Raw genomic sequence first — 57,671 nt, 5'->3', positions numbered from 1 at the left:
TTGCTTTCACCATATTAACCCTTATTTTTCTTGATCCTATTCTTTACTTCTTTGGAGGCAGTGACGAAACGGTGGGCTATGCCCGTGACTATATGAAAGTGATTCTTTATGGGAATGTCATCACCCATATTTATCTGGGGCTGAATGCGGTACTTCGTTCAGCCGGGCATCCGCAGAAGGCGATGGTTGCCACCATTGCTACAGTGGTTATCAATACCATTCTCGATCCTTTGTTTATTTATGGTTTTGGTTGGGGCATCCAGGGAGCGGCCATTGCTACGATTACGGCACAAGTGATTGCCCTTGCCTGGCAGTTCAGGCTCTTTAGCAATAAGGAGGAATTACTCCATTTCCATCGAGGAATTTTCCGGTTGAAGCGAAAAATAGTTTTCGATTCGCTGGCTATAGGTATGTCTCCTTTCCTGATGAACCTTGCATCGTGTTTCATTGTGATTCTGATAAATCAGGGTTTGAAACGGTATGGGGGTGATCTTGCCATCGGGGCATTTGGCATTGTCAACCGTCTGGTATTTCTATTCCTTATGATTGTGATGGGACTGAACCAGGGTATGCAGCCGATTGCCGGATACAATTATGGGGCAAAACTATATCCCCGTGTCACCCGTGTGTTGAAACTGACCATCTATGGTGCGACCATTGTCACCACTACCGGTTTTCTGATGGGGATGTTTATTCCCGACCTGGCTGTGTCCGTCTTCACATCGCACGAAGAGCTGATTCGCCAATCTGCCGAAGGTCTCCGCATTGTGGTACTCTTTTTCCCGATTGTCGGCTTTCAGATGGTCACTTCCAATTTCTTCCAGAGTATCGGGATGGCAAGTAAAGCTATTTTCCTTTCCATTACCCGTCAGGTACTCATCCTGATTCCTTGTCTGTTGATTCTACCGCGTTTTTGGGGGCAGACAGGTGTCTGGATCAGTATGCCGACTTCTGACCTGATAGCCAGCCTGATATCGGCTGCCATGTTGTGGTGGCAGTTCCGTCAGTTCCGTAAAGCGGCTGCCCGGACATAGGATTCTTCAGCTTGTGCTAAACAAATCATTGCCTGCATTTGTCTTTTATCTGTAACGATCTGAAAGCAATGTAACAGCCATGAAAAAGTATGTAAGTTTCTTGTTGGTTTTATTTGTCAGTCTGTTTCTTTTTCTGCCCGCGCATGCGCAGCAGCGCAAATCAGTAGCTGTGGTGCTAAGTGGGGGAGGAGCGAAGGGGGTAGCCCATATCGGTGCCCTCAAAGTGATTGAGGAAGCAGGTATTCCTATCGACTATATCGTAGGTACCAGTATGGGGTCTATCATCGGCGGACTTTATTCCATCGGATATACCCCCTGTCAGCTTGATAGTATGGTCAATCACCAGAATTGGTCTTTTCTGTTGAGTGACCGTATCAGTTGGGAAGATCAAACGATGACTGAACGGAAGAATTCTGAAACTTATATTCTTTCTGTTCCTTTGAAAAAGGATTTGAAGGCGAATGTGTTCGGAGGGGTCATTAAAGGGCAGAACCTGGGTAATCTTTTCTCCGAACTGACTGTAGGCTATCACGATTCCATTAACTTCAATAAGCTGCCTATTCCGTTTGCTTGTGTCTCCGAGAACATTGTGAACGGTGAAGAAGTCGTGTTTCACAATGGTGTATTGGCTACCGCTATGCGTGCCAGTATGGCTATTCCCGGCGTATTCACGCCCGTTCGTATGGGCGACGAGATACTGGTTGACGGAGGGATGAAAAACAACTTCCCCACGAACATAGCCCGGGCTATGGGAGCCGATGTGATTATTGGTGTCGATGTACAGAATGATCTCCGGACTGCGGATGAACTGAATAATCTTGGTGAGATATTCAACCAGATCATCAATCTGACCGGCCAAACCCGATATGAAGAGAATATTAAATTGGCAACGGTGTATATTAAAGTGGACGTAAAAGGCTATTCTGCCGCAAGTTTCAACATTCCCGCACTCGACACATTGATGCACCGTGGCGAAGAGGCAGCCCGCGCGCAGTGGACTGCTTTGCGCAGACTGAAGAAAGAGATCGGTCTTCCCGAAGATTACGTTGCTCCCCGACACGGTCCGTTTACTTCTTTATGGTCCGAGAAAGATATATTTGTGAAAGAGATCACCTTTGACGGTATCGAAGACAGTGACAAGAAATGGATTATGCACCGCTGTCACCTGAAGGAGAACAGCCGGATGCGTATGGAGCAACTTTATGAAGCACTTGCTACGTTGCGCGGAAGCCAGGCTTATTCCAATGTCAGTTACAAACTGACCGATACCGACCAGGGATATCTGCTACACTTTATTTTGGAAGAGAAGTACGAGCGTAATCTCAATCTGGGGATCCGTTTCGACTCGGAAGAGATCGCTTCATTGCTGTTGAATGTGAGCACCCGCCTCAATACACGTATTCCATCGTGGCTTTCACTGACCGGACGTCTTGGAAAACGCTACCTGGCCCGGGTGGACTATACATTGGCTCCGATGCAGATGCGAAATTTCAATCTCGCTTATCAGTTTGAGTATAACGATATTAATATTTACGATCACGGGAAACGTGCTTATAACACTACTTATAAATACCATTCCGGTGAGTTGGGGTTTTCGGATGTGTGGTATCGTAACCTTCGTTTTGGAGCCGGACTGCGTTTTGAGTTCTTCAAGTATAAGGACTTTCTATATAATGCGGGCGGGCAACAGTTGAAGGTGAAACCCCAACACTTCTTCAGCTATTATGCCCAACTGCATTATAATACATACGATAAGGGATATTTTCCCTCGAAAGGGATCGATCTCCAGGGGAATTATTCACTTTATACCGATAACCTGACACAGTATAAAGGTCATGCTCCCTTTTCTGCTTTGACCGCCTCGTGGGCCAGTGTCTTTTCGGTTACCGACCGTTTTGCTTTGATTCCTTCTTTGTATGGACGTATTCTTATAGGCAAAGATATCCCTTATCCCTATCTGAATGCCATCGGTGGAGATAATTTCGGTCATTACTTGCCTCAGCAACTTCCTTTTGCCGGGATCACCAATCTGGAGATAGTCGATAATTCTGTTATCATAGCCGGTTTGAAGGTACGTCAGCGTATTGGGGGTAAGAATTATGTCACTCTCACCGGGAATGTGGCGTTGCGGGAAGATAACTTTTTTGATATCCTAAGTGGTAAGCCGGTTTGGGGAGGCAGCCTGGGATATGGTTACGATAGCTTGTTCGGTCCGTTAGAGGCCTCTTTCGGCTATTCAAGCAGGGCACACGATGTAGGATTCTATGTGAATCTGGGATATGTCTTTTAGAGTTTTCATCCTTTGCCGTTGATACCGGAGTTATCTTCCTGTTCTTGAGATTCTTCCTCCTCGGCCGTTCCTGCCCGTAGTAAATGCCCGGGGAAGTATTTGGATAGTGGGTAACGGTAAAACGTCATTTGGCTGACGCGGTGTGTAAACTTACGGTCGACGATGAAATATACTTTCGACACCCGTACTTCGTGAAGCAGTACATCCTCCGGGTGTTCAAAGCCATTGCTTGTGATGGAACTCCGGAAAATAAATTAATGCAAAGCCTTCTCATGCGAAAAATGCATTTTGATCTTCCATCTTCCACTTGCTGTTTTAAGGCGAGAATACTGTACAGGCCATTAATTATCAACCATAAACTATGCATTTCTTAAGCAAAATCACCTCTTAAAGCATTTTGTTTTTCCTTCTTGTTCAACCGGAAATGGTGCAATCTACATCCGGTCTCGCGCAGGCGTGCCCATGAGCTCGGGTACACGGGACCGGATAAAGACACCTATACGAATGATTAAATGTTGATAATTAAGGAATTAAATATGTAATAGAATAAAGAAACGATTCATGTGAACTGGTTAAATGAAAGAAAAAGAACCGCTGTCCTCCGGGGGGTAGAGTGGCAGCGGTTCGACGAGTTAACTGGTTTGGTGAGTCGGATTTAGATTTAAAGTCAATTATAAAAGAGAATTTATTATGAAAGATCAAAGTACTATAGTCCGTCTATAATGACAGGCGTTTTGTGATAATGGTTCTTTTTGCACATTTGATTGATCCGGGATATATATTTGGAAGTGGCATACGCCTGGCTTGGTGTACGTTTCAAGCATGAATATTTCACTTTGTGAATTTCTAAAAAAAGTTCGGCCACAAAGACAATCATGTCTGCACGTTCGATATGGGAGGGTGAACAGAAACACTCTGCATATTCGTAATCCCGGGTAGAGAGGGTATAATGCAGAATCTTTTTACCTCGCTGAAAAATAAAATCCAACCGATACCAACCGTTTGCGTTGGTTCTTCGCCGGTGGAAATACAAGATTTTGATAATAGATTGTTTGCCCATAGCTCAAACGTATATCGGGCAGGGAAGAATGAACGGCCCTGCTGACCCGTTTGAACTATTTGACATTCGATGCCGAAACAAGGAAAGAAATATGCTAACCCATTACGAAGTTAGACACGGGGGCAGAGCCGTCTTTATCCAGAAACTGTAGGTATATAAAATTATACACCTACAGCTAGTGTAAAAACAAAGGTTATTTATTTCCTTTGTTTCTGCCTTATAAATATCAAATAGTTCACCACAAAGATGGTGATTATTTCTGAAATAGCATAGCAAACGGACGAAAAATGTTCAATGAAACACTTTTATCAGGAGGATTGTTTACTGAACGCCGTTAGTATAGGGAGATTTAACGAAAAGAGAGCGGATCTGTGTTTACCCGCTTGCGTTATGTAAATTCAATGCAGAATAAGGAAAAAATATATGCCGACCCATTTTAAACATTCATCAGGACATGGACAGGCAGCCGGCCACCTTCGTGCGAATAAAGAACCTGCTATATTATAATAGATTAGTGAAATGCCATTGCGTCATATATTTCAATTCCCACCGACTGGCTTGCATATATACTTTCTGTAAACAGGAGTTGATCCTGTATCAGGTTTGACATTTCTTTCTCAAAAGACGATTACATTTTTGGGGGGGAGGCCGATCACATCTTTATTTCTCCCCGGATTCTGCTCAGTGACTGTGGCGTTATCCACAGATAGGAAGCTATGTGTTTCAAAGGTACGTTTTGTAGCAGTTCGGGATGTTCTTTGATAAGTGTCAGGTAACGCTCTTTGGCTTTTGGACTTCCGGCACTGATCAACCAATTTTCAGTGCTGAGTAATTGTTGCTCCATCAGGCGGCGTCCCAGATTGGCAAGACCGAGTGATGAGGTATAAAGATCGTTCAATGTTTGTCCGGATATACAATAAGCTATGCTGTCGCACATCACCTCGATGGTGATGTGCGATGCTGTATTTTCCACGTATCCCCATACCGAAAAAGCGGCTTCGCCCTCCCCGGCAAACCAAATGGTGGTATCAACCCCGTCTTTCAGATAATGAGCGCGCCAGATGCCTTGCTTTATCAGATATAAATTTCCGTTTCTGGAACCTTCATGAACAATGACTTCTTTCTTTTTGAAACGCACCTCCTCCATATAATTGAGAAGAGTCTGCGTATCGGTTTCCGAAAGACGATAGCTATTCCTGAATTTTTCAATAAATGTTTCCATAAGGCTCTTTTACATCTGTTTGAACGATGCAAAGATACGCATCATCGGCGAATGGCGAAAGAGTCTTTCAGGTAAATTCCAATAATCAGCAGCAAAGTCAGCAGTTCGGCAAGAGGGACGGCAAGCCAAATACCTTTTATTCCCAGTATCGGAGGCAGGAGCAGGAAGCCTGTCAACATAAACAATGTTCCCCGGAAAAGGGTGATGACAGTGGCTCGCCGGGCACGTTCGATACTTTGATAATAACCGATACCAACTATGTTGAGTGCAAAGAACAGATAACCGACTGCAAAATACGGAATTCCATCTACTGCAATGTCATACGCTTTGTAACTTTTGTCGATGAATAGTCCTACTATTTCGTGATTGAATACAAGAGTTGCGGTAAAGAATAAAATACCACATCCCAAAGCTGTTTTCAATGCCAGTCGGATGGTACGTGCCACTCTGCCCGGATTCTGTTGCCCGAAATTGTAACTGATGATGGGTTGTGCCGATTGGGCGATGGCGTTGTATACCATAAAGATAATAGGAAAGAAGTAACACACGATACTGAATGCTGCTACACCACTTTCTCCCAAATGGCTGATAAATACGTAATTCCCCAAAAACATCATACTGGCTATAGATGCTTCGCTGATGAATGCCGAAGAGCCGAGCCTCACCATATAGCCGATATTGCGGAAGGTAAGCTGCATACTTTTCCGGCTGAGTTTGATACGATAAATGCCCACGTTGCGGGAAAAACGGAGTAGATAAATAAGAGTCATCAATCCGCCGACCATAGTTCCCAAACTGGTGGCAAAGGCAGCTCCCATCATCCCCCAACCTAATTGGAAGATGAAAATATAATCGAGTACGATATTGATAATGGCTGACACGGCATTGCACATCATAGCATAGTTGGGCGATCCGTCCAGACGGATATAAAACATGCCGGCACTCAAAAGCAGATAGAAAACGAGAAAAGGAACATACCAGTTCATGTATTCCACGACCAACGGCAGCAATCGTTCCGAACTGCCGAGTAATCGTCCTATCGGTTCTGCAAAGTAGCAGCAAAGTGCTGATAATACCAGGATCAGGAGGGATGAAAAGGCAAGTGCCTGTGTGATATTGATACTTGCCACTTTTCGTTTGCCTTGTGATAAATGGATGGACGCCACGACAGATGCACCCACTCCGAACATCAATCCGATGCCGGTGGTGATCATAAATAGCGGGGCCGTGATATTGACTGCCGCCAAGGCGTCGCTACCAATTCCTTTACCGACAAAGATACCATCGGTAATTACAAAAATGGCGGAAAAAACCATTCCGAGTACTGTTGGGATCAACAATTTCCTGAACAGTCTCGGGATTTCCATGTTTCCGAAATCAATACTGTCTTTCATAAAATCTATGTTTTTTTTTAGCGGATGCAAAGATACGTCTATGGAAAAGAAGAAAAGTTACCAATTGATAAGAAATGCGATGTGCCGGATATTGGTACATTATTTATTTCCTTCTTTCGGAAATAATGTGTATGTTTGCTATTGAACCAATATACAAATGTACTATGAACGGTAATTATGTCATCAATATCGGCCGTCAATTGGGCAGTGGCGGAAAAGAGATCGGGGAAAAACTGGCAGCCAGGTTAGGCATTGATTTTTATGATAAAGAGCTGATTAATCTGGCTTCAGAGGAGAGTGGACTTTGTCGGGAATTTTTTGAGAAAGCGGATGAAAAAGCTTCCCAAGGTATTATAGGTGGATTGTTTGGGATGCGTTTTCCTTTTATCAGTGATGGTGCTATGCCCTGTACCAATTGTCTGAGTAATGATGCTCTCTTTAAAATTCAGAGTGATGTCATCCGGCATCTTGCAGCAGAGAAATCTTGTGTATTCGTGGGGCGCTGTGCCGATTACATTTTGCGCGAACATCCCCGTTGCGCCAATATTTTCATTTCTGCTTCGCACGAAGACCGCGTGGCGCGTTTGTGCCGTATTCATGGCATTTCCGAAGAAGCTGCTGAGGAAAAAATGAATAAGGCAGATAAGAAACGCTCCGAATATTATAATTATTACAGTTATAAAACTTGGGGAGCGGCTGCAACCTATCATCTTTGTATTGACTCTTCGGTATTGGGAATCGATGAAACGGTAAGGTTTATAGAAGAGTTTATAGTTAAAAAACTAAATTTATAAATCAGAATCGGGCATGCTATAATATGTTAATGGCCAACTACGGTGTACATGAAAACACAGTAATTGGCCATTGCTATTTTTGATTTGTTACATCATTAACAACAAAATCATTTGTCCCGCAAGGATACGGAGGAACATAGACAGCGGATATACTGTAGAATAGCCTACTGCCGGAGCATCGCTACCGGTTGCCTGGTTGGAATATGCCAATGCGGGAGGGTCTGTATTACTACCCGCAATCAATCCCATCAGCATGAAATAATTAATTTTATAGTATGATCGTGCTATAATTCCGATAATCAGCAAAGGGATAATCGTAATCAGGAAACCACAACCTACATAAAGCAGACCGTCTCCATGGATCACAGTATCCACAAAATTAGCTCCGGCTTCGATGCCCACACTGGCAAGGAAAAGAACAATGCCGATTTCACGTATCATCAGGTTGGCACTTTGAGTTGTGTAGGTTACCAGATGTAATTTGTGTCCGAAACGTCCTATCAGGATAGCCACCACCAATGGTCCGCCGGCAAGACCGAGTTTTACCGGAGTCGGCATACCCGGGAATGCAATGGGAAGGCTGCCGCAAAGGATACCCAGGAAAATACCTACGAACAATGTGACAATGTTCGGTTCGTTAAGGCGCTTCAGTGAATTACCCAGTACACTCGCTACTCGTTCTACAGCATCTTCGGAGCCTACCACCATGACACGGTCACCTACCTGAAGTACCAGATTCGGGTTGGCAAAAAGATCGACACCCGAACGGTTCACACGCGTGATGTTGACATTGTACATGCTGCGGAAGTTCAACATACCAAGTTTCTTTCCATTAATTTCCGGTTTGGTTACCAGAATACGACGTGATACCATCGGCATATCTTGCTTTTCCCAGTCTACTTGCACTTCACGTCCGATAAAGGCTACAATAGCATCTGAGTCTTCTTCTGAACAGACCACAAATAATTGGTCGTTCTGTTCCAGAATAGTACTGTGATTCGGAATGCTGACATGTCCGTCTTTACGGATGCGTGAACAAACAAACGGACGTCCGAGGAAGCTGCTGATTGTGCCCAGAGTTTTTCCGTAGATGGCTTCATTATGCACTTCCAGGCTCATCAGGTGTGGTTTGTGGTGTGTACCGTCAGTTTCTTGATTCCAGTTTTCTTCTTCTTTGGCGAAATTGATACGGAAGATGTAGCGGACAGCAATGATGGAGCCTATAATACCCACTACTCCTAACGGATAAGCACAGGCATAGCCTAATGCGATCTGTGGCCCGGAGTAGCTCAATTGATTCAGTGCTTCTTGTGCGGCACCGAGCCCCGGGGTGTTTGTGACTGCGCCGTATAGGATACCCACCATCATAGGGAGCTCGATTCTGCCTCCCAGAATGAAATAAAGTGCCATTGCTACGGCGATGTTTAAGACCACAATTCCTACGGCCAGCATGTTCAGGGTCATTCCGCCTTTCTTGAATGAAGAAAAGAAAGAAGGCCCCACTTGGAGACCGATACAGAATACGAACAATATCAATCCGAATTCACGGATGAAATGTAGGATATGGGTATCGCCTGTGAAGCCAAAATGTCCCATCAGGATGCCGGCAAACAAAACAAAAGTAACCCCTAACGAAACTCCGAAGATTTTGATTTTTCCCAAATAGACACCTGCTGCCACTACGAAGGCGTAGAGGAAAACAATGTGAGCTACGGAGTTGGGGTTCCATAATAAATCTTGTAACCAATCCATAATATAGTAGTTTATAATTTTTTGTAAACGGGTGCAAAATTAGCTATAACCTCGGAGGTAATCAAATATTTGCCTGCCTTTTATTTTAAGGGAAGCACGGGGGTACGGCTCTTTCATTTTACAACCGTCTTCCTCCCTTGTCTTCCCTCCCCCTAAAAAAAGCCTTCCATTCGCACACGAGGCTGTGTCGAAACTTTTTTCACTACGGAGTAGCACAGAGTCTTTTTGTTAATAATCAACAATTTAAAATCGCCTCTGTGTCACTCTGTGTCCTCTGTGGTGAGTTTTGACAGCCTCTCGTTATTTCTTTTTTAAGAAAGAATTCGGGCGGCTATTACCGGAGAAGTGTAGTAGATTAACCATTGTCATAAAACTCTTTAGTCCATCCTGCATACCTGGGCCGGTGAGCCCGCATACCCGGGCCGATGGGCCCGCACACCCGGGCTGATGAGCCCGCATGCCCGGGCTGAGATAAAGATCCGGCCATTTGTACTAAAGATAGTAAGGAAAATGAAATGCTTTTAGAGAGATAAACGGATAAGAAATTGGATGTATCCATTTGCTTTACAGTCCGTTATCACTGAAATATCCCCTAAAACAGTGGGTGGAAGATGGAAGATAGGGGTGGAAGATAAATGGCATAAAAATCGCATCTTCCACCAAGTTATACATCTCACAATCAATAACATGTGTTCTGAAAGATGGAAGATGGAAGATCGGAATGCGTTTTTTGTATGAGAGCAAGGCAGGTTAAATGAAAGAGCCGTGGTACGGAGGCGGTGGGTAGTGCGAATTTTCCCTAAAAAAAGCGTAGGGTTTAGACTATTTCAGTATATTTGCAAGTCGCAATCTTACATTTTGATAAAGGATTCAGAGAAATAAATTGAGATAACAATCTTATTTTAATTTTAAATAAATAAACTATGGCAGACAGTAAAGAAAAACTCTTCTCAGATTTTTCTCCTGTTTCCACCGAGAAGTGGATGGAGAAGGTCACAGCCGACCTGAAAGGAGCTGATTTTGAGAAGAAACTCGTTTGGAAGACAAACGAAGGATTCAAGGTAAAACCTTTCTACCGGATGGAAGACCTGGAAGGACTGAAAACAACCGATGCGCTTCCCGGAGAATTTCCTTATTTAAGAGGTACAAAGAAGAACAGTAATGAGTGGTTGGTTCGCCAGGAGATTAAGGTGGAATGTCCGAAGGAAGCCAACGCCAAGGCTCTGGATATTCTGAATAAAGGTATCGATTCTCTTTCTTTCCATGTGAAGGCTAAAGAACTCAATGCGGAATACATTGAGACTTTGTTGAACGATATTTGTGCAGAATGTGTTGAGTTGAATTTTTCTACTTGTCAGGGGCACGTGGTAGAACTGGCTGATTTGCTGGTAGCTTATTTTCAGAAGAAAGACTATGATTTGACAAAGCTACAAGGCTCTATCAATTACGATTTCTTCAATAAAATGCTGACAAAAGGCAAAGAGAAAGGGGATATGGTACAAACAGCCAAAGCGCTGATCGAAGCTACTGCCCAATTGCCTAAATACCGTGTACTGAATGTGAATGCCCTGACACTGAACAATGCAGGTGCTTATATTTCTCAGGAATTGGGATACGCATTGGCATGGGGTAATGAATATATGAGTCAGTTGACCGAAGCTGAACTTCCTGCTGCCATCGTAGCCAAAAAGATTAAGTTTAATTTCGGTATCAGTTCTAATTACTTCCTTGAAATTGCAAAGTTCCGTGCTGCCCGTATGTTATGGGCTAACATAGTGGCTTCTTACAACCCGGAATGTCTGCGTGATTGCGAAAATAAAGGACCTAACGGAGAATGCCGTTGCGCTGCTAAAATGAAGGTACATGCTGAAACATCTACTTTTAATCTGACTCTGTTTGATGCTCATGTAAACTTGCTTCGTACACAAACTGAGGCAATGTCGGCTGCTCTGGGTGGTGTAGATTCAATGACGGTGGTTCCTTTTGACAAGACCTATGAAACTCCGGATGAGTTTTCCGAACGTCTGGCCCGTAACCAGCAGCTGCTGTTGAAAGAAGAATCACATTTCGATAAAGTAATTGACCCGGCTGCCGGTTCTTACTACATTGAAAATCTGACAGTCTCTATTGCTAAGCAGGCATGGGAAATCTTCCTTGCCATTGAAGAAGAAGGAGGCTTCTATGCAGCATTGAAAGCCGGTACTGTTCAGGCTGCTGTGAATGAAAGCAATAAAGCACGCCATAAAGCTGTGGCTCAGCGTCGCGAGATTCTGCTGGGTACTAACCAGTTCCCAAATTTCAATGAAAAAGCGGGTGATAAGAAGCCGGTAGAAGCCACATGCTGTTGTGGTGGACACGATACTTGTGAAAAAGATGTTACTACATTGAACTTCGATCGTGCGGCAAGTCAATTTGAGGCGTTGCGTCTTGAAACCGAAGCCAGTGGGAAACGTCCGAAAGCATTTATGCTGACGATTGGTAATCTGGCTATGCGCCAGGCACGCGCACAATACTCTTGTAATTTCCTGGCTTGTGCCGGATATGAGGTGGTTGATAATCTTGGTTTTGAAACGGTTGAAGCAGGCGTAGAAGCTGCGATGGCTGCAAAAGCCGATATTGTGGTGCTCTGTTCAAGCGATGAAGAGTATGCACAATATGCTGTTCCGGCTTTCCAGGCTTTGAATGGCCGCGCCATGTTCATCGTTGCCGGAAATCCGGAATGCGCCGAAGAACTGAAAGCAGCCGGTATTGAGAACTTCATCCATGTACGTGTAAATGTACTGGAGACACTTAAAGAGTTCAACGCTAAATTATTGAAGTAAGATGAGAAAAGATTTTAAAAACTTAGATATCTACGCAGCATTCCAGCCCGCTAATGGTGCAGAATGGCAAAAGGCTAACGGAATCGAGGCCAACTGGAAGACTCCGGAACACATCTGCGTAAAGCCTGTTTACACAAAAGAAGACCTTGAAGGAATGGAACATCTGGACTATGCTGCCGGTCTTCCTCCTTATTTGCGTGGTCCGTATTCGGTGATGTATACCCTTCGTCCATGGACTATCCGCCAGTATGCAGGGTTCTCTACAGCTGAAGAGTCGAATGCTTTCTATCGTCGTAACTTAGCTTCCGGACAGAAAGGCCTGTCGGTTGCTTTTGACTTGGCTACACACCGCGGTTATGACCCTGACCATGAACGTGTGGTAGGTGACGTTGGTAAGGCCGGCGTGTCTATCTGTTCGCTTGAAAATATGAAAGTCTTGTTTGATGGCATTCCTTTGAACAAGATGTCTGTATCTATGACAATGAATGGTGCCGTACTTCCGATTATGGCATTTTATATCAATGCCGGATTAGAACAGGGAGCCAAACTTGAAGAGATGGCCGGAACGATCCAGAATGATATTCTGAAAGAATTTATGGTGCGTAATACCTATATTTATCCGCCTGCATTCTCTATGAAGATCATCTCTGATATTTTTGAATATACTTCACAGAAGATGCCGAAGTTCAACTCTATCTCCATTTCTGGTTATCACATGCAGGAAGCAGGTGCCACAGCTGATATTGAGTTGGCTTATACGTTGGCTGATGGTCTGGAGTATCTTCGTGCCGGTGTTGCTGCAGGTATCGATATCGATGCTTTTGCTCCGCGCCTCTCTTTCTTCTGGGCTATCGGAACAAACCATTTTATGGAAATTGCCAAAATGCGTGCTGCACGTATGTTATGGGCAAAGATTGTGAAACAGTTTAATCCGAAGAATCCGAAGTCGCTTGCATTGCGTACTCACTCGCAGACTTCCGGTTGGTCATTGACTGAGCAAGATCCGTTTAACAATGTAGGACGTACTTGTATCGAGGCTATGGCTGCTGCGCTGGGACATACTCAGTCGTTGCACACCAATGCGCTTGATGAAGCTATTGCTTTGCCGACAGACTTTTCTGCCCGTATTGCCCGTAATACTCAGATTTATATTCAGGAAGAAACTTATATTTGCAAGAACGTAGATCCATGGGGTGGTTCTTACTATGTAGAGTCATTAACTAATGAACTGGCTCACAGTGCTTGGGAACATATTCAGGAAATTGAGAAGTTGGGTGGTATGGCGAAAGCTATCGAAACCGGTATTCCGAAGATGCGTATTGAAGAGGCTGCTGCCCGGGCACAAGCTCGTATCGACAGTGGTTCACAGACTATCGTCGGTGTAAATAAGTATCGTCTTGAGAAAGAAGACCCGATTGATATTCTTGAAGTTGACAATACCGCTGTTCGTAAAGAGCAGATCGAGAACCTGAAGCGTTTGAAAGAAGGCCGTAACCAAGCTGAGGTGGACAAAGCATTGGCTGCCATTACCGAATGTGTCAAAACCGGTAAGGGCAATTTACTTGAGTTAGCTGTAGAAGCTGCTCATGTTCGTGCAACATTGGGTGAAATCTCATATGCTTGCGAACAAGTAGTAGGACGTTATAAAGCAATAATTAGAACTATATCAGGCGTGTATTCATCAGAAAGCAAAGGCGACGCTGACTTTAAGCGTGCTTGCGAACTCACTGAGAAGTTTGCAAAGAAAGAGGGACGTCAACCTCGTATTATGGTTGCAAAGATGGGCCAGGACGGTCACGATCGTGGTGCCAAGGTAGTAGCTACCGGTTATGCCGACTGTGGTTTCGACGTGGATATGGGACCGTTGTTCCAGACTCCTGCGGAAGCAGCTCGTGAAGCAGTAGAGAATGATGTTCACGTAGTCGGAGTTTCTTCGTTGGCTGCAGGGCACAAGACATTGGTTCCGCAGATTATTGAAGAATTGAAGAAGTTGGGACGTGAAGATATCGTAGTAATAGCCGGTGGTGTAATTCCTGCCCAGGATTATGACTTCTTGTATAAGGCCGGTGTAGCTGCGATCTTTGGTCCGGGTACTCCGGTGGCTAAGGCTGCTTGTCAGATTCTGGAAATCCTGATGGATGAAGAATAAAAAAAACAGTCTTTGAGAAATGATAAACGAAGAGGCGGAGTATTGCAATACTCCGCCTCTTTATGATTTTAGTTCTATTCCGGTCAATATCATCTACGGATTATTTATGGAATAAATGGTTGCATGACTATTATTGGGGGGTGAAGGAGAATGCAAGCGCGTTCACCTCTGTTTTCAGATTCTGAGGTAAATAGACACGTACCCGATTGTTCTTTATTTCCCATCTTACTTTTTTACCGTTTTGAAGGCAGTAAACAGCACTTCCTTTAGCAGGAATATTATTTTCCCATTCTATGTAGTTAGGAAGAGTCCGGGCTTTCGGATCACTGTATAATGCATACATTGTTTTTTTGTTTTTGTTCATGGTAAACCAGATGCCTTCACTATGATAGTCAGGAGTCGTAACGGTATTGTAGATAGCCGGGCCGTTTTTCGTCATCCATTCTCCTATAGTGTCTAACCGGCTGACAATTTCTTCTTGTAATATTCCTTCAGGGGTAGGGCCGACACCGAGTAGCAAACTTCCGCCTTTAGCTACGATTTCCATTAACTTTGCTATTACTGTAGTGGGTGATTTGAATACCGCATGTGGAGTGTATCCCCAGTCTACTCCCAGTGTCATGCAAGTCTCCCATGGGTAGGGAAGTTGTTTGTCCGGGATTTGTTGTTCAGGGGTCTGATAATTTTCGTATTTACCATGAATGGTGCGGTCTACGAATAAAATACCCGGTTGTGCTTTTCGTGCCATTTGCGATATACGGTCCATGTCCAATACCGATTTGGTTCCGGGGTTATTTACCCATCCTCCGTCTAACCATAAAATGTCGATAGAACCGTAGTTGTGCATCAACTCGCTGATTTGGTTGTAAGTGAACTCTTTGAATTGATTCCAGCGCCAGGGGTTCTTTTCTATATTGTAATTCTGTGTACGGCGGGGAGTAGCGTAGCGGGGCCACCAATAATATTCCGAGTGCCAGTCCGGTTTAGAAAAATAGGCTCCTACCATTAAGTCGTTGTTGCGAAAAGCTTCAAACACATATTGGGCTACATCTGCCCGGGGATTTGTTTTGAAAGGACCCTTTGAAATTGAAAAATCGGAGTAAGCCGTGTTGAACATATTGAATCCATCGTGATGTTTGGTGGTGAAGATGGCATAACGCATACCTGCCGCTTTGGCAGCCTGTGCCCACTGTTCCGGGTTGAAACGGGTAGGATTGAATGAATCTTTCAATCCCCAATACCATTTTTTATAATCTTCATAGGCAATGGTACTATCACGCGGTATCCAATCCGCTTCTTCCGAACAGATGGACCATGATTCTACAATTCCGGCAACGGAATATAATCCCCAGTGAATCAGCATTCCGAACTTCTGGTCCTGCCAGTGATGGAGTTTCCTGACCACCAGAGAATCTTCGGGAGGTGTATATTGGTCAGAGCGTTCATGGACATATTGTGCTTTCGCATTGAAAGCAAATACAAAGAGTAAGGTAAGTGCAAATAATAATTTGTAGCTTTTCATGTCTTTTTAAATTTTAAAGATTGTACAGAGCAAAGCTACAAAATAAATGGCGATGGATTACTACTTCCCCCTTTCTATTTTTTTGTATCTTTGTCTGCTCAATTCTCATTATAATAAAAAACAAATGATAGTTTGCATTGCCGAAAAGCCCTCTGTGGCACGTGATATTGCTGATATATTAGGAGCCCGCGAACGGAAAGAGGGGTATATTGAGGGGAACGGATACCAGGTAACCTGGACGTTCGGCCATCTTTGTACCCTGAAAGAACCCCATGAATATACTCCCGGATGGAAATCATGGAGTTTGGGCAGTCTGCCTATGATTCCTCCTCGTTTTGGCATCAAACTGATAGAGAACCCTACTTACGAAAAGCAATTCCGTATTATTGAAAGGTTGATGCAACAGGCCGATGAGATTATCAATTGTGGTGATGCCGGCCAAGAAGGAGAGCTGATTCAGCGGTGGGTGATGCAGAAAGCCGGAGCGCGGTGTCCGGTAAAACGTTTGTGGATTTCTTCGCTGACCGAAGAGGCTATTAAAGAGGGTTTTGCAAAGTTAAAAGATCAGGATGATTTTCAACCGCTTTACGAGGCAGGTATGTCCAGAGCCATTGGCGACTGGCTGCTTGGGATGAATGCTACGCGGCTTTATACCGTAAAATATGGACAGAACCGACAAGTGCTTTCTATCGGACGTGTTCAGACACCTACTCTTGCCCTTATTGTCAATCGGCAGCTTGATATTGAAAATTTTCAGCCAAAACAATATTGGGAACTGAAAACAATGTACCGTGATACGACTTTTTCTGCCCTTATTCGTAAGAGTGATGAAGAGTTGGCTGCTGAAGAAGAAAAAGCCGGTGGCAAGACTAAGAGAACAGAGAACCGGGGCATTGACCCGATAGCTAACCGTGACGAGGGGATGGCATTGGTAGAACGTATTAAAAACCTGCCTTTCGTGGTAACTTCTGTGGTTAAGAAAGATGGGAAAGAGTATGCTCCCCGTCTGTTCGACTTGACCTCTCTTCAGGTGGAGTGCAATAAGAAATTTGCCTATTCTGCTGACGAGACCCTGAAACTGATTCAGTCGCTTTATGAAAAGAAAGTGACTACTTATCCGCGTGTAGATACTACTTTCCTCAGTGATGATATTTATCCCAAATGTCCGAATATCTTAAAAGGGCTGAAAGATTACGAAGTACTGACTGCACCGTTGTCCGGAACTTCATTGCCTAAGTCAAAAAAAGTTTTTGATAGTTCGAAAGTAACCGATCATCATGCCATTATTCCCACAGGGGTTCATCCGCAAAATCTGACGGATATGGAACGTAAGGTTTTCGATCTGATAGCCCGTCGGTTTATAGCCGTTTTTTATCCTGATTGTAAAGTCTCTACCACGACTGTAATGGGGGAGGTAGATGGCATTGAATTCAAGGTGACTGGAAAGCAGATTCTGGAACCGGGATGGCGTGTGGTCTTTTCCAAAGATGTGAAAGATCCGAATGAAGAAAAAGAAGGTGAAGAGGAGAATGTACTTCCTGTTTTCGTGAAAGGAGAAAGTGGCCCGCATCTACCCGACTTGAATGAGAAATGGACTCAGCCACCTAAACCTTATACCGAAGCCACTCTGCTTCGTGCGATGGAAACTGCCGGTAAATTGGTTGACAACGATGAACTTCGAGATGCGTTAAAAGAAAATGGTATTGGTCGGCCGTCTACCCGTGCAGCTATTATCGAGACCCTTTTTAAGCGTAATTATATCCGTAAGGAGAAAAAGAACCTGATAGCTACCCCTACAGGAGTGGAATTGATCCAGTTGATTCATGAAGAGTTGTTGAAATCAGCTGAGTTGACGGGTATTTGGGAGAAAAAGTTACGTGAGATAGAGAAGAAGACTTATGATGCACGGCAGTTTCTTGAAGAGTTAAAGTTGATGGTAGCCGAAATAGTCAACAGTGTTCTGTCTGATAATACGAACCGCCGTATCACTATTCAGGAAGCGGCAACGGCAGAAGAAGAAAAGAAGAAGAAAGAACCGAAGAAACGAGAACGTAAACCCACTACTCCGAAAGAGAAAAAGATGAAAGTCATTTCTGCAACTGAGAATGCGTCTCCTGCTACCGGATCGGCTCAACCGGATGTGCTGACAGGGGCAGACTCTTTGGTGGGACAACTTTGTCCGCTTTGCGGAAAAGGAACGATTATTAAAGGTAAAACTGCTTATGGTTGTTCCGAATGGAGAAATGGATGCACTTATCGGAAAGCCTTCGAGTAGTCTTGTTGTTTTGTTAATACATAATTTTAACTGAACTATTTTGCAAAAGGCTCGTTATTAATACCACTTATCAATTAATAATGAGCCTTATGAATACAATGTTTTTCAATGCAGTATCTTGCTTTTTTGTATGTGCCGGTCTTATCATAGCCCTTATTCTGGCAATTAACGTAATATTTCACAAACAATCCATGAAGATAATGAATATAGTCTGGGTGCTTACCGGGCTGTGGGGACATTATTTTGCATTGTTTGCCTATTATACTTTTGGTATCCGGAAAGATAGCATGGTAGAAGTGGCTCCCGTAGAAAGTATGAAGATGGATATGAAAATGCCGATGGAGATGGACATGCCTGATATGCGTCCCAAATGGCAGTCCATCACTTTGTCTGCTTTTCATTGCGGGGCGGGTTGTACGCTGGCAGATCTTATTGGAGAATGGTTTACTTACTGGGTACCTCTACGGATAGGGGGGAGTCTGATAGCAGGCAGCTGGGTACTTGATTTTGTTTTAGCATTGGTTATAGGCGTTTTTTTTCAATTTGCCGCAATCCGTGAAATGGAGAAAATCTCTTTTAGTAAAGCTGTTTCGCGTGCCTTTAAGGCCGATTTCTTTTCATTGTTAGCCTGGCAGGTGGGTATGTATGGTTGGATGGCTGTTGTTACTTTTGTACTTTTTACAGATGCACCTCTTGAGAAAACATCCTGGACATTTTGGTTTATGATGCAGATTGCCATGCTTTTTGGTTTTATCTTATCCTATCCGGTGAACGCATTGTTAATCAAAGCGGGTATCAAAAAAGGAATGTAATTTTCTGATTCGGGAAAAATGGCCCAAAGAGCATTGATTCTTAGAAAATATCTATATATTTGCAGATACACACCTCCTTAAATTATACTATTATGGACCGATATCTGCTTTTTGACCGGTTTTCACAGCAAGCGTTGCAGACTTTGCATCGCTATCGTGCCGTTATGTTCAGCCCTACCATGTTTCTGTAATTGTAAGTTGAGATTATTTTCTGATTCAATACATTACTTTAACATTGATTTCTTATGGACAGACCAACTATTGCTGAAGTAAACGAATGGGTACTGAAACTCTACAATACCTGTGAAGCAACCATTACAAGTGAAGAGCGTCGTGAGCAACATAAATATGCCGTAATGGTGCAACGTCCTCAAGATAAAAAATTCCTGGTGAAAATGCTGGACGAATCTTCCCAGATACGTGACCGGAAGAAACTTGCCAAACGAATCAAAACGCTGATAGATGAATATGGAGTTCCTGAATTTCTAAATAAAAGGGATACTTTTCTTTTTAAAATGTATCAGGCTTTCGGACATCATTTTGATTTTATTGCTATCCCTATTATCAAGAAGCGATTGCGTACGGATACCTCTAAAGTGATTATTGATGAATCGCGTCCGAACCTGACAGAACATTTAGCGACCCGTTTTAAAGAGAAGATCGGACAAAACGTCAATTTGTTGGGGGAAGTGGTTTTGGGTAATGGAGAGGCTGATCATCGGTATCATCATTATCTGGAAGCTTTGGAATCTCCGGATATAAATTATATATCGGTTAAAATCTCCGGCATCTATGCTCAGACACATGCATTGAATTATCGGGAGAGTTTTCCTGAATTGGTCAGACGCATGTCTGCTCTTTATCAAAAGGCGATCGATAATCCATATGTTGACGAAGACGGGCTGAAACGTGCTAAGTTTATCAACCTTGATATGGAGGAGTATAAAGATGCACATTTCACTATGCGTCTGTTTAAAGAGGTGCTGAGCAAACCCGAGTTTAAAAATTATTCGGCCGGTATTGTCGTTCAGGCATACTTGCCCGACGCTTATGATTTTCAGACTGAGTTGCTTGAGTTTGCCAAAGCACGGGTAGAATCCGGGGGGACACCTATCAAGATGCGTCTGGTGAAAGGCTGTAATCTGGAAATGGAAACCGTTATTTCTTCACTTCGTGGATGGCCTAATCCGGTACGCCCGTCAAAGACGGAAGTAGATGCCAATTATTTGCATTTGTTGGAGCGTGGCTTACAACCCGAAAATGCTGAAGTGCTTCATTTGGGAGTTGCTTCGCATAATCTGTTCTCTATAGCATATGCCTATTTGTTGAGCCGGAAATTGGGTACATCAGACTATATGACGTTTGAGATGCTTGAAGGAATGGCCAATCATTTGTGGCGTGCACAGTCTATGTTAGGTAACCGGGTGATTCTCTATACTCCGGTTGTGAAAGACGAACATTTCCTCAATGCAGTGTCTTATCTGGTGCGGCGTATGGATGAAAATACGGCTCCTGATAATTTTCTGACCCATTCGTTCAATTTGAAGCCGAATACCGATACCTGGAACTTTCTGGTTCAACAGTTTGAAGATGCTTATGCGATGAAAGATCATCTGACTCATACTTCGCCACGAGTACAGGATCGGAATAAATCTTATACGCCGGCTATGCCTTCAGACCGAATGGAAAATGAGCCGGATACAGATTTCGACCTGAAGCAAAACCAGGAGTGGATGGAGAAGATATTTGCCAAATGGAAAAAGTCGAAAGAGGATGTGCCCGAAATTATTCCATTGCAAATTGGAACTGAAAATATAATTACGGAGAAACGTTATAAATATCTGGATCGTTGCCAGGAAGAGGATGTTTGTATATGTGAGATGTCACAGGCCAATGCGGAGCAGGTGGAACGGATACTTTCTATAGCCGAAGCCGATCCTGCCGGATGGAGAAAAACCAAATTGGAAGACCGGCATAAGATGATGTATGCTGCTGCCAATAATCTGGCGGAGATGAGGGGAGATTTGATAGGCTGTATGTGTGCAGTAACCGGAAAAACAGTTGTTGAAGGGGATGTAGAAGTATCTGAAGGAATCGACTATGCACGTTTTTATACTACAACGATGAGAACTTTTTCGGAGTTGGGTGATGTTAGTTTAACAGCAAAGGGGACTGTACTGGTTATTTCTCCATGGAATTTTCCTTGTGCCATTCCCATAGGTGGCATTGTTGCCGGCCTGGCCGGGGGAAATACTGTTATACTGAAACCTGCTACGGTGGCAGCTCCGGTGGCTTGGTTGTTTGCCAAAGCTTTTTGGGATGCGGGAGTGCCCAAAGAAGCATTGCAAGTGATCATAACTGATCGGGAGGCTTTGAAGCTGCTTACCACTTCTCCGATAGTGAAACATATTATTTTGACCGGTGGTACAGATACAGCCCGTAGTATAGCAAAATCAGCTCCGGTTACTCCACTTTCGGCAGAGACCGGAGGAAAGAATGCCATTATACTTACCGCTTCCGGTGATCGTGACCATGCTATTATGAATATTGTTTCTTCTGCTTTTGGCAATGCAGGACAGAAATGTTCTGCCTGTTCGTTGCTGTTAGTGGAACGTTCGGTCTATGAAGATAAGAGTTTCCGTGAGAAACTGATTGATGCGGCTACCAGTCTGAAAGTAGGGAGTGTCTGGGATCCGGGCAATGTAGTGGGGCCTATGATAACAAATAAAAATGAAAAATTACTGCAAGCATTAGTGCTGGAACCTGGGGAGACTTGGTTAGTGCCGCCAAGATTCATTGATAAGAAGCAATATATACTGGCTCCTACTGTAAAGTGGGGAGTGAAGCCGGGTAGTTACTCTTTTCGCACCGAGTTGTTCGGTCCGTTGTTGAGTGTGGCTTGTATTGAAGATTTGCAGGAAGGAATTGATTTGGTGAATGGATTGGATTATGGCTTGACATCCGGTCTTCAGAGTCTGGATGAAACCGAACAAAAGATCTGGAAAAATTCGTTAATGGCCGGAAATCTGTATATCAATCGGGGTATAACAGGAGCTATTGTCAACCGGCAGCCATTTGGCGGGATGAAACTTTCGGCTTTCGGTGGAGGAGTGAAAGCAGGTGGCCCGAACTATTGCAGTTGCTTTGTAAAAATAGCCGATAAACCTGATAGTAAAACCGACTATCGTCAAAGCTATACTAAAGCCTTTCAGGAGGAATTTTCAAAGCCGAGGGATATAAATAATCTTTATGGTGAACAGAATTTGTTCCGTTATTTGCCACTGAAGAGTATGGTATTGAGGCTTTTCCCGGATGACAGGAATGAAACAGCAGAGATGATAGTATATGCTGCCCGGTTGTGTGGAACTCCACTTACCATTAGTTATGACCCATCGGACGATCGTACCGAAGCTTTGGCAGACACAGGTTGTCGGTTGAGGAAGGAGACAATGGATTCATTTATCAGTAGTATTTCCGAATACGAACGTATCCGTACCTGCTCACCGGAAATACCCGTGAAAATATACGAAGCAGCTGTACAGACTGACAAGTATATTGCTACAGCACCTCCGGTGAAAGACGGAAGGGTAGAGTTGATACATTATATTAAAGAGCAAAGCATTGCTTTTGAGTACCATCGGTACGGAAGTATTTCGGAAGTACCTGCCTGTGAATAAAACTAATACTCCATGGTTTTGTTATCTAAATGCAGATAACAAAACCATTTTAATTAATAAAAAGAGTATGAGAAAGAAAATTATGATGGCAGCTTTGGTTACTATAGCTGTCAATTTGATCTGGGGTGGACAGCTTGCGAAAGCATGTACACGTGCAGTTTACATTGGACCGGATAATATGGTGATTACCGGACGTACGATGGATTGGAAAGAGGATATTCAGTCTAATTTATATCTTTTCCCCCGTGGTATCAAACGTGCAGGATACGATAAAGGAAATACGGTAGAATGGACTTCGAAGTATGGTAGCATTGTGGCTACCGGGTATGATATCGGTACTTGCGACGGCATGAATGAAAAAGGGTTGGTTGCCAGTCTCCTGTTTCTACCGGAGTCTGTCTATACCCGTCCCAATGACACCCGCCCTGTAATGGGGATCAGTATTTGGACACAGTATGTGCTTGATAACTTTGCAACAGTACGTGAAGCTGTTGAAGAGCTAAGTAAACAAACCTTCCGCATTGATGCTCCGAACATGCCTAATGGCTCTGCATCTACATTGCATATGGCTATCACTGATGAAACGGGTAATTCCGCTATTCTGGAGTATATCAATGGAGACTTGATCATCCATGAAGGTAAAGAATATCAAGTAATGACAAACTCTCCCCGTTACGATCTTCAATTGGCTGTGAATGATTATTGGAAAGAGGTAGGCGGTTTGAATATGTTGCCGGGAACCAACCGTTCAAGTGACCGTTTTGTGCGTGCTTCTTTCTATATTCATGCTATTCCGCAGACATCGGATGCGAATATTGCTGTACCGAGTGTATTGAGCGTGATGCGGAATGTATCTGTTCCTTTCGGAATCACAACTCCGGACAAGCCGTATATTTCTTCCACACGTTGGCGTTCGGTTTCTGATCAGAAAAATCGGGTATACTACTTTGAGTCGACTTTGACTCCTAACCTGTTCTGGGTAGATTTGAATAAGGTTGATTTTAGTCCGAGTGCAAATATCAGGAAATTATCTTTGACACACGGGGAAATTTATACAGGAGACGCAGTGAAAGATTTCAAAGACAGTAAATCGTTCACATTTATGTTTGAGTTGCCATGATAAGTCTTACCACAAATAACACGGATTAAAACAGCATTCAATTTTAGGTCGCAACGGAACCTGATTGATATCTGTTTTAATCCGTGTTATTATTTGTGATAAGAAGCTTACTTTTTACTGTATGTCAGATGAAATTCTACAACTGCCTCGATCCCTTTTCTGAATATATCCAGAGAGAAGTTTTCATTAGGCGAATGGATAGCATCCGATTCCAGTCCGAATCCCATAAGTACGGTTTTTATTCCTAACACCTGTTCGAAGGTTGATATAATAGGGATACTCCCTCCGCGACGTACGGCCAATGGTTTTTTACCGAAGGCTATTTCAAATCCTTTTTCTGCTGCCTGATAGGCTGGTAGTGATATAGGGCATACATATCCTTGTCCTCCATGCATCGGTGTCACTTTTACATCCACTGTAGCCGGAGCGATCCGGCGGAAGTAGTCTGCAAAAAGCTTTGAGATTACATGATGGTCTTGGTGCGGAACCAGCCGACACGATACCTTGGCATAGGCTTTTGACGGGAGTACGGTTTTAGAGCCTTCACCGGTATAGCCACCCCAAATGCCACAAATATCGAATGAGGGGCGGCAACTGTTTCTTTCCAGGGTACTGTATCCCTTTTCACCAAAAAGCTCTTTTACACCGATGGCTGCCTTGTATTTTTCCTCATTAAAAGGAATATGGGCGATCATTTCCCGTTCTGCTTGTGGAACTTCTTCCACGGCATCATAAAATCCTGGGATCGTGATGCGTCCGTCAGCGTCAATTACTTTACTCAACATGCCGCAAAGCACATTAATCGGATTAGCTACAGCCCCACCGAAGTGCCCTGAATGCAAGTCGCGATTTGGACCTGTTATTTCGATTTCCCAATAGGCCAAACCACGCAGCCCGGTAGTTAATGAAGGAAGATCGGCACCCAACATACTGGTATCTGATACCAGTATGATATCGGCCTTTAGTAGTTCCTTATGCTCTTCACAGAAGGCCTCCAGACTTGGTGAACCGATTTCTTCTTCTCCTTCGAAAATAAATTTCACATTGTTTTTCAGCAGATTGTATTTTACGAGATACTCAAAAGCTTTTACTTGAATAAATGCTTGTCCTTTGTCGTCATCGGCACCTCGCGCCCAAATATGTCCGTCACGTATTTCCGGTTCAAAAGGTTGGCTTTTCCACAAATCGAGAGGTTCGGCAGGCATCACGTCATAATGCGCATATATCAATACCGTTTTAGCGTTAGGGTCTACTATCTTTTGTCCGAATACGATAGGATTTCCTTTTGAAGGCATAACGATGGCTTCATCTGCTCCGGCTTCGAGTAATAATTGTGTCCAGCGTTGTGCACATGCCAGCATATCGTCATGATGTTCCGGTAATGCGCTGATACTGGGAATACGGATGAGGCTGAATAAATCCTCCATCATCATCGGTTCGTTCTCTGCAATATATTTCTGAATTTCGTTCACGTTGAATAATTATTAAAGTTGCGTCATTCTATCCAATAAATAATAGTCGAGTATGGTCATTGCTGCCATGGCTTCTACAATAGGTACTGCACGTGGCAATACACATGGGTCGTGACGTCCCCTGGCTTTCAATGTGGTATCGATGCCGTCGATATTAACAGTTTCCTGTTCCATCAGTACCGTGGCTACCGGTTTGAATGCTACCCGGAAGAAAATATCTTGCCCGTTACTGATCCCCCCTTGTATTCCTCCGGAGTGGTTGGTTCGTGTTTCTATCCGCCCATTATTGTTGTAGAACACATCGTTTTGCTCTGATCCTTTTTGTTTGAGTCCTTTGAAACCGTCTCCATACTCAAAAGCCTTTGCAGCATTGATACTCAGCATGGCATTTCCCAATGCGGCATGTAGCTTACCGTATACAGGCTGTCCAAGTCCGATAGGACATCCTTTGATGACACAAGTCAATACGCCTCCAATGGTATCTCCTTCACCCTTGATTTTATAAATCAAATCCTGCATTTCTTTTGCTTTTTCGGGGTCCGGACAACGCACCGGATTGCTTTCAATCAAGTCAAGGTCGTAATCCGTATAATTACCCTCCAATTTAATTGGACCTACCTGTGAAGTATAAGCTGTGATGTGAATTCCCAATTGACGCAATGCGAGTTTTGCCAAAGCACCACCCACTACCCTTGAAATGGTTTCACGTGCAGAAGAACGTCCTCCACCACGGTGATCACGGATTCCATACTTTACAGTGTATGTATAATCGGCATGTGACGGACGATATACTTTTTCCAGGTTATTATAGTCGTTTGAATGTTGGTTCTCGTTCCATACGATAAACCCGATGGGGCATCCTGTAGATTTTCCTTCGAAAATGCCCGAAAGAAATTCTACCTTATCAGCTTCTTTGCGTGCAGTGGTAATGACCGACTGCCCCGGGCGACGGCGGTTCAGTTCTTGCTGAACGAACTCCTCGTCGATAGTGATACCTGCTGGAAATCCATCAATCACTCCTCCGATTCCTTTACCATGAGATTCGCCAAAGCTGGTTAGTCTGAAAATATTGCCAAATGAATTGAACATATTGAATAAGGCTTTAAAGTTTAGTATATGCAAATATAACAATAAATTTCAGGAAAGAGTTGTTCTCTTCGGTTTTCCTTCATAAGGGGAGATTGAATTTCGCTGTAATAGATGCCGCCTTTTGTTTGTCCTCTAATTAGTACAAGAAAGAAGATTAGCAATTATAAAGGAATTTTATAGTTAAAAAGAGAGGTTTCTTGACTACCTTTAATGAATTTTTGCTTATTTTGCGCAACTGATGTTGTCAGAAGTCATGCGATATGTATAATAATGATCCCGTTGAGAGTAGTAATGCGAAGTGGCAGTCATTTCTGGAAGGAGATGACAATGCTTATGCATGGCTGTATTCTCAATATGTTCAGCAACTCTATCAATATGGGTGTCGCTTTACTACAGATACAGAGATGGTGAAAGACTGTGTCCAGGATGTTTTTGTGAATATCTACAGACAGAAAGGTAAATACTCTTCTCCTCCTGCCAATATTAAAATCTACTTAATGTCTTCGTTAAGGAATTCTATCTTTAATGTCTTTAATAAAGGGAGTTTACATGACACTTATATCTCTAATATAAATTATGAGTTCGATTTGTCGGTAGAAGAAAAAATTATTGAGACCGAAGATGAAACATCTCAGAAACATACTGTTGCCCATTTGTTGAATACGCTTTCTCCCCGACAGCGTGAAATCATCTATTATCGTTTTTTTGAAGGGCTGGATTACAGTTCTATTTGTGAGCTGATGGGGCTTAATTATCAGTCAGCCTATAATTTACTTCAGCGATCTCTCACCCGATTGCGTGAAATGTATGGTATATTGCCATTTTTCTTTCTATTCTAATTCCTTGTTTTTCAGCTGGTAATAGAAATTCAATAAAAAAATCCGCTTTTCACTGAGTAGATTTCAGAGCTCTGTCTGTCTTTTTATAAAAAGAAGAAAATGGAGCGAAATCACTATATACACTATACCGCAGCTGATTTGTTGGACGACGGACCTTTTCTGGACTCAATGCAGCATCCTACGGAACAAAGTGAAGATTTTTGGGCAAGATTGGAGAAAGAAGACAGCGATTTTGCCAAAGAGTTACATATGGCTCGAAGTTTTTTAAAGATTGTAGCCGTAAGTCCTCAAAAGCAGATGACAGACGATGAAGTGGGAATACTTTGGGAACGAATCAGCTATCAGGTAGCGGTTGAGAAAAAAGCGAGAAGAGGAAAAAAACGATTAATTTTCCTGCGTGTAGCGAGTATTGCTGCCTGTATATCAATGTTGGTCTTGAGCAGTTATTTTGTTTTTTCCCTTATTGCTTTTTATGAAGAAAGTTCATTTTACAGTTTGGCCAGTATCTCCCAACCGGATCATAGCGATGACATACAGTTAGTCTTGTCGAAAGGGCAGAAGGTGGTTATGGATGGGAAAGAAAGTAAATTACACTATAAGAAGGGTGGTAAAATAGCCATCAATTCCGGAACGGCTCAGGCAGATGAAGAAGGGGGCGCAGGTTATAATCAGTTAATAGTTCCTTCCGGAAAACGTTCTTTTATAACATTTTCCGACGGGACACGAATAGCCGTGAATGCTAATACCCGTGTGGTATATCCGACAGAATTTGCGGCACATAGGCGGGAGATTTATGTGAATGGAGAAGTCTACCTTCAGGTATCTCCTGATAAAACCCGGCCTTTCATCGTAAAGACCAATCGGATGGAAGTAGAGGTGCTGGGCACGAAATTTAATGTGAGTGCTTATGATTCTGCAGAGGAACAATCGGTGGTTTTGGTATCCGGTAAAGTGAAAGTGGATACACATAAGCATCCCGAGAAAGTTCTTAACCCCAATGATATGTTAACTTATGATGACCAAGGGAACGAGTTGCGGATAAATACAGTGGATGTGTCTGAATATATCAGTTGGGTAGAAGGCTATTATTGCTTTGAACGTGAAAAGATTGAAGTAATCATCGAAAAGTTATCTCAATATTATGGAAAACACATCACAGCTGATTCGGGGCTGATCGGGTTGACCTGTAGTGGTAAGCTTGATTTACGGGAAGATTTATGGGATGTTTTGGAAATGTTAAGTAAAACCATACCTGCGAAAGTAGAGATCAGAGAGAATCATTTTTTATTAACCAAGTAATTTCTAATAGTATGAAACAAGGACCTTAAATTTTTTAAGAAAGGGTTGGATAATACCCTCATATCATCCAACCCCTGATTAGATTAAACTACGTAAAAACAAATTTGTTAATCAAATCGTACAAATGTATGAATAATCATGGAATATTTAGTCCCAATAGGACTAAAGTAGGAACTTTATTATCAATAAAAAGTATTTTTTTATTTTTGTTATTCACTTTTGCATTCGAAATAGCTTATGCTTCAAGTGTTTACTCGCAAACCAAAGTCTTTACTATGCAATCTGCCGGAAAAACCGTACTACAGGTTTTTAAGGAGATAGAGAAGAATAGTGAGTTTATCATCTTTTACAGGGATGATGTTATTGACTTGAACCGGAAAGTCAGTGTAAATGTGGTTAATCAGTCGGTCGAAAAAATATTAGAGCAATTATTGGCACATACCGATAATGGATTTACCATTAAAGACCGTCAGATCATTATTTATAAAAAAGAAACTTCCGAATCCGCCTCTGCCCCTCAGCAGAAGGCTAAAATCAAAGTTACCGGAGTCGTTACCGATGCAAAAGGAGAGTCAGTCATCGGTGCAAACGTAGTGGTAAAAGGAAATCCTACTATCGGTGCCATAACCAATATGGAAGGACGTTATGAAGTCATGCTTCCGTCGGATGATGTGATTTTACTGGTCTCATACCTGGGATATAATACCGAAGAAATCAAGGTGAAAGGACGTCGTAACATCAATGTCGTATTGCACGAAGACTCAAAAGCGCTTGATGAGGTAGTGATAGTCGGTTACGGTAAACAGAAAAAAGAGAGTGTGGTGGTATCCATGAGTTCGATAAAACCCAAAGACATTGTCGTTCCTTCCCGAAGCCTGAATAACAGCCTTGCCGGTCAGGTGGCAGGTCTGATTGCGGTCCAGCGTTCCGGAGAGCCCGGTTATGATAATGCCGAATTCTGGATTCGCGGAGTCAGTACTTTTGCCGGAGGAACTTCTCCGCTTGTACTTGTCGACGGAGTTCCCAGAAATATGAGTGATATTGAACCGGATGAAATAGAAACATTTTCTGTACTGAAAGATGCGGCCGCTACTGCCATTTATGGTGCGGAAGGAGCTAACGGTGTAGTACTGGTGACTACTAAGCGCGGACGGGTTGAGAAAGCTAAAATATCTTTTAAGACAGAACATACGATTTCGTCACCTACTCGTCTTCCGGAATTTGTTGGTTCTGCCGATTATCTGAGCCTGTATAACGAAGCATTGCGCAATGATGGAGAGGGACCTCAATTTTCTGATGAACTGATAGCCCATTACCGTAACAACGATGATCCGGATCTGTACCCTAATACCAATTGGATTGACGAACTTCTTCGTAAGAATACCTTCAGCCACCGTTATACACTCAATGTACGCGGTGGTACGGAAAAGGCCAAGTATTTCGTATCAGGTGCCTATTTTAATGAAAGCGGATTGTTCAAGAACAGACCGAATGGGATTTATGATACCAATATCGGTATTGACCGGTTTAATCTGCGTTCTAATATTGATATGGCTGTATCTTCTACTACTACAGTAGGAGTAGATCTTGCCATGCAATATCTCATTAATAATTATCCGGGAACAGGTACTTCCACCATTTTCCGTTCCATGTTGATCACTCCTCCCTATGCTTTCCCGGCTGTGTACAGTGACGGAACAGTAGCTACTTATGCTCAGGAAAGAGATGCCAATATGCGTAACCCTTATAACTTATTGATGAACTCCGGTTATGCAAAAGAATACAGAACCGGTATCCAGTCAAAAGTAAATGTCAATCAAAAACTCGATTTCATTACCAAAGGTTTGTCTGCCAACCTGAATATAAGTTATGACTATGACAGCGAGATGATTATCCGTCGTGAATATAATCCGACACGATATCATGCTACTGGTCGTGATGAATTGGGACAACTGATTTTCTCTACGGTTGTATCGGGTAACCCGGATATTCAGGATCCCAAAAACAGTGCAACGTCTGCCACCAAGAAAATTTATATTGATGCGTCTGTCAACTACAAACGTACGTTTGGAAAACATGACGTGGGGGCCATGTTGCTGTATATGCAGAAAGAGACACAACAGCACAATGTTCCTCTTCCTTTCCGTAAGCAGGGGTTTGTGGGCCGTGCCACTTATGGCTATGACGGACGCTATTTTGTCGAAGGCAACTTTGGTTATACCGGTTCCGAAGCATTTGCCGAAGGTAATCGTTTCGGCTTTTTCCCGGCAGTCGGTGCCGCTTACTATCTTTCTAATGAATCATTCTATCCGGAAGCGGTAAAAAAGATAGTTAATAAACTAAAGCTGAGAGCATCTGTCGGACGTACGGGTAATGATAAAACGGGACAGGAACGCTTTTTGTATCGTCCTACTTTCACGACCAATGCCGGTGGATTTACACAGGGTATCGGAGATACTGGCGGAACCAACGGAATAGGTAACGGTATTGTTGAAGGACGTTTTGCAGCCCCCTATCTGGCTTGGGAAATTGAAGATAAGCAGAATTATGGTTTTGATCTTGGATTGTTTGATAACCGTATTGATATTATTTTCGATTATTTCCGTTCCGAACGTAGAGATATCTTGCTGCAACGCCGTACTGTTCCCCAGTTGGGCGGACTTCGTCAAGACCCATGGCAGAACTTTGGTAAGGTACGTAATCAGGGTGTGGATATGTCAATGAACCTCAATCAGCAGATAGGTAAACTGAAACTCAGCGCCCGCGGGACATTTACCTTTACGCGCAACAAAATTCTTGAATATGATGAGCTACCGCAGAAGTACGATTATCAAGCAGTTACCGGTACCCGTGTTAGCGAAAATACTCTTTATATTGCCGACCGGCTTTATACCGAGGACGATTTTATAGTCAGTACCAATGCCAACGGATTGAAAACCTATAAACTTCGTTCGGAACTTCCGCGTCCTACTTTGGGAGGATTAGTTGGTCCGGGTGATATCAAATACGTCGATGTAAATGGTGATGGTGTGATTGACTCTTACGACCAGGTAAGAGGAGTAGGGAACCCGAGTACCCCTGAAATTATTTATGGATTTGGCCTTAATGCCGAGTACAAGGGTTTCTATGCAAGTATCTTTTTTCAAGGGGCAGGCAATACATCTGTTCTTCTGGGAGGGGCTACTTCAGAAGGATGGTACCCGTTCTCCTGGGGTGTCGACCAGTCCAATTACCGTACGTTTGCTTTAGACCGTTGGACCGAGAGCAATCCCAGCCAGGATGTCATTATTCCGCGTTTGCATAAAAACAATGCCAATAATGCCAACAACAGGGTGGCAAGCACCTGGTGGTTGCGTGATGGTTCCTTCTTACGACTGAAAAACATAGAGTTCGGTTATCAGCTTCCTAAGAAATTTATGGATAAGATTGGTTTTGAGGCTGCCCGTATTTATATTATGGGATATAATCTTGCTGTGTGGGACAAGATTAAGTATTTCGATCCGGAAGCCGGTAATGCCAACGCAGGTTTGAATTATCCTCTGCCACGTACTTTCACACTCGGTTTAGACTTTACATTCTAAAAAGAAAAAACAGATTAATAAATAGAAAGATGAAAAAGCAAAATTCTATATATACTTTGCTGATAGCGCTATTGTGCTTTGTTAGTTCTTGCGACTATCTGGGAGTTTCCGACCAACTTGCGGGAGGTTTGCAGAATACCGAACAGGTATTTGATAACGTATCGTATACAAAAAGATGGTATGCCAATGTTTTTGCCGGTATCCCCGACTATTCGGGAATCAACAGCGTGAATGTGGGAGCTTTCAAGAATCCTTGGACAGGTATGTGTGATGAACTGGTCGTAGGATATGGAAACTCTTCCAAATACAATAATTCGGATAGAAATGCTTCCAACATGGGATTTCATCGTTATGGCGACTGCTACAAATACATCCGTCAGGCCAATATCTTTTTGCAGAAGGCCCATCCGATAATGACTACAGGTACTCAGGGTGATCAGTTGCTGGAAGACGAGCTGACGCAGATGAAAGCCAACGTACGTTTTATGCGGGCATTTTATCATTATTTGTTGTTTGAACAGTACGGTCCGATCATTTTGGTGAAGGACAAGATATACGATGCAACTGAAGATCAGGACGTACCCCGGAACACGGTGGACGAAGTGGTAGCGTATATTGATTCCGAACTGACAGCAGTTGCTTCAGAATTGACTCAGGAGCCCATTTTTGAAGATAAGGATTATCGTGCTTGGCCGACCAAAGGAGTTGCTCTGGCCGTTCGTGCCAAGTTGTGGCTGTATGCTGCAAGTCCTCTTTTAAACGGAGGATACAGAGAAGCTTTGGCGGTGACGAATCCGGATGGTACCCGCCTGTTTCCCGATTATGATGCCGGTAAGTGGGAGAAAGCTCTTGCTGCTTGCAAAGACTTTATCGATTATGCCGAGGCCGGAAGATATGAATTGTATAAAGAATATAAAGACGACAACGGTGCTGTCATTGATCCGGACAAGTCTGTATATAATCTGTTTCAGAAGTATACACACGAAATTATTTGGGCCACGGCAAATAATGATTGGGGAGGAATGAATGGCGATGCTTTTGATCGTCGTATCGCTCCGCGCTGTGAAAAAAATGGTTTGGGTTCCACCGGAGTTACGCAGGAATTGGTAGATGCTTTTTATATGAAAGACGGGCTTCCCATTTCGGCTACGGCTTATTTGCCGCAATCCACACTTTATCAGGAAGAGGGATACGGGACTTACAAAGATCAGAATGATAACTTCTCCAAGAAGTATACCAACGTGTCTGTCAGCAACCGTTACCTCAATCGTGAACCTCGTTTTTATAACACCGTTTTCTTCAATGGACGTCAATGGCCTGTGAGCTGTAATCAAGTGTTGTTTTACAATGGTGGAAACTCCGGTGTGCAAGAAGGACAGGCCACGCTGACCGGTTATATGCTTTTCAAACGTTTCAACCGTTCAGTCAGTTTGACCAATCCGGGGGTAGCCTCTCAGTTCCGTCCTTCTATTATATTCCGTTTGGCAGATTTTTATTTGATGTATGCCGAGGCAGCCAATGAAGTCAATCCTAACGATGTGAGAGTTTTGAAATACCTCAATCTCGTGCGTGAGCGTGCAGGATTGCCCGGTGTAGAGACCTTGAATCCTGCCATTCGTGGTAATCAGGAATTGCAGCGGGCTGCTATTCAGCGCGAACGTCAGGTGGAACTGGCCACAGAAGGGCAACGTTATTTTGATGTAAGAAGATGGATGATTGCCGATAAAAACGGAGAAGGTCGTCAGAACGGTTATGCACATGGAATGAATGTGCGTGGTGAACCGAATGATATTGACGATTTCAATCGTGTAGTGGAAGCAAGTCAGATTGTATTTAACCGGAAAATGTATTTATATCCGATGCCTGACTCGGAAATGCGGAAGACCAAGAATCTGGTACAGAATCCGGGATGGTGATTTTGAACGAATAAAAAGACTAACTTATGAATAGATTTAATTATATAGCACTGTCAGCTTGCGTTGCACTGTCGGTAAGCAGTTGCGATGACAGTTTTGATGTAAGTTCCAAAGCCGATGGAGTTTTGGCTGTATCTCAGGAAGGATTCAACACACTGCAATCCTATAATGTAGGTGAAAAGTATACGGCAGATTTATGGATACAACAGGGAGGATTGAAATCAACCGCCAGTGTGGTGAGTTTCTCGGTGGACAAAGCTCTGCTCGATTCGATGAATGCAGCTGATGGAACGTCGTACGAACTTCTACCGGCCGATTGTTATCAACTGACAAAAGGGACAGTCGATATTCCGGCAGACGAAAGACTGCTGAAAGGTGAACTTACTTACGATCCGGCTAAGATACAACAGCTTTCCGGATACGATCACTTGAAATATGTGTTGCCTTTGCGTGCCACATCCAACGGGATGTCTTTGGTTCCGGGACGTTCTGCTTTGTTGTTGGGATTTAAGGTCTCAGAACCGATTGTAACCATTATGAATGCCGGAGTCGAAGAAATTAATCTGGCAGACGTAAAAGAGTTGCCTGTACAGATCGGCGTTCCGTTTACCAATAAATGGGAAATAACCTGCCGTCTGGAAAACCGCCAGTCGGTGATAGATGCTTATAACACAGCCAACGGCACTTATTTCAGTATGCTTCCGTCCGATGCTTATGTAGCACCCGAGACCCCGGTTCTTCAGAACGGAGTAAATCAGGTAACAGCAACTTATAAACTGAAGGATGACATTTTGCCGGGAAATTATATGTTGCCCGTACAGATAGCAGAGGTAACTTCTGACGCCACTATACGGGCGGATAAGGATACTTATGCTGCTTATAGCATCATAAAAGAAGGAGATAAACTTTCTAAAACGGACTGGAAAATCGTGTCGTTCACTACTGAGGAACCTTCGGGTGAAGGTAGCAATAACGGACATGCCAAACACCTGATCGACGGAAACGCCGAGACCTTCTGGCATTCTCGCTGGCAAGGAGGTTCCGATCCTCTCCCCTACGAGATAATCATTGATATGAATCACCGCGTTAAGATAGCTCAAGTGGAACTCTTGCCACGTGGGCGGGGAAGTAATAATCCGATTAAAGTGGTACGTTTTGAAGCCAGTGAGGATGGAAACAACTGGGAGTCGATTGGTCAGTTTGGCTTCACCAATCAGGATGCCGCATTGAAATATTATGTAAAATCATCAACGGCACGCTATATCAAACTTGTCATTCCTGATGGGGTAGGCAACGGTACGGTGGCTGCTATCCGTGAGTTGGACGTAAGAGGTACGGTAATCAACTGATATAAATAAGTAATCATGCGAATCAATAGTTGGGAGAATTCATCCAATTATTGATTCGCATTCAAGAGAATAATAGCCTGATAAAGATAAAAAGAATGGGTAAAGATCTTGATGTGATGATATTAATATGCTGTCGGGCTGTTTTTATGCTACCAAAGATGTACCGTTGACGTTCTTTGATTAAGTAATTATTTTACAATGCTTTTCTATAAAAATGTTATTGATATGCGGTTCTGCTTGGAAATAAATAAATTCAAAAGTACTTGAGAAAAGTTCCTGTAGAACTTGGAAAGTTTTATGCGCAATACATACAGATGCTACCTTTTAGATTATCAAGTTAACAGTTTTAAAAATACGTAATAAATGGTCCATTTTCGTGGCAAATATAGCAATAACTTTAATAAAACGCTTATTTAAGCATGTATTTTTTTAAAATATCGTAATTGCAACTCTGAAAATTCTTCTTTATAAGATGGTTTTCTATACTATTTAATATCAATGATTTGATCTTTTCTCTCTCCATTATGTGTTTTTTCTTGTGATATATATCAAAGTATACAGAGGTGGAAAATAGGTATATCTCTTTCTCGTTTTAGACTACATTTTACAAATACTCCTTTTCGTTTACATCATTTACCTTTAAGTTCAGTTGTCTTTCTTCTTTCTTAAGTTCTACAGGAACTCTGATAAAATCAGGCGTTTTGCGTAAATCAATATCAGCATGGTTCAGTATAGATGACGTGTTAACCATATTTATTACGCCTATGAAAACATAAGAAAGACTGGATTTCAAACAGGACTATGCATCGATAGATGGATAGTATCACTTTTTCCTGAAAATTAATTTAAAACCTACACAACAAAAAAGATTTAAGCTTATGAAAAAACCTTTTATGCTAATACCAGTTTTGCCGATGACTGCTCATATTAGTAATGATGCTGATACTGCCGGTGATCGTACCGGGAGGATGCCAGAAGAATATGCGTTTAAGAATAAAGTATTGAGATCGATCTGCTTTATCCTGTTTTTATTGTCTTTCGGGCTGAATTCAGTCTTCGCTCAGGTTCATAATGCCACCGGACTTGTGGTGGATGAGAACGGTCAGCCTTTGATCGGAGTACAGATTAAACTGGAAGGGACCACTACAGGAGTTATTACTGACGTAAATGGTAACTTCTCGATAAGTGCCAAGAAAGGAGATATACTTCTTTTCTCGTATGTGGGCTACGAATCACAACGGATCACCTACAAAGGTGAAAAGATTCTGGCCATAAAGATGCTTCCCAATACCGAATTGCTGGATGAAGTAGTGGTTATTGGTTACGGTAAACAGAAAAAAAACAGTGTCGTAAGTTCTATTAATGCTATCGGACCTAAGGAACTGGCTGTATCGTCCAATAGAAATCTGACTAATACCCTGGCCGGACAAGTGCCTGGTTTGATTGCCGTTCAGCGTTCGGGTGAACCGGGATATGATAATTCCGAGTTCTGGATCAGAGGTGTAAGTTCCTTCAAAGGAGGTACAAATCCGTTAGTTTTGGTCGACGGTGTGCCCCGTAATATGCAGGATATAGAACCCGATGAAATCGAATCGTTTACTTTGCTGAAAGATGCCGCGGCAACTGCTGTGTATGGTGCCGAGGGTGCTAACGGAGTGATCTTGATCACATCTAAACGTGGTAATTCGCAGAAACCCAAAATATCCCTTCGTGCCGAATCTACCTTGCTTACTCCGACTCGCCTGCCTGAATTTATGAATTCGGTAGAGACGCTGGAACTGTATAATGAAGCTTTGAACAATGAAGGAACAGCCAGTATACGTACAGCGGAAGAAATTGCCAAATACGGTCCGGGAGCCGATCGCGACCTTTATCCCGACACCGACTGGTTGAAGGAGATGCTGAGAGAGCATACCTATAATATGCGCTATACCCTCAATGTAAGAGGCGGATCCGAGCGTGCACGTTACTTTGTTTCCGGAGCCTTTTATCAGGAGAACGGTATTTTTAAAGAGGGCAAGAAAAACGAGTATGACAATAACATCGGGCTGAAACGTTATAATTTACGTAGTAATATCGATTTCGACGCGACGAAAACAACATTGGTGAAAGTAGATATTAGCGGACAATACCTGCAAACGAATTATCCGGGTACAGGCACAAATACAATTTTCAATTCGATGTGTCGCACTCCCTCTTACCTGATGCCTGCTGAATACTCGGACGGAACGATTGCCGGACATCCGCGTCCTTCGGGTAACCGCGTGAATCCATATAACTTATTAGTAAATTCCGGATATGCCAAAGAGTGGAGAACGTCTATCCAGTCGAAACTGGAAGTAAACCAGAAGTTGGACTTTATCACCAAGGGGCTGAATTGGAAAGGTCTGATCAGTTTTGATGCTGATATGAAATATACAGCAAAACGAACCAAGACACCTACTCAGTATCTGGCAACCGGACGTGATGAAAACGGGGCACTGCAATTTAAGAAAGTTGTGGAGGGCAGCGACGTATTGACCGAGAAACTGGAAAACTCTTCGAATAAAAAAATCTATTTCGAAACTTCGTTTAACTACAATCGGACTTTTGCGCAGAAGCATGATGTGACCGCTATGGTTCTTTATATGCAAAAAGAGACCCAATATCACGACAATGCTTTGCCTTACAGAAAGCAGGGTCTTGTGGGACGTGCCACTTACGGTTATGACGGACGTTATTTCGTAGAGGGCAACTTCGGTTATACAGGTTCCGAGACCTTTGCAAAAGGATTTCGTTTCGGCTTTTTTCCGGCAATGGGATTGGCATGGTATGTCAGCAACGAACCTTATTATCCGGAGGTGCTGAAGAAGGTGGTTAATAAGTTGAAATTCAGGTTTTCTATCGGACGTACGGGAAATGATGACACCGGTGGTGACCGTTTCTTGTACCGTGGTACGATGAAACAGGATAATGGAGGGTATAATCTCGGCTTCAGTGATACGGGAGGCATGGGCGGTATCGGTAATGGAATTACCGAGGCCCGGTTTGAGGCTCCCTATCTTTCATGGGAAATTGAGGAAAAGACGAATTACGGTATTGATCTCGGCTTATTCGACAACCGCATCGATTTGCAGGTAGACTATTTCAACAATAAGCGTAAGAGCATTTTGTTGCAACGCAACACGGTGTCCAACGTAACCGGTTTCCAACAGATGCCTTGGCAGAACTTTGGTATTGTGAAGAATCATGGAGTAGATGCCAGCCTCACCCTTAACCAAAAAATAGGGCAAGTCAACCTGAGTGCACGCGGAAACTTCACGTTTGCCCGTAATGAAATTATCGAATACGATCAGGTGCCGCAGGTGTATCCCTGGCTGGAAAAGAAAGGTACCCGTCTCAACTCGAACAAGCTCTATATCGCCGACGGTTTGTATACCTATGATGACTTTATCATCAACGGTGAAGGGCTCAACCGCACTTATGAATTAAAACCCGGAGTCGTTTCCGGTCTTTCGAGCGGTGTTCGTCCGGGTGATATCAAATACAAAGACCTGAACGGTGACGGCAAGATTGATAGCAATGACCAAATGGAAGATGTAGGAAATCCCACTGTTCCCGAAATTGTCTATGGTTTCGGATTTAATGCCGAATGGAAAGGTTTTTATGCCGGTATCTTTTTTCAGGGAGCCGGTAATACGTCAACTGTATTGGGAACCGGAGCTGATGCGACCTTCTTTCCTTTCCAGTGGGGAATCGAAGAATCTGCGGTGCGTTCGGTGGTAGCCGATCGTTGGACAGAACAGAATCCAAGTCAGAATGTGATGTTTCCCCGTATGCATAGTAATAACTTCCAGAACAATACGGCAGCCAGTACGTGGTGGCTGCGTGACGCCGGTTTCCTGAGGCTGAAAAATATCGAATTAGGTTATAATTTCGATAAGAAGTTATTGAAGAAGTTGAATATAGAAGCATTGCGCTTTTATGTACAGGGAAACAATCTGTATGTGTGGGATCGTATCAAGATGTGGGATCCCGAGCAGGGAAACAACAATGGAGGTTTCCCTTATCCGCTGAACCGTACGTTTACTTTTGGTCTTGACTTTACATTCTAACTTAATTAATTAATAGTATATATATGAAAGTTTTTAAGAATTTACCGACCTTTATACTGGCACTTGGATTGAGTGCGACTCTCCTTTCCGGCTGTAAAGATTATCTAAATGTATCAGATGATCTGGCTGCCGAAATGACTATGGAAGAAGTATTTAATAACACAAGTTACGCACGCAGGTTTCATCGCTACATCTATACCGGTATCCCCGATATGTCGAACATCATCATAACGGATGCCTATGCCAGCCTGACCGGTTTGGATAATCCCTGGCCGGCTGTTTCAGACGAATTGAAGTCAGCACAGAACAATGTGAAAACGATTCCAACGATAGGCTATCATGCCGGATCGGCCGATTTGTCACGTTGGAGCCTTTACAAGCAAATCCGGCAGGCAAACGAATTCATCGTATACGCCCATGTCATTCCGCAGAACGGAGATGTAGCCGACTTCATTGATGAAAAAGAACTGGCTCTTCTGAAGAACGAAGCACGTTTTTTACGTGCTTATTATCATTATCTGTTGTTCGAGTTATATGGTCCTATTCCTATTATGACCGAAATAGCTGATCCTTCGGCCGCTGACTTGGATTATTACAGAAATTCGGTAGATGAAGTAGTTGCCTTTATTGATAAAGAACTTAATGAATGCTATGACTTGCTACCAGAGAAAGAACTGAATCCGGACGGTACTATTAACAATGAACGTGCGGCGGCACCGACCAAAGGGGCAGCGTTGGCCATTTTGGCCAAATTGCATGTGTATGCGGCAAGTCCGTTGTTCAATGGTGGTTATCCCGAAGCTGTTGCTTTGAAGGATAATCAGGGCAAACAACTCTTTCCGGCAAAGGATGACACGAAATGGAAAACTGCTCTGGACGCTCTGCAACGCTTTATTGATTATTCAAAGGGGTGCTACTCGTTATACCAGGTGATGAAGGACGGTGAGATCGATCCGGCAGAATCGCTTTATCAGTTGTTTCAGGTAAGCGTTAACAATTCGGAGGCGGTTTGGCAGAGCAGTAAGAACGCCTGGGGGGGAGTAAACGGTGAAGGCCGTGAACGTAGATGTACTCCGCGTGCTATTTTCAGTGGATTCAGTTGTGTCGGAGTTCTTCAGGAAGTTATTGATGACTTCTTGATGAGTGATGGTAAAAGCATTGAAGAATCGGGTTTGTATAAAGAAGAGGGCATCGGTGAAGACGGTATACCCAATATGTATAAGAATCGTGAACCGCGTTTCTACCAGGACATTACTTATTCCGGCAAAATATGGCAAAAGACCGATAAGAAGATTTATTTTTATAAAGGAATGCCGGATGACAATTCGAAGGCAGATATGAGTTATTCGGGATATTTACTTTATAAAGGTATGAACCGTGATTTGCTGAATCAGGGCAATAATCCGAAATCCAAATATCGTGCAAGTATGTTGTTCCGTCTGGCCGATTTTTATTTGTTGTATGCAGAGGCCCTGAATCATGTGAATCCGGGTGATGCGCGTATCATCCAGTATGTGGACAGCATTCGTTATAGAGCCGGTATTCCCTTACTGAAAGACATTAAACCGGAAATTATCGGCAACCGGGAGTTGCAGGAGAAAGCCATACGTCACGAGCGCCGCATTGAATTGTTTGCCGAAGGACAGCGTTATTTTGATGTACGTCGTTGGATGTGTGCCGAAGAAGAAGGATATAAACAAGGTGGCCCTGTTCATGGTATGGATATGAATGCCACCGATCTTGAGGGCTTTATGAAACGCACTGCTTTTGAGACCCGTATTTTTGAGAAGCGTATGTATTTGTACCCCATTCCGTTGGCAGAGATACAAAAGTCGAAGAAATTGGTGCAGAACCCCGGCTGGTAAGGAAACGCACGTACAATAGGTATCCGATATAAATAGAACCGGGTTGTAGACAGATAGACTTCACATCTGTTTACAGCCCGGTTTCTCGTAATGCGTAATCCCGGTATATCAATTATTAGATAATTGCATGGTTGCCTGACGAACTTAAGAAGAGAATTTCCATAAGTACCCGTATAAAGTGGCTCCGGTGCCCGAAAGAAATGTTTTTATTCATATCATTTACTTCATCTTGCGCCGAAAGATGTGCATCTTGGCCGCCAAGATATAGATCTTAGCGCCCAAGATGTACATCTTAGCTGCTAAGATGAAGAAGATTTGCTGTTAAGGATAAGTTTATTCCTGTTGCTTTACTATTTTATATAGAAGTAAATCACATGAAGTAATTTGTTTTGGGCATTAAAGGAATTATTAGCTTGCAGGTTCATTTGCGGGTTAAAATTGGTACTGAAACGGATTCTTAAAATTTTGAGATTATTATTATTATTTGTTACTTTGCCAGTGTCTTTTTATTAACTAATTCTTTAAATGAAGAAAAACGCAATGTATTCGAACCTTGAGTCGGTTGAGCAATTGTTTCGGCAATATTATAAAGTGTTGCGGGTGTATGCGTTTCGCTTTGTGAATGATTGGGATGTTGCAGAAGACATCGTTCAGGATGTTTTTGTTGCTTTATGGAATAAGCGTACAGATATTGAATTCGATGGAGCAGTAAAGGCCTATCTTTTTAAGGCCGTCTATAATAAATCTCTCAACTTTCTCACCAGTAAGAAGTATACTGAAGAAGAGTCCATGGAATGTTTTTCAGATCAGATCGATGCGTTGCAGATTCAGGAAGATAATCAGGAGAACTCATTATTCATGAAGGAACTTCGGGGTGAAATCGAAGCTTTTGTCGAAACACTGCCTGTACAGGTAAAGAAGGTATTTATACTAAGCAGAAGCTACGGCCTGAAGGTAAAGGAGATTGCCGTTCAGCTCGATCTGTCACCCAAGACTGTAGAAAAGTATTTGACCCGTGCTCTGTTGGAGTTACGTACTCATCTTAAAAATAAAGGTTTAATGAGCCTTTTATTCCTACTCTGTCTCTGCTCAAAATAATATTTTAAAAAAAAGTATGTTTTGGAGGAGGGGTTTTTAAATTTCACTTGTATTACTTATAGAGGAGCTAAAAATGAAGAATGAAATAGGAGACATAAACGAAGTGATTATACGTTTTCTGGATGGTACGGCTACCTGTGAAGAGAAAGTTTTTCTTTTGAACTGGCTGAAACAATCGGAAAAGAACCGGAACGAGTTTTCCGAAGTTCGTGATTTATGGCTTTTAGGCAATACGCTGGCTACTGATGATGTTGAAACGGAGGTAGCACTCGATCGGTTTAGGTCACGGATACAAATACCGGAATCCGGTTCTCGTAAAAGCAGATTTGTTTTTCCGGAACATTTCAGTCTGTTCCTGCGGGTGGCAGCCGTCTTTCTGATACTGTTTGCTGTCGGTTCTGTTTCTTATTATTGGGGTAGTAGTTCGGTTCCGGGGCAGAAGGAAGTCATGAACCGTTTGCTGACTGCCAATGGAAGTAAAGGCCGTTTTGTATTACCGGATAGTACGGTTGTATGGCTCAATTCAAATAGTTTGTTGGAGTATCCGGAAACGTTCAGTGCATCAGCCCGTGAAGTCAGTTTGTCCGGTGAAGCTTATTTTGAAGTGCGGAGAAATGAGCAACTTCCATTCCGGGTGCAAGCCGGAGAAATGAAAGTGGAAGTGTTGGGCACCCGCTTTATTGTCGACAATTATCAGCGGAAATCCGGAGTCGAGGCAGTATTGGTGGAAGGTAGTGTGAAGATTGCCGGTTGCAAGATGAACCATTCGGTGGTACTGACTCCGGGGCAGTTGATAAATTATGATAAGAAGAGTGAGCGGACCAAGGTACAGATGGTCAATACGGATGATTATATCAGTTGGATTCAGAATGAGCTGACTTTCGACAATGATAAATTGGCCGATATTATCATTAATTTGAATAAATGGTATGGGGTGGATATTGAATGTCCGTCAGACTTTGCTGAGAAAGTTTTTATGTCATTCTCTGTTCGAAGCGGGGAGGAGTTGGAAGAAATCCTGAAAGCGATGACTTTGGTCGCTCCTATAAGATATTATTGGGAAAACGGTGTTTTACACATTCTTCCCCGAAAGCGATAGAAAACACAAGTATTAACCTTAAAAATTGAATGAAAATATGTAGAAACACACAACCAGACAAAAAAATAGGTAAATGTTGCAGCACTTACCTATCTCAGATTTCTTTTAATCACGTCTCTTGCAGGAGACGCAATTATTTACTTTAAATCTTTTACAAAGATATGAATAAATTTAAATGGAGGAGCTTTTTGAGCTTTTTCTTAACAGAAAGAAACATTCGTTTAGCAAGACTTATGTCTTTTATTATGTTCCTGTTTGTTTTTCAGGGAGTTTATGCTCAGCAGACACGTATTAATCTCCATGTGAAACAAGTTCCCCTGAAGCAGGTTCTTAAATCGATTGAATCGAAGAGTGAGTACACTTTCTTCTACAATGATGCAGAAATTGACATGAACCGTAAAGTAACGGTTCAGGCCGATAATGAACGTATTGATGTAATTTTATCCCAAATTCTGCCGGACTGTAAATGCGTAGTGGAGAATAGAAAGATTATTCTGATTCCCGGTGCGGAGAAACAAAATGTCCGGAATGACCACGTTGCAAAAATGAAAGAGATAACCGGTACCGTTACAGACGCAAAAGGCGAAACCTTGATCGGGGTAAATGTAACGATATTGGGAACAACTACCGGTGTCATAACCAATATCGACGGCAAATACTCATTGAAAGTTCCGGTAGGCAAGTCGCTTCAGTATTCGTATGTCGGCTATGTCACCCAAACGGTGAAGGTAGGTGATAAAACAGTGATGGACATTGTAATGCAGGAAAACAGTAAAGCACTGGACGAAGTTGTGGTAGTGGGGTATGCTGTCCAGAAGAAAGTCAATCTTTCGGGTTCGGTAGCGACCGTATCTACTAAAACAATCGAAGACCGTCCGGTACTGAACATGGGGCAGGCTTTGCAAGGTGCCGTTGCCAACCTTAATGTATCTGTCGGTGATGGTGAGGCAGATGACTCCCCTTCCTATAACATTCGTGGTACTACTTCTCTGAATGGAGGTTCTCCGTTGGTGGTCATTGACGGGGTTGTTTCCACCAGTGATCAGTTGAATCGCATGAATCCTGTTGATATAGCCAATATTTCTGTACTGAAAGATGCCGCATCCTCTGCTATATATGGGTCGCGTGCTGCGTTCGGTGTTATTTTGGTTACAACTAAAAATGGTAGCAATGAAAAACTTACTGTTAACTATAACAACAATTTTGTATTGCGTACCAACACTCGTATGCCGGAAATTATAACAGACCCTTATCTGGTGGCAACTACGAGAAATACAATGGCATATCCGTGGTATAACCTTTATAACGAGGAACAACTGGCCTATGCGAAAAAATGTTCCGAAGATCCTTCCACTTCTCCCTACTTCCTGAATCCGGATGGTTCTTATACTTATTTTGGACGTACAAACTGGGTGGACGAGGCTTACAATGATGTAGGTTTCTCTACGATCCATAATATTGATATTTCCGGGAAAACAGACCGTATCTCTTATTACTTTTCGGGAGGATACAATCGTCAGAATGGTATGCTGAAATATGGCAATGACATTTATAACCGATATAACCTGCGTACTAAATTGCAGTTTAAACTGACGGATTGGTGGAACCTGAGCAGTAATGTGAGCCTGACTACTTCCGATTATGACTATGCGAATGCTATGACCAACACCTATAGACAGATGTACCGTAAGAATCCGATGGATATGGTTAAGAATCCAGATGGAACCTGGACAGACTCCAGTGTGGGTACATTGGGGGCATTGGCCGAAGGCGGACGTGCTACAGACTGGAAAACAAATACAAATATCAATCTGTCTACTAAGATGGATATAGTCAAAGATGTCTTTTGGGTACAAGGAACCTTTGCTTTTGCAAATACCAAGACCAGAAGTAACTGGTATAATCTGCCTGTCACTTATCGCAATGGACCCGAGTTGCCTGTCCTGACGTTTAATCCTATTTCTACCGTATCGGATGCTTCGAGCAGTAATTCCGATACAAAGCACATTTTGTTTGATGTTTATGGTACTTTCCAGAAAACATTTGCGAAGAAACACGCCATTACTGCTGTTGCAGGTTTCAATCAGGAAGAGTATAAATATGATTATGTGAAAGCGAATCGTAAAGAGCTGATTTCAAGTTCACTTCCCACCATTAACCTGGCCACAGGAGATATGAATATGTCTCAAAGTATAACGACTTGGGCTTTAAGAGGTGCGTTCGCGCGTTTGGGCTATATCTACGACGATAAATATATCTTCGAATTTAACGGACGTTATGACGGTACTTCGCGTTTCCCGAAGAATGACCGTTTTGTATTTAATCCTTCCGTATCATTGGGCTGGGTCATCTCGCGTGAAAAGTTCTTTGAGCCTTTGAGTGATGTGATTAGTTTCTTGAAGTTGAGAGGTTCTTATGGTAGTCTGGGAAATCAGGATGTGGATGCGTATGCATATCTTGCCACGATGGGATCGGGAAAAATCAGCCAGATCCTGGAGAAACAACAGCCGGTATATGTGGGAGCTCCCGGATTGGTAGCCGGTAACCTGACCTGGGAAAAGGTAACTACCACCAATATTGCTTTAGACGCTAATTTTTTCAATAACCGTTTAAGCATAACGGGTGAAGTATATGTACGCCGAACAAAAGATATGTTGACGGCAGGAGTGACACTGCCAAGTGTTTTGGGAACGGATGTCCCCAAGCAAAATGCAGCCGACTTGAAGACAGAGGGCTGGGAATTGACCGTAGGTTGGAAAGATCAGTTCAAATTGGCCGGAAAACCATTTTATTATGATGTGAACTTTAATCTGGCAGATAGCCGTGCCTATATTACGAAGTACGAAAATCCGAAAGGATTGTTGGGTGATTACTATGTAGGAAAAGAGATTGGTGAGATATGGGGTGTAGAGACTTTAGGCTTTTTCACTTCCGAGGAAGATATAAAAAATCATGCAGACCAGTCATGGTGTACTTCCTATCCGGGTACCCGTCCGCTGGCTCCCGGTGATCTGAAATTTAAAGATGAAAATAAAGACGGTAAAATAACCGATGGAGCATGGACACTGGAAGACCATGGTGATTATAAAGTCATTGGTAACAGCCGTGCACGCTATACATTTGGTCTATCGGCCAATGCACAGTGGAATGGATTCGATCTTAGCCTGTTTGCCCAGGGGGTAGGTAAGAAAGATTATTATCCGGGCACAGGCGACCTTTATTTCTGGGGTATTTATGCACAGCCCTGGACTAATATTACCGTGGGTAATATGTACGACCATTGGACAGAGGAAAATCCGGACGCGTATTTCCCGCGTATGAAAGCTTATGTGGCGGAAAATACAGACAAGGAGTGTGGAGTTGTTCAGACCAGATACCTGCAAAATGCAGCTTATGTCCGTTTGAAAAACCTCACCGTAGGTTATACTCTTCCTAAAGTACTGTTGAATAAGATAGGAATTGAACGTTTGCGTATTTTCTTTTCCGGTGATAATCTGTGTGAGTTTTCAGGCTTATACAAACATTATAAGGTAGATCCGGAAAGTTTAGGTAATATTGTTTATCCTCTTCAGCGTTCTTATTCATTTGGTTTAAATCTCACATTCTAATTAAGATAAGTTATGTGTTCAAAAATAAAACATATATTACTGACTGCGTGCTGTCTGACAGGCGCAGCTCTGATGACAAGTTGTAATGACGGATTCATGGATCGTTTTCCTGAGACCAGTATCACGGAGAAGGTATTTTTCTCTTCTCCCGCCGATTTGGAGACCTATACTAATGGCATGTATGGCTATATTGGTGCAAGTTATTCGGATACTCCTTCCGACAATATGCTTTACACGGAAGATACTGATATTTATAAAATGATGCGTGGTGAATATAGACCCGATAACATAGGTAAATGGAGTTGGACGAATATCCGTACGGTCAATTTTATGTTAGCAAGGACAGACCGTGTGGAGGGCGACCGTGGTGAGATTAATCACTACATCGGGCTGGCGCGCATGTTTCGTGCATTAATCTATTATTCAAAGGTGAAAGACTATTCGGATGTGCCATGGTATAGCCATGACCTGCAAACGACGGACACCGAGTTACTATATAAGTCACAGGATCCTCGTTCCCTGGTCGTAGATTCCATAATGGCCGATCTTGATTTTGCCGTGACCCACATGAAAACAAACAATAGTACGACCCGTATTTACCGGAATGCTGCTTTGGCTATACAGGCGCGGATTGCTTTGCATGAAGGGACATTCCGTAAATATCATCCCGAGTTGAAACTGAATGATGGCGACCGGTTCCTGAAAATAGCGGTAGAGGCCTGCCGGAAGATTATGGACACAAAACATTACAGCCTGTCGACTTCCAAAGAGAGTGGGCTGCCTGCCTATCAGTCACTTTTCTGTAGTGCGGATCTTACGCAAAACCCGGAAATGATTCTGGTGGCTGATTACGATAAGGCATTAGGACGCCTGCACAATGCCCAGGCTCAGTTTGACTATAATACGGGACTTTCTCGTAGTCTGATGGAAGATTATTTAGTCGTTGAGGACGGACAAACCAAATATTTTCATGAAGTGGAAGGTTACCGGACCAAGACGGTACTGGAGATCTTTGAGAATCGGGACCCTCGTCTGGAGCAGACTTTTATGAAACCGGGTGTCCTGAACGTGGGTACTACCGAGCCTCACCGGGCTAAACTGAATCTGGGTGGATATCCGCAGATCAAATTCCGTCCGTTGACATTCGATCAGATGGATTGGGGAAAATCTTATACTGATTTACCTATTATCCGTTACGCTGAAATTTTGCTGATATATGCTGAGGCAAAGGCCGAATTGGGTACGCTTACACAAGATGACATCAACAATACAATCAATCTGATCAGGCAGCGTGCCGGTATGCCGGATGCTTCGTTGGACGACTGGCTGGCTAATATTGATCCGGTACAGGAAGAACGTTATTCCAATGTACAGTCTTCACAAAAAGGTGCTGTGCTGGAAGTGCGCCGTGAACGCAGAATCGAATTGGCATGCGAAGGGTTCAGATATGGTGATTTAATGCGTTGGGGATGTGGAAAGTTGTTTGAGGCTGCTCCGGAAGGGGCGTATATTCCGGGAATGGGCTATTATGATGTAACAGGTGATGGTACACCGGACATTGCAGTAGTGGAAAAGAAAGCGGATGTAGATAAGATACCTGAGGAGGACAAGCAAAAGTATAAATTGACGGTTTATGCTTTGGAAGGTAATACGATTGGGCTCACCGAAGGGACAAAAGGCCATATCTACCTGATAGCGCAACATGGTAAGTATACTTTTGTATCTCCGAAATATTATTATTATCCGGTTGCTACCAAAGATATTACTGTTAACGAAAACCTCTATCAGAATCCATTCTGGGAATAGGTTTATCATATCGAAAACAGAAAGGCTGCTCCGGCAGTAGCGGGAGAAGCCTGCTGTTTTCGTTAAGAGACAAAACTGATTAATATAGTAAAACAATAAATATGTTGAAATTATTTGCAGGTATAGTGGCTTTATTCCTGGGAGTTGGCAGTTCTGCTTTCGCACAGATAGAAGGCGGGGTTTATATCGACACAAACAGAAACGGCATTCGTGATGCCGGAGAGAAAGGGATCAAGGGGATCTGTGTGCAAGATGGGCTCCATGTGGTGCAAACGGCGGAAGATGGTAGCTTTACACTTCCGGGACATAAAGACACCCGGTTTATCACTTTGACCGTGCCCGATGGATTTCAGGCATCTGCTTCCCATTATTTACCTTTCGACGGGACCGGGAAAAAGTATGAACTGGGAATTTGCAAGAGTCCGGTAAGGACAGGAAATGGATATTCGTTTGTGCAAATCACAGATACAGAGACATCTCTGTATGGTGACTGGATAGACAATCTGAAAGAGTATGTGAAAACAAATCCGACTGCTTTCATCATCCATACAGGTGATGTTTGTTATGAAGCCCATCAGGATTTTCACGGACGTTATCTTCGTTCTGAGGATTTGGGGGTTCCGACTTATTATTGTGTGGGTAATCATGATTTGCGTGCCGGAAGGTATGGTGAAGAGTTATGGCAGAGTCATTTCGGTCCTTCATGGTATTCGTTCGACGTTGGTAATGTGCATTATGTGGTTACTCCGATGCTGGGTGGTGATCATGCACCCTCGTACAGGCGTGCTGATATCATCCGTTGGCTGAAGAATGACCTTGCACAAATAAATAGAGATAAAAGGGTCGTTTTATTTAATCACGACTTATGGTTTTGGGGAGACGATTTGCTCTTCAAGGATAAAAACGGCGAACAGATAGACTTTGCGGATTATAATCTGGACGCCATGATTTACGGACACTGGCACAATCATTATTATAAGCAGTTGAAGTCGGGACTTCATACCTACTGCTCATCTACTCCGGATAAAGGAGGAATCGATCACGGAACGTCCTGTTTCAGGATTTATCATGCTGATACCAAAGGTAAACTCAGTTCGGAAACCCGTTATACTTATATCGATGGAATCTTGACTTCTGCTTATCCGGCAGAAGGTGAAATTGTTTCTGTCTCTGATGGTAAAATGACAGTTCGGATTAATGCTTATCGTACGGTGTCGTACGCAAAAAAAGTAACGGCTTCTGTTGAACGGAACGGGAAAATCATGTCGTCTGTCACATTGTTACCCGAAACAGACTGGGAATGGAGCGGAGCAGTCCGTGTGTCCGATGGCAAGCAGCGCTTGTTGGTGACTGCCGAGTTTGAGGATGGAACCCGTTTGACGAAAAGGGTGGATTACACCGTAACCGGGCAGCCGGCTGCTTCGGCTGTGACATCCGCCATTTGGGCGGGACTTCGTGGAAATGCTGCCCACAATCAACTGGTGAATGACACAGTGTCTTTGCCCCTGCAAACCAACTGGGTCCGAAATGCAGGCAGCAATATTTATATGTGTTCGCCCATAGTGGCACAGAATAAAGTGTTTATAGGAACCATTGACGATGATAGGGCAGAGAAATGCTTTATAAAAGCCTATGATGCTGCAACAGGAGGTCTTTGCTGGACTTTCAGTGCTTCTAATTCGATAAAGAATACCATTGCTTATGAAGACGGGCGCGTGTTTGCTTCGGATGCTTCGGGGATGCTTTACGCCATAGATGCAGAAAAAGGAACGGCTTGTTGGCAAACACAGTTGCCGGTTTCTCTATTGCCACTTCTTGATGAAGGCTTGGCGGTTGTCGATGGTGTGGTGTATGCCGGACATGCAAAAGGAACTTGTGCCGTACGGACTGCCGATGGAAGGATCCTGTGGCAGAACAAAGCCTGGGATGGAGGTGAGGGAACCACTTCTACTTTGACTGTAGGTGCAGGAGTATTAGTGGCGTCTGCACATTGGAACGGACTCTTCGGACATGACATCAATGACGGTACTTTATTGTGGAAGAAGCGTGACAGTAAAATTCGTTTCCGTGACGGATCGGCAACTTTTTACGATGGTAATTTCTATCTGGCCTCATGTGAGAATTTATATGTGATCAACCCACGTTCCGGAGATATTCTGAAAATGGCGGAAACTTCTTATGAGTTTAATTCGGCCTGCGCTCCGCTTGTGACGGATAAATATCTGGTTGTTTCCACTTCCAATAAAGGAGTGGTTGCATTTGACCGTCTCACTTTTAAAGAGGTCTGGAACTATCGTACCGGAACAAGCCTTTTCTATACTGTCCCTTATTCTCATAGCCATGAATGCACAGTCGAAGTTTCGCCTGTACTTGTGGGAGCAACCGTTTTCTTTGGGGCCAGTGACGGGCATTTGCATGCCGTTGACTTGGACACAGGCGCCTATCGTGGGAAACGTGCTTTGGGAGCTCCGGTATTCTCGAGTGTGGCAGTAAGCGGTAACTGTCTGTTCGTTACCGATTTTGGAGGTAATATTTATAATTTTAGGTTACATGATTAATTGTATATACAAAATGAAAAAGATTTCGATATTATTCATATTTTCTGTGATTCTTAGTTTATTTGCCAGTGAAGTAAATGCAGCTGGTCCCCGTTTGAAGAAACATCCGAAGCATGTAGTATTAATTGCTTTTGACGGTTTAAGTGCCGTTGCTATCCGCAATCATCCCATGCCCAATTTCAACCGGTTGATGGAAGAAGGGGCTTATACACTGAACAACCGTTCGATTCTGCCATCATCGAGTGCTCCAAACTGGGCCTCTATGTTTTCCGGAGCCGGACCGGAACTTCATGGATATACGACCTGGGGAAGCAAGACACCCGAGATTCCTCCTTTTATAACCAATCAATACGGTCGTTTTCCGGGACTTTACGGATTGATACGCGATACATATCCTAAAGCAGAAGTAGGCTATATTTATGAATGGGATGGAATGAGATATCTGGTTGATTCGCTCGCTATCAACTACTTCGTACATGCTCCGCAAACAAAGGAACATCCTAAGGGAGCGACACAATTCGCCGTGAATTATCTGAAAGAGAAAAAGCCTATGTATTGTGCCGTTATATTTGAATATCCTGATCACACCGGACACAGCTACAAGTGGGAATCCAAAGAGTATTATGAAAAGCTCGATGAATTGGACGGTTATTTAGGTGAAATAGTAGCAGCCATTGAAGAAGCCGGTATGATGGATGATACTGTAATTATACTGACTGCGGATCATGGCGGAATCGGTACTAATCATGGCGGAAAAACTCTCAATGAAATGGAGACCCCGCTTGTATTTTATGGAAAGGGTGTGAAAAAGAACTATAAGATAACTGAGAGTACAATGGTGATTGATGTGGCTGCAACGGAAGCTTGGCTGCTGGGGGTTGAGCCTCACGAAGCCTGGTTGGGCAATCCGGTAACGACAGCATTCTTTACTAAATAATTGAAATGTACTTATCCAATGGGGGGAAATAGCCCCATTGGATGATACCTGTATAAAAGATTGATATGAAAAGATTTATATATATGCTAATTGCGTCTTTGGCAATTAGCTTTGTCTCTTGCACACCTGTGGAACGTGCTAAGGAGAAGGAATTAAAAGTTTTGTCATGGAATGTATGGCATGCAGGACATGCTAAAAACTATCCCGAAAAGGGCTGTGAAGGAACTATAGGGATTCTGAAAAAGAGTCAGGCGGATGTTATTTTGATGATTGAGACTTATGGTGCGGCTCCAATGGTGGCAGACTCTTTGGGATATGATTACGTATTGTTATCAGACAATCTGTGCATTTATAGTCGCTATCCGATAAAGAAAACGTATCTTTTTCCTGATTCCATTTCTACATTCAATTTCGGAGGAGTCGAAATAGATATGGATGGTACGCCAGTCCGTTTATTCGATACCTGGTTGCATTATTTACCCGATATGCGATTAGTGTCTACAGAGCAATCAGAAGCCGATATTTTGGCTTGGGACGATGCCGGAACACGAGATGATGAAATACGCCGCATACTTTCTGTTTTGCAACCGATGATTCGTCAGACTGACAGCATTCCCATGATTATGGGGGGAGATTTCAATGTACATTCCCATCTTGACTGGACAGATACCACGAAAGATATGTATAGCCATGGTGGTGCCGTTGTGGAATGGACTGTTTCTAAAGAGATGCAAAACGCAGGTTTCAAGGATAGCTTTCGTGAAATTCATCCCCAACCCGAAAAGAATATAGGAGCTACCTGGATCTACGATAATGAAGATAAGCCTGCCCGGTCCGACCGTATTGATTTTATCTATTATCAAGGTAAGACTATTCGTGCGGTGACGTCTGAATCTTATAACCAGAAGCTGACTAAACCTCTGGAGTTTATGGGAGAAAAATTCTTTTATCCTTCCGATCACGGTTTTGTATTGACTACTTTTAAAGTGTCATCGTTGGAAAAGTAGTGCCGGGTTATCATATATTGAATTTTTATGAATATTAGATTTGTATGTTCTGCATTGTTGGTACAAACAGCAGGACTCCAGATGGTGTATGCGGGGGATAAGGTTACCGATTCTGTCCGTCCCAATATTATTTTTGTGCTTGCGGATGATTTGGGTTATGGAGATCTGGGATGTTTCGGACAGAAGCGGATCGAAACTCCTCATATAGACCGTTTGGCTGCCGAAGGAATGGTATTCAGTAATTATTATACCGGATCTCCGGTTTCGGCTGCTGCCCGTTGTGTTCTTTTGACAGGAAAACACAGTGGTCATTGTGGCATCAGGGGGAATGATGAAGCTCCGGAACGTGGTAGAGTATGGGATTTTCTTGCGGCTGAGCGCGATTCAACCTTAGAAGGTCAACGCGGATTGCCATCCGGTACGAAAACATTTGTGTCAATTTTGAAGGAAGGAGGATATCGTACAGGGATAGTAGGAAAGTGGGGATTGGGTGCTCCGGGTACTGAAAGCCTGCCTTTGAATCATGGTTTTGACTTCTTCTATGGTTATAATTGTCAGCGTCAGGCACACACTTACTTTCCATTGCATTTGTATCGGAATGAACAGAGGGAGTATCTGGCAAATGATACGGTGATACCGCATACCAAACTTGATCCCGGAGCCGATCCTTTGAGCCTGAGCAGCTATGATAAGTTAATCTCACATGTTTATTCGCCCGATAAAATTCAGGAAGAAGCATTGCGTTTTATGGAGGAGAACAAAAAACAACCCTTTTTTCTTTACTACGCTACTCCTTTGCCACATGTTCCAATTCAGGCTCCTCAACGTTTGATTGATCATTATGTCAGGAAATTTGGTGACGAGTCTCCTTATTTAGGACAGGCCGATTACTTTCCGGCACGTTATCCACATGCCGGATATGCGGCAATGGTGACTTACATCGATGAGAAGGTAGGTGAGATTGTGGATTTTTTAAAGAAGAATGGATTGTATGAAAATACGGTCATTATCATTTCAAGTGATAATGGCCCGACCTTTAATGGTGGAGTCGATTCGCCCTGGTTCCGGAGTGGATGTCCTTTCCGTTCGGAATATGGATGGGGAAAGTGCTTTTTGCGTGAAGGAGGAATCCGTGTACCGTTGATTGTAACATGGAAAGGACATATCCGGGCAGGAGCACACACTACATTACCATGTACATCTTATGATTTTTACTCAACGATATGTGAACTGGCAGGTGTGAATCCGGTCACAGAGACCGATGGAATCAGTTTTTATCCGACTTTAATGGAGAGTGGAGATCAAATGAAGCATTCTTATCTCTATTGGGAGTTTATGGACATAGAAGGACAGCAGGCTGTACGTATGGGCAAATGGAAAGGATTGCGTAATGGACTGAAAAGAGGAAATATGAAGATCGAGCTATACGATCTGGAAACAGATTCTTGTGAACAGAGGGATGTTGCCCCTAAGCATCCTGAAATCGTCAAAAAGATTGGTGAGATTATGAAAAAAGAGCATACTGTTCCCGTATATCCTGCATTTCGGGTGAAAGTATTGGACGAATTATATTGATTCTTAAAAAATAGGATAGTCGGTAGTGGCAACTTAGAACGTATATATACGATTATATTATTATGTATAAAGACTGAAAGGGAGTAAGAGATCTTTTTTGATAGAAAGGGACTCTTACCCCTGTCTTTTTATAACCAGTGTAATATAAGTAATTAGCATAAGAAAACTATTCTGCCATTATATTATTAAAGATGATGATTGAGAGATGTTATATCTGATGGATTAGAATCATAGATTGAATTTTTTATGATACGATTTCGGCCAATAAGCAACTTAATCTTAAATTTAGAACATAAAATACGTAAGATAGACCTTGTTTGGATGGAAATAAAGCAGTTACTTTGCTCCGTTTTAGAATAAAGATTAAAAATTACTAACTAAACGTGATTAATTTATGAAGAAAAATTTATTGTATCTCTTCGCACTGATTTGTTCAGTGAGCTTGTTCACTGCTTGTAGTGACGATGATGATAACAGTTGGCAAGAACTTCCTAAAGGTGAAATTAAGGCAGAAAATGTAGATTTCCAGTTGAATGGAGCAAGTACCACGGGAACTGTAAACTTTGAAGCTACAAGTCTTCAGTCTGCAACAGTAGGTTTTAAAAATGTGATTGATGGTTATAGTGATGTAACTGTTGATGTTGCAATGGAAAAACAAGCTGACGGCTCTTTCAAATTCAATGGGACGAAAGATATTATGACTAAACCTGTAACAAGAGAAACGGCTAAACCGACTCCATTGTTAAAGGTTACAGTTGATGGTACAATTACACCTGAAGGTAAGGTTGCCTTGAATGTTAGTGCAACAGGTGCCGGTCTTTATATCGGAACCTACAAAGGTGAAACTTTAGTTTTGACTTATGGAGAAACTGCACTGACAGGTAAAGAAGTAGTGTTTGATGCCACAGATGGTGATAATGTAAGTATCCTTTTGAAGGACGTTATCCCAGGAGAAACAGAAACTACATTGACTGGCGTTCAAGTAGCAAATGGAGGATTCAGTGGAAGCACCAAAACAAATAGTTCTACTATAGAATATACTGGTTATCGCAAAGATAAAGTGTTGACTTTGAACTTGAAAGTGACAATGAATGATCCTAAAGGATGGGCTAAGACATATACTTTGGGAGAATACACTCTTGGTACCTTAGATGTAGATGGTACACCTATGCCTAACTCTGTATTAACAAGTTCTTTATATTCTAACTGGGAGGTTGAGGATGCATATTATTCTACTTTCTTCCCTGCGGTGCTCAGAACTATTGGTGGACTAATTTTGCCTCAAGTTTTGCAGTCTGTAACTCTTGAAGCTGATGGTAATATTTCTGCAAAATATTCTTCAGGTTCTATAACTTTTGAACCAAGTTGGGCAATGGGATTAATTTTTGGTGGTGGAGCACCAGGAGTTGATGTTTTAAATAAATTAATTCCTACTGATGGATGGCAGCAGTCTCCTAAAAATTTAGCTTATTGGTTTCCTAAAGATGATAAACTGTATTTGAAATTAAATGTTCCTGCCATTATTTCTCAGGCAATGGGTAGTAATGCAGAATCGCTTGCTCCGATAATTTCTGAAATTTTAAATGGTGATGCTGCTACTGTTAAGAAACTAATAGGTACAATGTTGAAGGTTGATATGAGTTCTATTAGTGATGAGACATTTGAAATGTTGCTGAGTTGGGTGAATAATGGTGTACCTTTGAATGTAAAAAACACAGATAAGGGGCATACTTATATTTATCTTGATAAAACAGCTTTTGACCCAATTATGGTTGATAAAGAAATGTCTGCTGACTCTTCTGAATTTGGTACTGGATCAGATTTATTTAAGTTGTGGAAGATCATGATGGATGCGAAAATAATTCCAGAGGATGCAGCTGCGGCTATAATTCTTTTAATTGGATTACCACAGAACTGGCCATCTACAACAGGTTTTGATCTGGGGTTGGATTTATTAGCTAAATAAATTGTTTGTAGTATATAATGTTAAAACAATAAATAATGAAAAAGATATTTACCTTATTAATGTTACTTTGTACGATAAGTGTGTTTGCAGCAAATGCTGCTGGTACTTATACTGGTAGATTGACGATTTCGGTTGATGGTGGTACCCCAACTGTGAAGGATGGTCAGAATGTAATTGTGACAGAAAGTGATATTGTGACATTAACAATTCCTGATTTTTCTTATTCTGGTTATCCTAAAGCGGATGTTGTTATTACGGCCTCAAAAGATGCTACTGGAAATTTGACTTTGAAAACAATTAAATATGGCTTTTTGAGATTATCTGCGAAATTCGATGATGGTTCAAAGGTTAGTGATAGTAACTGTAATATCTCTTTGGCTATTTCAGCTGTTCTTCAAAAAATAGAGGTTACTTTTGTTGGAACTAAATAAATTGTATAGATAAAAGGAGGATGCTTTCCGGGCGAGGGCACTGAAAAAGTCCTCCTGCCTCCCTTCTATAAAAAAATGGCGGTATAAATCCAAGAAAATCCGGATTTATACCGTTTTTTTGTATCTTCGAGTCACCAAAAGAATACCGCCATGTTAGCA

34 protein-coding genes (1 of these 34 running past the window's edge) are annotated in these 57,671 nt (G+C 42.7%); 26 read left to right on the top strand and 8 right to left on the bottom strand.

Going from position 1 to position 57,671, the window contains the following annotated elements; genetic code table 11:
• Nucleotides 1-1,034, top strand: the 3' portion of a protein-coding gene (locus JZY04_RS14340) for an MATE family efflux transporter (protein ID WP_175413957.1). It extends 355 nt beyond the left edge of the window; the window shows 1,034 of its 1,389 coding nt (coding positions 356-1,389); its start codon lies off the left edge, out of view; it ends in the stop codon at nucleotides 1,032-1,034.
• Nucleotides 1,035-1,113: 79 nt separating this feature from the next.
• Nucleotides 1,114-3,324, top strand: coding sequence for a patatin-like phospholipase family protein (locus tag JZY04_RS14335; RefSeq protein ID WP_032539727.1), 2,211 nt, complete (start codon nucleotides 1,114-1,116; stop codon nucleotides 3,322-3,324).
• A gap of 5 nt (nucleotides 3,325-3,329) precedes the next feature.
• On the opposite strand, the gene JZY04_RS14330 is transcribed toward JZY04_RS14335, so the two are convergent.
• From JZY04_RS14330 to JZY04_RS14315, 4 genes are all read right to left on the bottom strand, one after another.
• Nucleotides 3,330-3,506, bottom strand: a complete 177-nt coding sequence (locus JZY04_RS14330) for a hypothetical protein (protein WP_241158999.1) — start codon at nucleotides 3,504-3,506, stop codon at nucleotides 3,330-3,332.
• 524 nt (nucleotides 3,507-4,030) lie between these two features.
• Nucleotides 4,031-4,384: a hypothetical protein gene (locus JZY04_RS14325; protein ID WP_044300621.1), complete on the bottom strand. Its 354-nt coding sequence runs from the start codon at nucleotides 4,382-4,384 to the stop codon at nucleotides 4,031-4,033.
• A 652-nt stretch (nucleotides 4,385-5,036) separates the two neighbouring features.
• On the bottom strand, nucleotides 5,037-5,606 hold the full coding sequence (locus tag JZY04_RS14320) for a Crp/Fnr family transcriptional regulator (protein WP_122142666.1): 570 nt from the start codon (nucleotides 5,604-5,606) through the stop codon (nucleotides 5,037-5,039).
• A 41-nt stretch (nucleotides 5,607-5,647) separates the two neighbouring features.
• The gene (locus JZY04_RS14315) at nucleotides 5,648-7,000 is read right to left on the bottom strand and encodes an MATE family efflux transporter (protein ID WP_022012161.1); all 1,353 of its coding nucleotides are present in this window, start codon (nucleotides 6,998-7,000) and stop codon (nucleotides 5,648-5,650) included.
• A 164-nt stretch (nucleotides 7,001-7,164) separates the two neighbouring features.
• Between JZY04_RS14315 and JZY04_RS14310 the strand changes: the two genes are divergently transcribed.
• On the top strand, nucleotides 7,165-7,794 hold the full coding sequence (locus JZY04_RS14310; protein WP_005781380.1) for an AAA family ATPase: 630 nt from the start codon (nucleotides 7,165-7,167) through the stop codon (nucleotides 7,792-7,794).
• Nucleotides 7,795-7,881: 87 nt separating this feature from the next.
• Here JZY04_RS14310 and JZY04_RS14305 read toward each other — a convergent pair whose 3' ends face one another.
• Entirely contained in the window at nucleotides 7,882-9,546 is a 1,665-nt protein-coding gene (locus JZY04_RS14305) for a putative transporter (RefSeq protein WP_032536999.1), read from the bottom strand.
• A 923-nt stretch (nucleotides 9,547-10,469) separates the two neighbouring features.
• On the opposite strand from JZY04_RS14305, the gene mutA reads away from it, so the two are divergent.
• Nucleotides 10,470-12,368 (top strand): methylmalonyl-CoA mutase small subunit, encoded by a 1,899-nt coding sequence (gene mutA / locus JZY04_RS14300; protein ID WP_005808421.1) that lies wholly within the window; start codon nucleotides 10,470-10,472, stop codon nucleotides 12,366-12,368.
• A gap of 1 nt (nucleotide 12,369) precedes the next feature.
• Nucleotides 12,370-14,517, top strand: a complete 2,148-nt coding sequence (scpA, locus tag JZY04_RS14295; protein ID WP_005781369.1) for a methylmalonyl-CoA mutase — start codon at nucleotides 12,370-12,372, stop codon at nucleotides 14,515-14,517.
• Between the two features lie 130 nt (nucleotides 14,518-14,647).
• Here the strand turns inward: scpA and JZY04_RS14290 are convergent, their stop codons facing one another.
• A complete protein-coding gene (locus tag JZY04_RS14290) occupies nucleotides 14,648-16,039 on the bottom strand; it encodes an alpha-L-fucosidase (protein ID WP_122142664.1) in 1,392 nt (463 codons plus the stop codon).
• Between the two features lie 124 nt (nucleotides 16,040-16,163).
• Between JZY04_RS14290 and JZY04_RS14285 the strand changes: the two genes are divergently transcribed.
• The 4 genes from JZY04_RS14285 (at nucleotide 16,164) to JZY04_RS14270 (ending at nucleotide 23,923) form a co-directional block, all read left to right on the top strand.
• Nucleotides 16,164-18,314, top strand: a complete 2,151-nt coding sequence (locus tag JZY04_RS14285; RefSeq protein ID WP_005781365.1) for a DNA topoisomerase 3 — start codon at nucleotides 16,164-16,166, stop codon at nucleotides 18,312-18,314.
• Nucleotides 18,315-18,403: 89 nt separating this feature from the next.
• Nucleotides 18,404-19,126 (top strand): DUF4396 domain-containing protein, encoded by a 723-nt coding sequence (locus JZY04_RS14280; protein WP_005808413.1) that lies wholly within the window; start codon nucleotides 18,404-18,406, stop codon nucleotides 19,124-19,126.
• 245 nt (nucleotides 19,127-19,371) lie between these two features.
• Entirely contained in the window at nucleotides 19,372-22,803 is a 3,432-nt protein-coding gene (locus tag JZY04_RS14275; protein ID WP_181996404.1) for a bifunctional proline dehydrogenase/L-glutamate gamma-semialdehyde dehydrogenase, read from the top strand.
• A gap of 67 nt (nucleotides 22,804-22,870) precedes the next feature.
• Nucleotides 22,871-23,923: a linear amide C-N hydrolase gene (locus tag JZY04_RS14270; protein WP_122142663.1), complete on the top strand. Its 1,053-nt coding sequence runs from the start codon at nucleotides 22,871-22,873 to the stop codon at nucleotides 23,921-23,923.
• A 107-nt stretch (nucleotides 23,924-24,030) separates the two neighbouring features.
• Here JZY04_RS14270 and JZY04_RS14265 read toward each other — a convergent pair whose 3' ends face one another.
• Together JZY04_RS14265 and aroC are read right to left on the bottom strand one after the other, a co-directional pair.
• Nucleotides 24,031-25,395: a dipeptidase gene (locus JZY04_RS14265; RefSeq protein ID WP_122142662.1), complete on the bottom strand. Its 1,365-nt coding sequence runs from the start codon at nucleotides 25,393-25,395 to the stop codon at nucleotides 24,031-24,033.
• Between the two features lie 12 nt (nucleotides 25,396-25,407).
• Nucleotides 25,408-26,484: a chorismate synthase gene (gene aroC, locus JZY04_RS14260; RefSeq protein ID WP_005808404.1), complete on the bottom strand. Its 1,077-nt coding sequence runs from the start codon at nucleotides 26,482-26,484 to the stop codon at nucleotides 25,408-25,410.
• Between the two features lie 260 nt (nucleotides 26,485-26,744).
• Here aroC and JZY04_RS14255 point away from each other — a divergent pair, with 260 nt between their 5' ends.
• The 17 genes from JZY04_RS14255 (at nucleotide 26,745) to JZY04_RS14175 (ending at nucleotide 57,512) form a co-directional block, all read left to right on the top strand.
• Nucleotides 26,745-27,323, top strand: coding sequence for an RNA polymerase sigma factor (locus JZY04_RS14255; protein WP_005781354.1), 579 nt, complete (start codon nucleotides 26,745-26,747; stop codon nucleotides 27,321-27,323).
• A 99-nt stretch (nucleotides 27,324-27,422) separates the two neighbouring features.
• Nucleotides 27,423-28,622 carry a FecR family protein gene (locus JZY04_RS14250; protein WP_005808401.1) on the top strand — a complete coding sequence of 400 codons (1,200 nt, stop codon included), beginning with the start codon at nucleotides 27,423-27,425 and terminating at the stop codon, nucleotides 28,620-28,622.
• A 128-nt stretch (nucleotides 28,623-28,750) separates the two neighbouring features.
• Nucleotides 28,751-32,203 (top strand): TonB-dependent receptor, encoded by a 3,453-nt coding sequence (locus tag JZY04_RS14245; protein WP_122142661.1) that lies wholly within the window; start codon nucleotides 28,751-28,753, stop codon nucleotides 32,201-32,203.
• A gap of 29 nt (nucleotides 32,204-32,232) precedes the next feature.
• A complete protein-coding gene (locus JZY04_RS14240) occupies nucleotides 32,233-34,119 on the top strand; it encodes a RagB/SusD family nutrient uptake outer membrane protein (protein WP_122142660.1) in 1,887 nt (628 codons plus the stop codon).
• A gap of 26 nt (nucleotides 34,120-34,145) precedes the next feature.
• Nucleotides 34,146-35,468, top strand: coding sequence for a BT_3987 domain-containing protein (locus tag JZY04_RS14235; RefSeq protein ID WP_122142659.1), 1,323 nt, complete (start codon nucleotides 34,146-34,148; stop codon nucleotides 35,466-35,468).
• An 878-nt stretch (nucleotides 35,469-36,346) separates the two neighbouring features.
• Nucleotides 36,347-39,562, top strand: coding sequence for a TonB-dependent receptor (locus tag JZY04_RS14230; protein ID WP_122142657.1), 3,216 nt, complete (start codon nucleotides 36,347-36,349; stop codon nucleotides 39,560-39,562).
• A gap of 23 nt (nucleotides 39,563-39,585) precedes the next feature.
• Nucleotides 39,586-41,427, top strand: a complete 1,842-nt coding sequence (locus JZY04_RS14225; protein WP_122142656.1) for a RagB/SusD family nutrient uptake outer membrane protein — start codon at nucleotides 39,586-39,588, stop codon at nucleotides 41,425-41,427.
• Nucleotides 41,428-41,952: 525 nt separating this feature from the next.
• Entirely contained in the window at nucleotides 41,953-42,525 is a 573-nt protein-coding gene (locus JZY04_RS14220; protein WP_022011710.1) for an RNA polymerase sigma-70 factor, read from the top strand.
• A 73-nt stretch (nucleotides 42,526-42,598) separates the two neighbouring features.
• Nucleotides 42,599-43,624 carry a FecR family protein gene (locus JZY04_RS14215; protein ID WP_122142655.1) on the top strand — a complete coding sequence of 342 codons (1,026 nt, stop codon included), beginning with the start codon at nucleotides 42,599-42,601 and terminating at the stop codon, nucleotides 43,622-43,624.
• A gap of 161 nt (nucleotides 43,625-43,785) precedes the next feature.
• Nucleotides 43,786-47,232 (top strand): TonB-dependent receptor, encoded by a 3,447-nt coding sequence (locus JZY04_RS14210; RefSeq protein WP_122142654.1) that lies wholly within the window; start codon nucleotides 43,786-43,788, stop codon nucleotides 47,230-47,232.
• Nucleotides 47,233-47,244: 12 nt separating this feature from the next.
• Nucleotides 47,245-49,038 (top strand): RagB/SusD family nutrient uptake outer membrane protein, encoded by a 1,794-nt coding sequence (locus JZY04_RS14205; RefSeq protein WP_122142653.1) that lies wholly within the window; start codon nucleotides 47,245-47,247, stop codon nucleotides 49,036-49,038.
• Nucleotides 49,039-49,139: 101 nt separating this feature from the next.
• Nucleotides 49,140-51,596: a PQQ-binding-like beta-propeller repeat protein gene (locus JZY04_RS14200; protein ID WP_122142652.1), complete on the top strand. Its 2,457-nt coding sequence runs from the start codon at nucleotides 49,140-49,142 to the stop codon at nucleotides 51,594-51,596.
• Nucleotides 51,597-51,609: 13 nt separating this feature from the next.
• Nucleotides 51,610-52,533: an alkaline phosphatase gene (locus tag JZY04_RS14195; RefSeq protein WP_032536834.1), complete on the top strand. Its 924-nt coding sequence runs from the start codon at nucleotides 51,610-51,612 to the stop codon at nucleotides 52,531-52,533.
• A 65-nt stretch (nucleotides 52,534-52,598) separates the two neighbouring features.
• Nucleotides 52,599-53,540 (top strand): endonuclease/exonuclease/phosphatase family protein, encoded by a 942-nt coding sequence (locus tag JZY04_RS14190; protein WP_122142651.1) that lies wholly within the window; start codon nucleotides 52,599-52,601, stop codon nucleotides 53,538-53,540.
• Nucleotides 53,541-53,567: 27 nt separating this feature from the next.
• Nucleotides 53,568-55,115, top strand: coding sequence for an arylsulfatase (locus JZY04_RS14185; protein WP_250707063.1), 1,548 nt, complete (start codon nucleotides 53,568-53,570; stop codon nucleotides 55,113-55,115).
• Between the two features lie 394 nt (nucleotides 55,116-55,509).
• Nucleotides 55,510-57,081 carry a DUF4925 domain-containing protein gene (locus JZY04_RS14180; protein ID WP_122142472.1) on the top strand — a complete coding sequence of 524 codons (1,572 nt, stop codon included), beginning with the start codon at nucleotides 55,510-55,512 and terminating at the stop codon, nucleotides 57,079-57,081.
• Between the two features lie 35 nt (nucleotides 57,082-57,116).
• Nucleotides 57,117-57,512, top strand: coding sequence for a calycin-like domain-containing protein (locus JZY04_RS14175; protein ID WP_005781318.1), 396 nt, complete (start codon nucleotides 57,117-57,119; stop codon nucleotides 57,510-57,512).
• Nucleotides 57,513-57,671: the final 159 nt, after the last annotated feature.

This window comes from Bacteroides sp. 11BF (assembly GCF_019633765.1).
Lineage (GTDB): Bacteria > Bacteroidota > Bacteroidia > Bacteroidales > Bacteroidaceae > Bacteroides > Bacteroides hominis.
This window is presented reverse-complemented; position numbering and strand designations above follow the sequence as displayed.

What these genes read in the sequence shown, in the direction of transcription:
- JZY04_RS14280 (WP_005808413.1), top strand. Translation starts at nt 18,404, where the DNA reads ATGAATACAATGTTTTTCAATGCAGTATCTTGCTTTTTTGTATGTGCC.
- aroC (WP_005808404.1), bottom strand. Translation starts at nt 26,484, where the DNA reads ATGTTCAATTCATTTGGCAATATTTTCAGACTAACCAGCTTTGGCGAA.
- JZY04_RS14250 (WP_005808401.1), top strand. Translation starts at nt 27,423, where the DNA reads ATGGAGCGAAATCACTATATACACTATACCGCAGCTGATTTGTTGGAC.
- JZY04_RS14200 (WP_122142652.1), top strand. Translation starts at nt 49,140, where the DNA reads ATGTTGAAATTATTTGCAGGTATAGTGGCTTTATTCCTGGGAGTTGGC.
- JZY04_RS14215 (WP_122142655.1), top strand. Translation starts at nt 42,599, where the DNA reads ATGAAGAATGAAATAGGAGACATAAACGAAGTGATTATACGTTTTCTG.
- scpA (WP_005781369.1), top strand. Translation starts at nt 12,370, where the DNA reads ATGAGAAAAGATTTTAAAAACTTAGATATCTACGCAGCATTCCAGCCC.
- JZY04_RS14240 (WP_122142660.1), top strand. Translation starts at nt 32,233, where the DNA reads ATGAAAAAGCAAAATTCTATATATACTTTGCTGATAGCGCTATTGTGC.
- JZY04_RS14305 (WP_032536999.1), bottom strand. Translation starts at nt 9,546, where the DNA reads ATGGATTGGTTACAAGATTTATTATGGAACCCCAACTCCGTAGCTCAC.
- JZY04_RS14210 (WP_122142654.1), top strand. Translation starts at nt 43,786, where the DNA reads ATGAATAAATTTAAATGGAGGAGCTTTTTGAGCTTTTTCTTAACAGAA.
- JZY04_RS14225 (WP_122142656.1), top strand. Translation starts at nt 39,586, where the DNA reads ATGAAAGTTTTTAAGAATTTACCGACCTTTATACTGGCACTTGGATTG.
- JZY04_RS14285 (WP_005781365.1), top strand. Translation starts at nt 16,164, where the DNA reads ATGATAGTTTGCATTGCCGAAAAGCCCTCTGTGGCACGTGATATTGCT.
- JZY04_RS14255 (WP_005781354.1), top strand. Translation starts at nt 26,745, where the DNA reads ATGTATAATAATGATCCCGTTGAGAGTAGTAATGCGAAGTGGCAGTCA.
- JZY04_RS14230 (WP_122142657.1), top strand. Translation starts at nt 36,347, where the DNA reads ATGAAAAAACCTTTTATGCTAATACCAGTTTTGCCGATGACTGCTCAT.
- JZY04_RS14205 (WP_122142653.1), top strand. Translation starts at nt 47,245, where the DNA reads ATGTGTTCAAAAATAAAACATATATTACTGACTGCGTGCTGTCTGACA.
- JZY04_RS14195 (WP_032536834.1), top strand. Translation starts at nt 51,610, where the DNA reads ATGAAAAAGATTTCGATATTATTCATATTTTCTGTGATTCTTAGTTTA.
- JZY04_RS14320 (WP_122142666.1), bottom strand. Translation starts at nt 5,606, where the DNA reads ATGGAAACATTTATTGAAAAATTCAGGAATAGCTATCGTCTTTCGGAA.
- JZY04_RS14275 (WP_181996404.1), top strand. Translation starts at nt 19,372, where the DNA reads ATGGACAGACCAACTATTGCTGAAGTAAACGAATGGGTACTGAAACTC.
- mutA (WP_005808421.1), top strand. Translation starts at nt 10,470, where the DNA reads ATGGCAGACAGTAAAGAAAAACTCTTCTCAGATTTTTCTCCTGTTTCC.
- JZY04_RS14190 (WP_122142651.1), top strand. Translation starts at nt 52,599, where the DNA reads ATGAAAAGATTTATATATATGCTAATTGCGTCTTTGGCAATTAGCTTT.
- JZY04_RS14335 (WP_032539727.1), top strand. Translation starts at nt 1,114, where the DNA reads ATGAAAAAGTATGTAAGTTTCTTGTTGGTTTTATTTGTCAGTCTGTTT.
- JZY04_RS14185 (WP_250707063.1), top strand. Translation starts at nt 53,568, where the DNA reads ATGAATATTAGATTTGTATGTTCTGCATTGTTGGTACAAACAGCAGGA.
- JZY04_RS14270 (WP_122142663.1), top strand. Translation starts at nt 22,871, where the DNA reads ATGAGAAAGAAAATTATGATGGCAGCTTTGGTTACTATAGCTGTCAAT.
- JZY04_RS14235 (WP_122142659.1), top strand. Translation starts at nt 34,146, where the DNA reads ATGAATAGATTTAATTATATAGCACTGTCAGCTTGCGTTGCACTGTCG.
- JZY04_RS14245 (WP_122142661.1), top strand. Translation starts at nt 28,751, where the DNA reads ATGAATAATCATGGAATATTTAGTCCCAATAGGACTAAAGTAGGAACT.
- JZY04_RS14220 (WP_022011710.1), top strand. Translation starts at nt 41,953, where the DNA reads ATGAAGAAAAACGCAATGTATTCGAACCTTGAGTCGGTTGAGCAATTG.
- JZY04_RS14290 (WP_122142664.1), bottom strand. Translation starts at nt 16,039, where the DNA reads ATGAAAAGCTACAAATTATTATTTGCACTTACCTTACTCTTTGTATTT.
- JZY04_RS14175 (WP_005781318.1), top strand. Translation starts at nt 57,117, where the DNA reads ATGAAAAAGATATTTACCTTATTAATGTTACTTTGTACGATAAGTGTG.
- JZY04_RS14325 (WP_044300621.1), bottom strand. Translation starts at nt 4,384, where the DNA reads ATGGGCAAACAATCTATTATCAAAATCTTGTATTTCCACCGGCGAAGA.
- JZY04_RS14315 (WP_022012161.1), bottom strand. Translation starts at nt 7,000, where the DNA reads ATGAAAGACAGTATTGATTTCGGAAACATGGAAATCCCGAGACTGTTC.
- JZY04_RS14310 (WP_005781380.1), top strand. Translation starts at nt 7,165, where the DNA reads ATGAACGGTAATTATGTCATCAATATCGGCCGTCAATTGGGCAGTGGC.
- JZY04_RS14180 (WP_122142472.1), top strand. Translation starts at nt 55,510, where the DNA reads ATGAAGAAAAATTTATTGTATCTCTTCGCACTGATTTGTTCAGTGAGC.